This is a genomic window from Pseudomonas sp. S4_EA_1b, from assembly GCF_016307435.1.
Lineage (GTDB): Bacteria > Pseudomonadota > Gammaproteobacteria > Pseudomonadales > Pseudomonadaceae > Aquipseudomonas > Aquipseudomonas rhodesiae.
The window spans coordinates 1-55,099 of the sequence record NZ_JAEILC010000022.1 but is presented as its reverse complement, the minus strand read 5'-3'; the positions used below and the strand labels follow the sequence as shown (position 1 = coordinate 55,099).

The 55,099-nt window shown below is 60.4% G+C and carries 60 protein-coding genes (1 of these 60 cut by a window edge); 41 read left to right on the top strand and 19 right to left on the bottom strand.

Going from position 1 to position 55,099, the window contains the following annotated elements:
• Together YA0848_RS08030 and YA0848_RS08025 are read right to left on the bottom strand one after the other, a co-directional pair.
• Window positions 1-439: the 5' portion of a hypothetical protein gene (locus tag YA0848_RS08030; RefSeq protein WP_169868970.1), read on the bottom strand. 287 nt of this gene lie to the left of the window's left edge; 439 of the gene's 726 nt are visible here — the first part of the coding sequence; it begins with the start codon at window positions 437-439; its stop codon lies beyond the left edge, outside the window.
• Window positions 440-526: 87 nt separating this feature from the next.
• Window positions 527-736 carry a hypothetical protein gene (locus YA0848_RS08025; RefSeq protein ID WP_184316694.1) on the bottom strand — a complete coding sequence of 70 codons (210 nt, stop codon included), beginning with the start codon at window positions 734-736 and terminating at the stop codon, window positions 527-529.
• A 488-nt stretch (window positions 737-1,224) separates the two neighbouring features.
• Between YA0848_RS08025 and YA0848_RS08020 the strand changes: the two genes are divergently transcribed.
• The 24 genes from YA0848_RS08020 (at window position 1,225) to recX (ending at window position 16,334) form a co-directional block, all read left to right on the top strand.
• The gene (locus YA0848_RS08020; protein WP_080761400.1) at window positions 1,225-1,959 is read left to right on the top strand and encodes a LexA family transcriptional regulator; all 735 of its coding nucleotides are present in this window, start codon (window positions 1,225-1,227) and stop codon (window positions 1,957-1,959) included.
• 598 nt (window positions 1,960-2,557) lie between these two features.
• Complete coding sequence (locus YA0848_RS08015) at window positions 2,558-2,902, top strand: phage holin family protein (protein WP_034096148.1); 345 nt, start codon at window positions 2,558-2,560, stop codon at window positions 2,900-2,902.
• 21 nt (window positions 2,903-2,923) lie between these two features.
• Complete coding sequence (locus YA0848_RS08010; RefSeq protein ID WP_169903648.1) at window positions 2,924-3,439, top strand: hypothetical protein; 516 nt, start codon at window positions 2,924-2,926, stop codon at window positions 3,437-3,439.
• Between the two features lie 3 nt (window positions 3,440-3,442).
• Entirely contained in the window at window positions 3,443-4,054 is a 612-nt protein-coding gene (locus YA0848_RS08005; protein ID WP_034096150.1) for a phage baseplate assembly protein V, read from the top strand.
• A 9-nt stretch (window positions 4,055-4,063) separates the two neighbouring features.
• Window positions 4,064-4,396, top strand: a complete 333-nt coding sequence (locus YA0848_RS08000; protein ID WP_047881567.1) for a phage baseplate protein — start codon at window positions 4,064-4,066, stop codon at window positions 4,394-4,396.
• On the top strand, window positions 4,393-5,388 hold the full coding sequence (locus tag YA0848_RS07995) for a baseplate J/gp47 family protein (RefSeq protein ID WP_169903649.1): 996 nt from the start codon (window positions 4,393-4,395) through the stop codon (window positions 5,386-5,388). The genes YA0848_RS08000 and YA0848_RS07995 overlap by 4 nt, the downstream gene beginning before the upstream one ends.
• Window positions 5,385-6,023, top strand: a complete 639-nt coding sequence (locus YA0848_RS07990) for a phage tail protein I (RefSeq protein WP_040267421.1) — start codon at window positions 5,385-5,387, stop codon at window positions 6,021-6,023. The genes YA0848_RS07995 and YA0848_RS07990 overlap by 4 nt, the downstream gene beginning before the upstream one ends.
• Window positions 6,020-6,550 carry a hypothetical protein gene (locus tag YA0848_RS07985; protein ID WP_169903650.1) on the top strand — a complete coding sequence of 177 codons (531 nt, stop codon included), beginning with the start codon at window positions 6,020-6,022 and terminating at the stop codon, window positions 6,548-6,550. The genes YA0848_RS07990 and YA0848_RS07985 overlap by 4 nt, the downstream gene beginning before the upstream one ends.
• 90 nt (window positions 6,551-6,640) lie before the next feature.
• Entirely contained in the window at window positions 6,641-7,258 is a 618-nt protein-coding gene (locus tag YA0848_RS07980) for a hypothetical protein (protein ID WP_034096155.1), read from the top strand.
• Window positions 7,259-7,519 (top strand): tail fiber assembly protein, encoded by a 261-nt coding sequence (locus YA0848_RS07975; RefSeq protein WP_232925068.1) that lies wholly within the window; start codon window positions 7,259-7,261, stop codon window positions 7,517-7,519. It abuts the gene before it with no gap.
• An 82-nt stretch (window positions 7,520-7,601) separates the two neighbouring features.
• Complete coding sequence (locus YA0848_RS07970; protein WP_169903651.1) at window positions 7,602-7,775, top strand: hypothetical protein; 174 nt, start codon at window positions 7,602-7,604, stop codon at window positions 7,773-7,775.
• Between the two features lie 2 nt (window positions 7,776-7,777).
• Complete coding sequence (locus tag YA0848_RS07965) at window positions 7,778-8,944, top strand: tail protein (protein ID WP_034112069.1); 1,167 nt, start codon at window positions 7,778-7,780, stop codon at window positions 8,942-8,944.
• Window positions 8,944-9,450 carry a phage major tail tube protein gene (locus tag YA0848_RS07960; RefSeq protein ID WP_034096157.1) on the top strand — a complete coding sequence of 169 codons (507 nt, stop codon included), beginning with the start codon at window positions 8,944-8,946 and terminating at the stop codon, window positions 9,448-9,450. Before YA0848_RS07965 ends, YA0848_RS07960 begins: the two co-directional genes overlap by 1 nt.
• Before the next feature lie 50 nt (window positions 9,451-9,500).
• On the top strand, window positions 9,501-10,073 hold the full coding sequence (locus YA0848_RS07955; protein WP_034096158.1) for a phage tail assembly protein: 573 nt from the start codon (window positions 9,501-9,503) through the stop codon (window positions 10,071-10,073).
• The gene (locus YA0848_RS36390; RefSeq protein WP_262499634.1) at window positions 10,070-10,195 is read left to right on the top strand and encodes a hypothetical protein; all 126 of its coding nucleotides are present in this window, start codon (window positions 10,070-10,072) and stop codon (window positions 10,193-10,195) included. Before YA0848_RS07955 ends, YA0848_RS36390 begins: the two co-directional genes overlap by 4 nt.
• Window positions 10,196-10,201: 6 nt before the next feature.
• Window positions 10,202-11,446, top strand: coding sequence for a hypothetical protein (locus YA0848_RS07950; RefSeq protein WP_169903652.1), 1,245 nt, complete (start codon window positions 10,202-10,204; stop codon window positions 11,444-11,446).
• Window positions 11,446-11,829 (top strand): phage tail protein, encoded by a 384-nt coding sequence (locus YA0848_RS07945; protein ID WP_034096160.1) that lies wholly within the window; start codon window positions 11,446-11,448, stop codon window positions 11,827-11,829. The genes YA0848_RS07950 and YA0848_RS07945 overlap by 1 nt, the downstream gene beginning before the upstream one ends.
• A complete protein-coding gene (locus YA0848_RS07940; RefSeq protein ID WP_034096161.1) occupies window positions 11,822-12,034 on the top strand; it encodes a tail protein X in 213 nt (70 codons plus the stop codon). The genes YA0848_RS07945 and YA0848_RS07940 overlap by 8 nt, the downstream gene beginning before the upstream one ends.
• A 9-nt stretch (window positions 12,035-12,043) precedes the next feature.
• Window positions 12,044-13,054, top strand: a complete 1,011-nt coding sequence (locus tag YA0848_RS07935; RefSeq protein ID WP_184316380.1) for a contractile injection system protein, VgrG/Pvc8 family — start codon at window positions 12,044-12,046, stop codon at window positions 13,052-13,054.
• Between the two features lie 22 nt (window positions 13,055-13,076).
• Entirely contained in the window at window positions 13,077-13,634 is a 558-nt protein-coding gene (locus YA0848_RS07930; RefSeq protein WP_034096163.1) for a glycoside hydrolase family 19 protein, read from the top strand.
• Entirely contained in the window at window positions 13,622-14,134 is a 513-nt protein-coding gene (locus YA0848_RS07925) for a lysis system i-spanin subunit Rz (RefSeq protein WP_034096164.1), read from the top strand. Before YA0848_RS07930 ends, YA0848_RS07925 begins: the two co-directional genes overlap by 13 nt.
• A gap of 81 nt (window positions 14,135-14,215) precedes the next feature.
• Window positions 14,216-14,716 (top strand): CinA family protein, encoded by a 501-nt coding sequence (locus tag YA0848_RS07920; RefSeq protein ID WP_034096165.1) that lies wholly within the window; start codon window positions 14,216-14,218, stop codon window positions 14,714-14,716.
• An 83-nt stretch (window positions 14,717-14,799) separates the two neighbouring features.
• Window positions 14,800-15,858 carry a recombinase RecA gene (gene recA, locus YA0848_RS07915; RefSeq protein ID WP_034096166.1) on the top strand — a complete coding sequence of 353 codons (1,059 nt, stop codon included), beginning with the start codon at window positions 14,800-14,802 and terminating at the stop codon, window positions 15,856-15,858.
• 8 nt (window positions 15,859-15,866) lie between these two features.
• Window positions 15,867-16,334 (top strand): recombination regulator RecX, encoded by a 468-nt coding sequence (recX, locus tag YA0848_RS07910; RefSeq protein WP_034096167.1) that lies wholly within the window; start codon window positions 15,867-15,869, stop codon window positions 16,332-16,334.
• A gap of 116 nt (window positions 16,335-16,450) precedes the next feature.
• Here the strand turns inward: recX and YA0848_RS07905 are convergent, their stop codons facing one another.
• Together YA0848_RS07905 and YA0848_RS07900 are read right to left on the bottom strand one after the other, a co-directional pair.
• Window positions 16,451-17,563, bottom strand: a complete 1,113-nt coding sequence (locus YA0848_RS07905; protein WP_040267436.1) for a TIGR00730 family Rossman fold protein — start codon at window positions 17,561-17,563, stop codon at window positions 16,451-16,453.
• 369 nt (window positions 17,564-17,932) lie between these two features.
• Window positions 17,933-18,367 carry a PA3611 family quorum-sensing-regulated virulence factor gene (locus YA0848_RS07900; protein WP_034096169.1) on the bottom strand — a complete coding sequence of 145 codons (435 nt, stop codon included), beginning with the start codon at window positions 18,365-18,367 and terminating at the stop codon, window positions 17,933-17,935.
• Between the two features lie 178 nt (window positions 18,368-18,545).
• Between YA0848_RS07900 and YA0848_RS07895 the strand changes: the two genes are divergently transcribed.
• The 3 genes from YA0848_RS07895 (at window position 18,546) to YA0848_RS07885 (ending at window position 20,594) form a co-directional block, all read left to right on the top strand.
• Window positions 18,546-19,265, top strand: a complete 720-nt coding sequence (locus YA0848_RS07895) for a tRNA-uridine aminocarboxypropyltransferase (RefSeq protein ID WP_034096170.1) — start codon at window positions 18,546-18,548, stop codon at window positions 19,263-19,265.
• Window positions 19,266-19,505: 240 nt separating this feature from the next.
• Window positions 19,506-20,156: a response regulator transcription factor ErdR gene (gene erdR, locus YA0848_RS07890; RefSeq protein WP_034096171.1), complete on the top strand. Its 651-nt coding sequence runs from the start codon at window positions 19,506-19,508 to the stop codon at window positions 20,154-20,156.
• A 75-nt stretch (window positions 20,157-20,231) separates the two neighbouring features.
• On the top strand, window positions 20,232-20,594 hold the full coding sequence (locus YA0848_RS07885) for a diacylglycerol kinase (RefSeq protein ID WP_034096172.1): 363 nt from the start codon (window positions 20,232-20,234) through the stop codon (window positions 20,592-20,594).
• A 3-nt stretch (window positions 20,595-20,597) separates the two neighbouring features.
• On the opposite strand, the gene YA0848_RS07880 is transcribed toward YA0848_RS07885, so the two are convergent.
• Window positions 20,598-21,524, bottom strand: a complete 927-nt coding sequence (locus YA0848_RS07880) for a LysR family transcriptional regulator (protein ID WP_169903653.1) — start codon at window positions 21,522-21,524, stop codon at window positions 20,598-20,600.
• A gap of 124 nt (window positions 21,525-21,648) precedes the next feature.
• On the opposite strand from YA0848_RS07880, the gene fpr reads away from it, so the two are divergent.
• A complete protein-coding gene (fpr, locus tag YA0848_RS07875; protein WP_034096174.1) occupies window positions 21,649-22,428 on the top strand; it encodes a ferredoxin-NADP reductase in 780 nt (259 codons plus the stop codon).
• 59 nt (window positions 22,429-22,487) lie between these two features.
• Here fpr and tsaA read toward each other — a convergent pair whose 3' ends face one another.
• The 5 genes from tsaA to rimO form a co-directional block, all read right to left on the bottom strand.
• Complete coding sequence (tsaA, locus tag YA0848_RS07870; RefSeq protein WP_034096175.1) at window positions 22,488-23,183, bottom strand: tRNA (N6-threonylcarbamoyladenosine(37)-N6)-methyltransferase TrmO; 696 nt, start codon at window positions 23,181-23,183, stop codon at window positions 22,488-22,490.
• A gap of 3 nt (window positions 23,184-23,186) precedes the next feature.
• Window positions 23,187-23,648, bottom strand: coding sequence for a DUF1456 family protein (locus tag YA0848_RS07865; protein ID WP_034096176.1), 462 nt, complete (start codon window positions 23,646-23,648; stop codon window positions 23,187-23,189).
• A gap of 66 nt (window positions 23,649-23,714) precedes the next feature.
• A complete protein-coding gene (locus tag YA0848_RS07860) occupies window positions 23,715-24,425 on the bottom strand; it encodes an rRNA pseudouridine synthase (RefSeq protein WP_034096177.1) in 711 nt (236 codons plus the stop codon).
• Window positions 24,426-24,496: 71 nt separating this feature from the next.
• On the bottom strand, window positions 24,497-24,970 hold the full coding sequence (locus tag YA0848_RS07855; RefSeq protein WP_034096178.1) for a GNAT family N-acetyltransferase: 474 nt from the start codon (window positions 24,968-24,970) through the stop codon (window positions 24,497-24,499).
• A 101-nt stretch (window positions 24,971-25,071) separates the two neighbouring features.
• Window positions 25,072-26,412, bottom strand: coding sequence for a 30S ribosomal protein S12 methylthiotransferase RimO (gene rimO, locus YA0848_RS07850; RefSeq protein WP_034096179.1), 1,341 nt, complete (start codon window positions 26,410-26,412; stop codon window positions 25,072-25,074).
• A 288-nt stretch (window positions 26,413-26,700) separates the two neighbouring features.
• On the opposite strand from rimO, the gene YA0848_RS07845 reads away from it, so the two are divergent.
• The 3 genes from YA0848_RS07845 to YA0848_RS07835 all read left to right on the top strand — a co-directional run bounded on the left by YA0848_RS07845 (window position 26,701) and on the right by YA0848_RS07835 (window position 30,288).
• A complete protein-coding gene (locus YA0848_RS07845) occupies window positions 26,701-28,602 on the top strand; it encodes a potassium transporter Kup (RefSeq protein WP_034096180.1) in 1,902 nt (633 codons plus the stop codon).
• Between the two features lie 125 nt (window positions 28,603-28,727).
• Window positions 28,728-29,834 (top strand): NADH:flavin oxidoreductase/NADH oxidase, encoded by a 1,107-nt coding sequence (locus tag YA0848_RS07840; protein WP_034112079.1) that lies wholly within the window; start codon window positions 28,728-28,730, stop codon window positions 29,832-29,834.
• A gap of 268 nt (window positions 29,835-30,102) precedes the next feature.
• Window positions 30,103-30,288: a hypothetical protein gene (locus YA0848_RS07835; RefSeq protein WP_034096182.1), complete on the top strand. Its 186-nt coding sequence runs from the start codon at window positions 30,103-30,105 to the stop codon at window positions 30,286-30,288.
• Between the two features lie 44 nt (window positions 30,289-30,332).
• Here YA0848_RS07835 and YA0848_RS07830 read toward each other — a convergent pair whose 3' ends face one another.
• The 9 genes from YA0848_RS07830 to YA0848_RS07790 all read right to left on the bottom strand — a co-directional run bounded on the left by YA0848_RS07830 (window position 30,333) and on the right by YA0848_RS07790 (window position 42,530).
• A complete protein-coding gene (locus tag YA0848_RS07830; RefSeq protein ID WP_034096183.1) occupies window positions 30,333-31,958 on the bottom strand; it encodes a glucan biosynthesis protein D in 1,626 nt (541 codons plus the stop codon).
• A 357-nt stretch (window positions 31,959-32,315) separates the two neighbouring features.
• Window positions 32,316-34,178: an NAD(P)-binding protein gene (locus YA0848_RS07825; protein WP_184316376.1), complete on the bottom strand. Its 1,863-nt coding sequence runs from the start codon at window positions 34,176-34,178 to the stop codon at window positions 32,316-32,318.
• A 65-nt stretch (window positions 34,179-34,243) separates the two neighbouring features.
• Entirely contained in the window at window positions 34,244-35,668 is a 1,425-nt protein-coding gene (locus YA0848_RS07820; RefSeq protein WP_169903656.1) for a gamma-aminobutyraldehyde dehydrogenase, read from the bottom strand.
• Between the two features lie 170 nt (window positions 35,669-35,838).
• Window positions 35,839-36,648, bottom strand: coding sequence for an ABC transporter permease (locus YA0848_RS07815; protein ID WP_034096186.1), 810 nt, complete (start codon window positions 36,646-36,648; stop codon window positions 35,839-35,841).
• Window positions 36,638-37,570 (bottom strand): ABC transporter permease, encoded by a 933-nt coding sequence (locus YA0848_RS07810; RefSeq protein WP_169903657.1) that lies wholly within the window; start codon window positions 37,568-37,570, stop codon window positions 36,638-36,640. Before YA0848_RS07810 ends, YA0848_RS07815 begins: the two co-directional genes overlap by 11 nt.
• A gap of 1 nt (window position 37,571) precedes the next feature.
• Window positions 37,572-38,606, bottom strand: a complete 1,035-nt coding sequence (locus tag YA0848_RS07805) for an ABC transporter ATP-binding protein (protein WP_099312733.1) — start codon at window positions 38,604-38,606, stop codon at window positions 37,572-37,574.
• A gap of 199 nt (window positions 38,607-38,805) precedes the next feature.
• Window positions 38,806-39,957 (bottom strand): putative ABC transporter substrate-binding protein YdcS, encoded by a 1,152-nt coding sequence (gene ydcS / locus YA0848_RS07800; protein ID WP_034112087.1) that lies wholly within the window; start codon window positions 39,955-39,957, stop codon window positions 38,806-38,808.
• 71 nt (window positions 39,958-40,028) lie between these two features.
• A complete protein-coding gene (locus tag YA0848_RS07795; protein ID WP_169903677.1) occupies window positions 40,029-41,486 on the bottom strand; it encodes a gamma-aminobutyraldehyde dehydrogenase in 1,458 nt (485 codons plus the stop codon).
• 132 nt (window positions 41,487-41,618) lie between these two features.
• Complete coding sequence (locus tag YA0848_RS07790; RefSeq protein WP_034096190.1) at window positions 41,619-42,530, bottom strand: LysR family transcriptional regulator; 912 nt, start codon at window positions 42,528-42,530, stop codon at window positions 41,619-41,621.
• Between the two features lie 167 nt (window positions 42,531-42,697).
• On the opposite strand from YA0848_RS07790, the gene YA0848_RS07785 reads away from it, so the two are divergent.
• The 10 genes from YA0848_RS07785 to lysS all read left to right on the top strand — a co-directional run bounded on the left by YA0848_RS07785 (window position 42,698) and on the right by lysS (window position 55,045).
• Window positions 42,698-43,405: a tellurite resistance TerB family protein gene (locus YA0848_RS07785; RefSeq protein ID WP_047881558.1), complete on the top strand. Its 708-nt coding sequence runs from the start codon at window positions 42,698-42,700 to the stop codon at window positions 43,403-43,405.
• Window positions 43,406-43,597: 192 nt separating this feature from the next.
• A complete protein-coding gene (locus tag YA0848_RS07780; RefSeq protein WP_221440379.1) occupies window positions 43,598-45,241 on the top strand; it encodes a methyl-accepting chemotaxis protein in 1,644 nt (547 codons plus the stop codon).
• Window positions 45,241-45,753 carry a chemotaxis protein CheW gene (locus tag YA0848_RS07775; protein WP_034096193.1) on the top strand — a complete coding sequence of 171 codons (513 nt, stop codon included), beginning with the start codon at window positions 45,241-45,243 and terminating at the stop codon, window positions 45,751-45,753. The genes YA0848_RS07780 and YA0848_RS07775 overlap by 1 nt, the downstream gene beginning before the upstream one ends.
• Complete coding sequence (locus YA0848_RS07770) at window positions 45,750-47,003, top strand: CheR family methyltransferase (RefSeq protein ID WP_169903659.1); 1,254 nt, start codon at window positions 45,750-45,752, stop codon at window positions 47,001-47,003. The genes YA0848_RS07775 and YA0848_RS07770 overlap by 4 nt, the downstream gene beginning before the upstream one ends.
• Complete coding sequence (locus tag YA0848_RS07765) at window positions 47,000-47,701, top strand: chemotaxis protein CheW (protein ID WP_047881556.1); 702 nt, start codon at window positions 47,000-47,002, stop codon at window positions 47,699-47,701. The genes YA0848_RS07770 and YA0848_RS07765 overlap by 4 nt, the downstream gene beginning before the upstream one ends.
• Window positions 47,698-49,977, top strand: a complete 2,280-nt coding sequence (locus YA0848_RS07760) for a hybrid sensor histidine kinase/response regulator (RefSeq protein ID WP_198712399.1) — start codon at window positions 47,698-47,700, stop codon at window positions 49,975-49,977. Before YA0848_RS07765 ends, YA0848_RS07760 begins: the two co-directional genes overlap by 4 nt.
• The gene (locus YA0848_RS07755; RefSeq protein ID WP_034096197.1) at window positions 49,974-50,984 is read left to right on the top strand and encodes a chemotaxis response regulator protein-glutamate methylesterase; all 1,011 of its coding nucleotides are present in this window, start codon (window positions 49,974-49,976) and stop codon (window positions 50,982-50,984) included. Before YA0848_RS07760 ends, YA0848_RS07755 begins: the two co-directional genes overlap by 4 nt.
• Before the next feature lie 51 nt (window positions 50,985-51,035).
• The gene (locus YA0848_RS07750) at window positions 51,036-52,037 is read left to right on the top strand and encodes a diguanylate cyclase (protein ID WP_034096198.1); all 1,002 of its coding nucleotides are present in this window, start codon (window positions 51,036-51,038) and stop codon (window positions 52,035-52,037) included.
• Between the two features lie 326 nt (window positions 52,038-52,363).
• Window positions 52,364-53,459, top strand: a protein-coding gene (gene prfB / locus YA0848_RS07745; protein WP_098100956.1) for a peptide chain release factor 2 whose coding sequence is annotated in 2 segments (ribosomal slippage) — window positions 52,364-52,435 and window positions 52,437-53,459 — 1,095 coding nt in all. Because the reading frame shifts where the segments join, the coding sequence is not laid out codon by codon here.
• Window positions 53,460-53,542: 83 nt separating this feature from the next.
• Window positions 53,543-55,045: a lysine--tRNA ligase gene (gene lysS, locus YA0848_RS07740; protein WP_034112093.1), complete on the top strand. Its 1,503-nt coding sequence runs from the start codon at window positions 53,543-53,545 to the stop codon at window positions 55,043-55,045.
• Window positions 55,046-55,099: the final 54 nt, after the last annotated feature.

Sequence of the window (55,099 nt, the reverse complement as noted above, 5' to 3'; positions counted from 1 at the left end):
ATGGCGCGGTAAGCAACAACCCATTTATCGCCCAAGTCTGTTTGTCGTTGCGGAACACCAGTCGCAAGTCATTCTTGTCGCGAAACACCTTTCCATCAAACCCATCAGCACCTGGGCCGAGCGCTGAGTAATAAGTGTTGCTTCGGATGTACCCGACGCACTCCGATGTTGCTCGTTGAATGACGTCATAGTAGCCGCCATACGTGTATCCCGCAGGTGTGGTTACCAGCTCTTCAGCGGCATGCCAGTAAGCCGCGTCGGCCAGCTCATCCATCTCAAATTTTTCCATCTCATCGATGACCCCTGCCTCCAACATGTCACGAGTCTCCCAACGGCACATCATTCGATGAGCTTCGGGGTTATCGATCCGGGACGCGTTGTCGTCGAGGATTCTCCGCCATTTGGCGAGCCATTCCTTTTTTAGTTCTGTAGGGGGCATGTGAGTGACTGCTTATTTTTTACTGTATGCGTATACAGTAATCTAGCTTTGCCACTGATGCGATTCGAAGCGACGAGCTGTATGGCGTCACTCTGGCGACATCAACATCGCCAATGTGAGCTTGATGAATTCCTCATTGTGACTGAGCGTGTCCAGTGCGCCGCGTACATTCGCAGCGACCTCAGCGGAGCCGCGTTGCTCCACCCAGTTGGATAGCTCCATGATCGATGCTTCGAGTGCCAGCTGATTTTCATAGAGCTTGGTAACCAGGGAGGGGAGTAGGTCAGAATTCGGCATGCTTTTTCCTCTTTTGAGTGACCAGCTTAGCAGCCGTTTGAAGCTTGGGATTTGATATAGATCGGCAGGACGCCGGGGAGGGTGGTTCACTGTCTAATACTGCCTGGCGTTAACCCGGTTTTATTGCCCCTAAAGCCTCCAAAATGACGCTAGGGTTTTAGACAGAGGAACCTTAAAAGCCCCGCGTAACGTGGCTTGCGCATCGATCAAGCCCATACTGCTGCATCATCGGGGTGTGGGAGGACAGATCGGACGTGTTCTTACTCATCAGATAGTTAGCAAATTCGTTGAAAGGAGTGGGGCAAAGGTGGGGCGCTCGGCCCTGCTTATTGCAATGGCCGCAAGGTTAACATGTGAAGTCGGCGCTTCGCAGGTTGCAAACCGGTGTACAAAACGCAGAGACGCTGCCCCTGATACAGCGCGACCTGTGCATAAAATATGCAAATTAGCATTTGCCAAGCTGCAAAACACCCGGCACTATCGCCGTTATGCAAAAACGCAACGTTTCTATCGTATTAAGAGAATTGCTGGACCGCGACCGGATCTCCCCAACGGAGCTTCACCGGCGTACCGGTGTGCCTCAGTCCACGCTGTCTCGGATCCTCAGCGGCAAGATTGTCGATCCGTCTGACAAGCATATCTCCCGCATTGCCGAATACTTTGGCGTGAGCACCGACCAACTGCGCGGGCGCGTGGCCGTAGGCGCTGCGCGGGACGACGGGCGCGACCCGATGCATTCGGAACTCAAGGACATAAGCCTGTGGGACGACGACACCCCTATCAATGACGATGAGGTGTCGATCCCCTTTCTGCGCGAGGTTGAATTGGCTGCTGGATCAGGAAGATTCGTCATCGAGGAAAGCGAGAAAGCCAGCCTGCGTTTTGGAAAGCGCAGCTTGCGACACAATGGTGTGCAATTCGACCAGGCCAAGTGTGTGACGGTGCGCGGCAACAGCATGTTGCCAGTGCTGCGCGATGGCGCAACCGTCGGGGTCAATGCGGGCAAGAGCGGCATCGGCGATATCGTCGATGGCGATCTGTATGCCATCAATCACAATGGCCAATTGCGGGTCAAACAGCTCTATCGCCTGCCATCCGGGATTCGTCTGCGCAGCTTCAATCGCGACGAGCATCCGGACGAGGACTACAGTTTCCAGGAAATCCAGGACGAGCAGATCAGTATCCTCGGCCATGTGTTCTGGTGGGGCATGTACGCGCGTTAACCCAATTCGGTAGGACAAAACCCGCCAAGCAGCGGGTTTTTTTTCGCCTGCCAAAAGCCAGTAACCCCTTGAATCACCAAGCCAAAAATGCACATGAGCATATCCTGAGTGAAAATAAATGCATTTACGCATTGACTGTATATGCATACATGCATATTCTTCATCTCAAGCCAGCCAACAAGGCCTGGTGGAGGCGGCAAGGATGCTGCCAAGGATGACAAGGAAGGCAAGCAACATCGGCAAGGACGCCATCACAGCGATGGCAGGGATGCCAGGCAATACCGGCAAGGATGCCGACGCTCTTTAGTGACACCGCTTTACAAGAAACAGGCAGCGATGAACCGGCCTTAACGGTTCAGAGGGTTGGCAACTGACCCGGGTGTGCAGCGTAAAGCACCAGAAGCAGTTATCCGGCAGACAGGGATCGTGGTCGGAAAAACATTGAGAAAAAGAACCGTACCGCGCCAGTAGCGCCGAAGGTTCGAGGACCGCATTACTGAAAAGCCCGGGCAACCGGGCTTTTTGGAATGCCTACCTATAAATGGATTTACCCGGAAAACCGGCATTCAGCCGGCATTGCTCAGCCAGGAGGCGTGACATGACAAACGAGCAGCAAGCGTTAGCGGAAATGCCTATCTGGCTGGTGATTGCACTGGCCTTGATCGGCGGGGTATCCGGCGAAATGTGGCGCGCCGACAAGGAGGGCGCCCGCGGTTGGTCGTTGATCCGGCGCCTGGCCTTGAGGTCTGGCGCGTGCATGGTGTGCGGGGTTTCGGCCCTGATGCTGTGTTACGCCGCCGGCATGTCGATCTGGACAGCCGGTGCCATCGGCTGCCTCACCGCCATGGCGGGGGCCGACGTAGCCATCGGTCTTTATGAACGCTGGGCGGCCAAGCGTATCGGGGTCAACCAGACACCGACTTCGCGGCCCGATCAGCAGTAATTGCTGCAAGGACGCGACCCTATGACACTTATCGAAAAACCCTCCCAACTGCCCATCGCGATCGCAGAAACGCTCAAGCTGGCGTTCCCGCACCTGCGGGTGGGCAATCACCAGGATTTCAACGGCGCCACGGATGCCAGCGGCATTTTGATCGGCGTGGAGCGTAACGGCCCCGGAATACGCGCCCTTGACGGGCGCAAGGCGCATGCCTTGTCGGTGTCTCTCAAAGTCACGGTTGCCAGCGGCGCGGCGCCCTTTGACGCCTGCGACTTGGCCAGCCAACTAATGGATCTGGCCCTAGACAACCGCTGGGGGCTGCCGGCCGAACAATGCGACCTGCCCATGGCCATTGTGGCAGCACCCTCCGTTCTGGGCTCCAGCGAAACGGACTACGACACCTGGACGGTGTCCTTCATTCAAACGCTCTATCTGGGGCCGCCGCTGCTCGAAGATCCTACGGGTAAACCGATGTTTGCCTACACCTGGGAAGTCTCGAATATCGATGATCCCGATCAATATCGACCTCTGCAGGAGTAGGCCATGTTCGACGCGTTACTACGCATGCAACTGGGGCCGATCATCGAGCGCCTGGCGCAAATGGAGGCCCAGCTCGAAGACCTGTACCGCCGTGCCGACAGTTTTTGTCGGATTGGCGTATGTGAGGAAGTCGATGCCGCCAGCCACACATGCAAGGTTCGGCATGGAGATTTGCTCACCCCGGCCATTCATTTTTTCAACCCCAGCGCCGGTGCGCAGACGGAAACCCGCATCCCATCTGTGGGCGAGCAATGCCTGCTGCTCAACTATGCAGGTGGAGAAGGGGGGACGCAGTCCGTGGCCTTGTTCGGCCTCAATAGTAGTCAGTTTCCGCCTGTCTCCCGTGTGGCGACGTTGACGCGTCGCCTTTATCAGGACGGCACGCAAAGCGATTACGACGATGCCACTCACCTGTTCAATTGGCGCAACGGACCCACCACCGTCACGGGCTCACGGGAGCAGGTCGTCGCACAGGTCGGCGCCGCCAGCCTGGTACTGACGGCCGACAGCATCGCCCTGCAATTGGGGGCTACCGGCCTGCGGCTGGATGCCGGCGGGGTGCATTTAAGTGGCCCGGTGGTGGATCACCAGGGCCGTGTGATCAGCAGCGCATAAGGATTTGCCATGCTCGGAATCGATAGAAACACCGGGGCAGCCGTGGATGACTGGCTGCAGTTCGTACAGCGCGCCACCCGAGCGCTGACCACTCCCATAGGCACTCGCCAGAAGCGCCCGCTGTACGGTTCGATGATCCCGCAGCTGCTTGGTCAGAACCTGGGCGACGACCTGCTGATCCTCGCCCAGAGCCATGCCGCGCACGCGTTCTACAACACCCAGAATGGCATCGCGGATTTTCAACCCGAGGTCATCGTCGCCACGCGGCAAGGCGCTGGTTTGTTGCTGCGTTTTGCCGGCACCTGGAAAAACCGTCAACAAACCTTCGAGGTCGTGACATGAGCATGTTGATCCCCGGCCAGAACCAACTGGCGGAGCCGGCGCTTATTGCCGTGGAGGCGTTCGAGCCATTGTTGGCGGAATTCAAGGCGTTCGTCATCGATTACGTGGCCACCCGTGCGCCGCAAAGCGCGCCCAAACTCAAGGCCAGTCTGGACAATGAAAGCGAATTATTGACCCTGGCCCTGGAAGCGTTTTGCGTACGCCTGCAAACCCATGAACGCAAGTACAACGCCCGTATCAAGCAGATGCTGGCGTGGTGGGCAACCGGCAGCAACTTGGATGCACGCCTTGCCGACATGGGGCTGGAGCGCCAAGTACTCGACCCTGGCGACCCGGCCGCATTCCCGCCGATACCACCCATTCTGGAAAGCGACGACGATGCCCGTCTGCGCTACTACCTGGCACCCCATGCACCGGCGGCAGGCTCGCGGATGCAGTATCGACGCGAGGTCTTCACCCTGGGTGAACGGCCGTCGGTCAAGGTGCAGAGCGCCACTCCCGGCGTGGTTACGGTCAGCTACACCTTCGACCCGGACGGCTACGCGGCCCAAGTCAAGGATGGCAATGCGCGGCGCACCGCTCCAGGCGAAGTCATGGTCACGGTACTGTCCAGGGAGGGCGACGGCAGCGCATCCGCCGAATTGCTTGACGGCGTGCGACGACATTTCGCACGGCCGGATGTAAGGCCGGAAACCGATCTGGTCAGCGTGCAGAGTGCGCAGATCCTGCCGTACAAAATCCGCGTCGTGGCCAAGATCAACGCCGGGCCGGATTCCGGGTTGACCCAAGTGGCGGCTCAACGCCTGCTGCAAACCTACGCCGACTCCTGCCATCGCCTCGAAGGACGCGTCGACCCCAGTTGGATCGACTACGCCATTCACAGTGCGGGCGCGGCGCAGTTGCAGATTCTCGAACCTCTGGAACCGATCATCACCACAGCCTTCCAGGCCCCTTATTGCACCGGTGTCGAGGTGGAGGTGCGCACGCTATGAGTGAAAGCAAAGCGAGCCTGTTGCCGGCCAATAGCTCAGCACTGGAGAAAGCCCTGGACCTGGGCTTCGGCACCCTGCTGGACCGCGTCGTACCGCCGTTTCCCGCGCTGATGAACCCGCTGCAAACCCCCGTCGAATTTCTGCCGTACCTGGCCGCCGACCGGGGTGTCAGCGAATGGAATACCCAAGCCAGCGAAACGGAAAAACGCCTTACCGTGGGGCTTTCCTGGCAGATTCAGCGTCAAGCGGGCACGCCCAAGGCGTTGAACCATGCGGTGGAGTCTTTGGGTTTTACGCCCAATATCAGTGCCTGGTATCAGCAGCGGCCGCTGGGCGTGCCGTACACCTTTGACGTGCAGGCTATTGTGGGGCGCAGTTGGTCCAGCGGTGACCACAACCGGCTGATTCGGCGTATCAACGCGGCCAAGAGCGAGCGTGATCAGGCCACCATCACCATTGTCCACGAGACCTTGGGCGGCCTTTCGATCAGCAGCGCGCTCGACCCGCCGTTGAGTGACAGTGAGTTTTCCCTGCGGGGCGCTCTACCCGAAACAGTGCTGGGCGCCCGGCTTACCCAAACCGGCGCAGTCCTGCACTACACCATTAACGACTACGACCTCAGGGCGCAGCCATGACAGATGACATTACGCGCCTGGTGCGCTTCACCGCCAAGGGATTGGATGAAGTGCTGCAGGCAAAGAACCAGGGTTTGAAAGGTGAAATCACCCACATTGGCGCCGGCACCGGCCGCTACAACCCGGACGGCAGCGAAGTGGCCTTGCGCGACGAACGCCAACGGGTCGCCATCGTGGATTACGAAGACCTGGGCAATCACCAACTCAGGATGGCCGCGCTGTTTGACGGCGACGGGGAATATGAAATTGGCGAGTTTGGCTTTTATCTCTCCAGTGGGACGCTGTTGGCGGTGTATTCCGTAGCAGGCAAGTTGTTGACGTATAAAGCGGCGGCGGCTCGGGTGCTGCAGAAGTTCACGCTGGATGTTTCGCCGTTGCCGGGGGATAGCGTGGTGATTGTGGTGGGGACTGAAAGCTTGAACGTTCTTATTGCTAATGAGTTGGCAGTGATCGCTACTGCCAATATCGACAATATGGCTCGGCATCTAGGTTTGCTATTTCGTGTTGGAGAACTCGGCCGGGCATAGTTTAAGTGTTGGATAACTTATTTGGTCTCGCGATTTGTCATTCGGTAAGAGTGCGTCGAGGCATTAAAGTGGTAAAAAGGAGCTACTATTTTGAGTACGGAAACGCAAATAGCTAACTTGGTTCAGGCTTCAAATAATCTGACAAATGCCGTGAATGGAAAAATTGATGCTATCGACGCGAGAATGAATCAGGCGCGTGCAGAGTTTGATCAGTTTCGAGCGTTAAAAGATGTCGTTGGTGCCATTGGTGAGCCGGGGACACTTCTGATGAGTGTCTTTCAAGGCATGATTTGGGGGACTGGTGCTCCTTACGATGTTGGCGCTGCTGGAGGGCTGGTTGCAACGGATCTCGGGTCGTCATTGAATGTGTACGCTCATTTCAAACTGCCGTTTTCCATTAATACCGATGATCAGATGTTTTGGCTGAATATTCGTGGCTATAGTTACGGTAGCTCTTTAGTGTTGGATGAGACATTTGCAGGTTACGTTTACTCGCCTCAGAGAGCAGTTATCAATCAGTCATGCTTTGGAAAGTTTGAGCCAGCTATTTATGCGGATACTGCGGGTAATGCGATCTGTCGCATAAAGATTCCTAATGTATATGTGACATCTTTGCGAATTGATACTATGCAGATTGGTCATTACCATTCGATTAGTGTGGGCGAATTAAAGTCTAAACTTTCTCTTTCTCCAACGGTGGTTTTCTAAATGAGCGAATTTTCTGCAGAAACTGTTCCGTCGCGTATCCTTAGCAAGGCAGGTTTGGAACTCTTGGAATGGGCATGTATCCGAGTCCGTCGAGATCAACTGTTGAGCGAAACGGATTATACCCAAGTTCAGGACAGCCCCCTTAATGATGAGCAACGTATTCAGGTTGCAAATTACCGGAGAGCTTTGCGGGATGTTCCGCAAAATGTTGGAGATCCATTCATCGTGGCATGGCCTGAAAAGCCCACCTTTCTGAAATAGCCACCGCGAAAGCGGTTTTTTTCGCCTCCCCAAAGCCCCTCCTCAAGGGGCTTTGGCGTTCTCAACCCGGAGAAACCCACCTATGCCTACCCGCCAAACCTACACCGTCCTCATCCCATTCCCTACCGGAGGCGGCCATTGGTCCACCGTTGGCCAGGAACTGGAACTGCTGGACGTCGAAGCATCCGCCCTGCGCACCGCTGGCCGTCTGGAACTGACCAACGTCCTTAACTCCACCCCCAAGAAGGCTGAATAACCATGGCTGAGGTTCTGAACTTCGAGCACAACGGTATTACCGTCAATGCCACCGAATCCCCCGAGGCCATGGGTGGCCTGGGTGATAACGTCATCGGTCTGGTCGGCACCGCGCCGAACGCCCATGCGTCAATTCCAAAAAATTCGCCGTTTCGCATCAATAGCTTCAGCACCCAGGCGCTGCTGGACACCACCGGTGCCGAGTCGGGCACGTTGTTCCACGCCGTCTACCAGATTCTCAAAGTGGTGAAGGTGCCGGTCTACGTGGTGATCGTCGAAGAGGGCGCCACTGCGGCCGATACGCTCAACAATGTGATCGGCGGTAACGACCCGGTCACCGGCCGCAAACTGGGCCTGGCCGCACTCGCCAGCGTGCCTGAAGACCTGACCATCATCGGCGCCCCCGGCTTCACTGGCACCAAGGCCGTGGCCGGCGAGTTTGCCTCGTTCGGCAAGCGCATCAAGGCGCGTGTCGTGCTCGACGGCAAAGATGCCAGCGTCGCCGACCAAGTGGCCTATAGCGGCGAACTGGGCGGCGCCGACCTGGGTTTCGACCGCTGCCTGCTGGTGCACAACATGCCGTCGGTGTACTCCAAGGCGGCGAAGAAAAACGTGTTTCTGTCGCCGTCGTCTCTGGCGATCGCCGCGCTGGCCAAGGTCAAGCAGTGGGAGAGCCCGGGTAATCAGGTGACGTTCGCCGAGGACGTTTCCCGCGTGGTCGAGTACAACATCCTCGACACCTCCACCGAAGGCGACCTGCTCAACCGTTATGGCGTGAGCTACTACGCGCGCACCATCCTCGGCGGCTTTTCGTTGCTGGGTAACCGTTCCATCACCGGCAAATTCATCAGCTATGTCGGCCTGGAAGATGCCATCAGCCGCAAACTGGTCAAGGCCGGCCAGAAAGCCATGGCCAAGAACCTCACCAAGTCCTTCATGGATCAGGAGGTCAAGCGCATCAACGACTGGCTGCAAACCCTGGTCGCCGACGAAACCATTCCCGGCGCCAGCGTGTACCTGCACCCGGAGTTGAACAGTGTCGAGAAGTACAAAAACGGCACCTGGTTCATCGTCATCGACTATGGCCGCTACGCGCCCAACGAACACATGATTTATCAACTCAACGCCCGCGATGAAATCATCGAGCAGTTCCTGGAGGACGTTCTCTAATGTTTACCAACCGAGTCAGACAGGCCATTGCGGCCACCCTCCAAGGCCTGCCGTTGTCCGCGACCGTGGAAGAGTTCACCCCGCCGAAGATCGAGTTCGACATGGAACCCATGTCCGGTGGGCGCTTTATCGCCGAGGAAATGGCCAAGAGCGGCAAGGTGCTCAATGCCACGCTGGTCCTCCAGGGTGCCGGTCCTGAAATCATGCTGGCGCTGGGCGTGCGCATGGGTGACGACATCCTGCTCAACGTACGTGAAGCCGGTCAGGACCAGGACGGCAAGACGTATTTCACCTACCACACCGTCGGCGGCAAGCTCAAATCCCTGGATGAAGCGAAGCTGAAGATGGGCGACAAGGCGCTCACCACGCTGGAGTTGTCCTGCCGCACCTACAACCGACTGGAAAACGGCATCCCGGTGATCGACATCGATGTGCGCACCCAAAAATTCGTGCTCAACGGCGTCGACATCCTGGGCGATGCGCGCCGCGCTGTGCTGATGCCTTAAACCCCTGGGGGCGGGTGCGCTCGCCCCTTGCTTGAACAAGGAATTGCCCCATGGCCTGGATGCCACCGCTGCATAGGTTGCTGTCTGCAATCACCGCCGACACCGGCGCGACGATCGAGCAGGTGCAACTCAAACCGCTGTACTACGCCGCGCAAAAAGACGCGCTGGCCCGGGCCGGTGACGACGAGGACGATCAGTTCTTTGAACTGGCGAAACTCGCCACCGGCCTGTCGGAAAAAGAACTCGACCAGCTCAAGCGCCCGGACTACGTGTCTATCGCTCAGTACGTACACGAGATGTCGACGCGACCTGCTTCATTCTTTCTCAACGAACCTCAGCAGTCGTCCCACGACCTGCCCATCCAACTGCTATTGCCCCTGGACGCAGCCGGCCGAACCCTGAATGAACTGCCCCTGGAAATGCCCGCCCTGCGCGCCACCAAAGTGATGAAAAAACTCGCCACCAACAAAGAACGCGCCGAGTTCATCACTGCCCATTGCACCGGCTTGATGATCCCGGATCTCGCGGGGTTGACCGTGCCGGACTGGACAGAATTGCAGGAGCGCATCGACGATTTTTTAAATCAACCGGCGGACTTCTTTCGGAACGCGACATCGACGTGATCCTCGATGTGGTGCCGCTGATTTACTCGGTAAACGAAGCGGAAATTCTCGACTGGGACGCCGCAAAAGCACTGCGCCGCTACGACATTGCGATCACTCGCCTTGGGGTTAAACAGGAGTAAAGCGAGATGCAAGAGACTCAATATGCGACCCGGCTCGCGGTGCAAGACAACCGCTGGATGCTCGGTGACGCGGATCTGGGCAGTGTGCTCGCACCGTTCTCTGCAAGCTTGGCCGCGCCTGAACGCGAGGCTCCATCACCGCAATCGACGCTCAGCTCGGCGCTGGTTACCGTCAGCGTGGACCTGAATGCGTTGACCCTGGAGCAGGTGCGGTTGCGCGAGACGCTGGAGACGCTCAACACGACGTTGTTCATCACCGGCGCTGCCCTGACCGCCCCGGCCCTTAGCCCCGCGGCCAGTGAGACGAAGAAAACGCCGGAAGAAACAAAGCCTGCCGAATCCTCCGCCACTCAATTGCTCAAGTGGGCCGTTGAAGGCTTGGCGGATTCGTTCAGAACCAAGGTTTCAGACAAGGTGCTTGAAGCGACCTTGGGCAAGATCCCCCGCATCGGCGCGGTATTTCAGGGGGCCGGCAAGGGCGGTGACGCTTGCTGCGCGGGTGTCAGCGAGGCGCTGCGGGGGCGTAAGCGTTATGGGCCCAACAAGTCATCTGGGAAGAGAGGGCCAGGCAAGCCTACGTTCATGAAGTCAAGGCGCAGTCCCCCCCGAACCTCTTTGAGTTTGTTCGCCACGGTGCGCAGCCTCTTCGAGAAGGTAAGCAAGGTCTTCGAAGGTCCGCGCCTGGGGTTCAATGCCTCGACGATTGCTCCACGCACAGCGGCCCCTTCGAGCCTGGCTGGCGCCGCGACCCGACTGGAATCATCCGTCGTGCGCAGGCTGGGCCCGCTGAAGTACGTCGACACCGCGATGGCCGTCGTGCAAGGCGTGCGCCAGGGCGATGCAAAAGCCGTTGGCAGTGGCCTGAGCACCGCCGGTGGCGCCTGGGCTGGCGCATCGGCCGGGGCTGCACTTGGCACGCTGGTTTTTCCCGGTATCGGTACCGCCGTCGGTGGTGCAATCGGTGGCTTGCTGGGCAGCGAAGCGGGCAGTTGGCTCGGTGACAAACTGTTCAGTTCAAGTGATCGCTTGCCCGCGCCGAATGCCTTGAGCAAGGAACTCAACAGTGCTCGCACCGACAACATCCAGGTCACGATCTCGCCGAGCATCCAGATCACTGGCGTCAACCCCGCCGATGCCCAGCAAGTGGTCAACCAAGTGCTCCAGGCCCTGCAATTCCAATGCATGCCCATGGTGACCGATTCCCTCGGTATTCGACGCAACGCGGCATTGGCCGACCCCGGAGGTGATTGATGCGACAACAGATGGTATTGGGCGATTTTATCTTTGGTCTCTCACGAGGTTTTGCCTACGCCACGCTCACCCACAGCAGTTACGGGGGCTGGAGCAACCTGGAAATCATTGCCAGCAAGCCGCAGTCCCGTCAGAGCGGTCAGGCTCTGGAGAAACTCACGTTCGGCGGCACGGCAATGTACGCCGTAGGTATGCAGCGCCTGGACGAGTTACGCGCCTTGCAGAATGCGCGGGCACCGCTGCCGCTGGTCGACGGGATCGGCCGGAACTGGGGGCTGTGGCGCATCAACGCCGTGGTGGAAAACCAAAGCCATGTGATCGACGACGGCACCGCCATGGTCATGTCCTGGAGCCTTGAATTGGAGGAGTTCGTCAATGCGTAGAGTGCGAAGTATTGCCGGGGATTCAGTCAACCTGCTGCTGTACCGCGAGTTGGGGCGCTGTGACGACGCTGCTGAAGAAACCCTCTGGCGCCTGAACCCCGAACTGGCCGAGCACGGGCCGGTATTGCCGGCGGGCGTGTGGGTGGTGGTGCCGGAGTTGCACGCCCGGCCAGCGGCTTTGCGGCCGATTTCGGCCTGGGATTGAGGAGGCCATATGACACAGGGATTCACCCCGGTCGTTGAGTTCTACGGTGCCAATGCGGCATTGCTTAACCAACGGTTGATGCACTGGAGCCATACCGATGCCGCCGGTATCCAGACCGACCGACTGGAACTCACGCTCAATACCGAGGGCCTGGAAGGGTTGCCGAGCTTGAGCGGCAAGATCGGCATGCGGGTCGGCTATCAGGAGTCGGGCCTGGTGGAGAAGGGCGAATTCGTCATCACGCGGCGAACCCCGGTGCTGTTTCCGATGCGCTTGATGATCGTCGCCACAGCCGCACCTTTCAGTGCCGCGGACCCCAGCCATTACCGGCAGCGTCGCTCCGCCAGTTACGGGCCTACCACCCTGGGCGCGCTGTTTCGTCAGTTAGTCAGCCGGCATGGCTATTCACCCCGGGTGGCACCGGCGCTGGAAGGCATTCCGATTCCCCATATCGATCAATCCAACGAAAGCGACATGGCGTTTATCACGCGCCTGGCCAATCGCTATAGCGCCATCACAAAACCGATCAACGAACTGTATGTGTTGGCGGAAGCCGGCAAGGTTCACTCCCTTTCCGGCCAGCCTCTGCCGGATGTGACGTTATCCGTGACCCAGGACAACCGGCCCGGTGACCAAGCGTTCATCACAGCCAGGCTCGACGAACAATCGCGCTCTAAGTACATGGGGTGCCGTGTGACCTGGTGGGATGCCGCCGGGGGCAAACAGCACGTCGTGCAAGTCGGCATTGCGCCGTTCAAAACCTTGCGCCAACGCTGCCAGAACGAAGCCGAAGCCCGCGCTGTGGCCGAAGGAGAACTGCGGCGCGTGGGCCGTGAAGGTTTGAAATTACAGATCGATTGTCCAGGCAACCCGCTGCTCGCCGCTGAAGGGTTGCTGCTGCTGGATGAGAGCTGGCCGTCCTATATGCAAGGGCGCTGGTCGATCACCCAAGTGACCCATGTGGGTGACCCGACGACGGGGTATCGCAGTTCGATTGTGGCGGGCGGGTTGTCGATCTAGACCTTCTTACAGAGTAGAAACCATGCTGATTACGCTTGCCCAACTTGTTCACGTCATGCCAGCAGCCCGCCTCGTAGCGGGTGTTTTTTTGCCCGCCATAAATGCTGCGATGGAACGGTACGCTATCGACACCCCCCAACGCATCGCTGCCTTTCTCGCTCAGATCGCTCACGAATCCGGCGAGCTGCAATACCTGCGCGAATTGGGCAGCCACCAATACCTGAGCAAATACGACACCGGCAGCTTGGCTGCGCGCCTGGGCAATACGCCCGAAGCGGACGGTGACGGTCAGAAGTATCGGGGCAGGGGGCTCATCCAGCTTACCGGCCGTCGAAACTATATGACGTGCAGTCGGGCGCTATTCGGCGACGATCGCCTGTTGGCACAGCCTGAACTGCTTGAGCAGCCCCGGTGGGCGTGTGAGTCGGCGGCTTGGTATTGGGCAAGCAATGGTCTGAACGCGTTGGCCGACAAGGATCAATTCACCACGATTACGCGCCGCATCAATGGTGGGCTCAATGGTCTGGAGCAGCGCATGCAGCTGTGGGCGCGGGCGAAGGCAGTGTTATGCGGTTCTTAACGTCCTACCGTTTGCTCGGCTATTTCCTGCTGGTGGCGATGGCGGCGGGGCTGGCCTGGCAGGTGCAGGTCTGGCGGTATGAGGCGCAGATCCAACGGTTGGCGACGATACATGCCCGGGAGCTCGATCAACAACACCAGTTGGCCGTGCGTCAACAACAGGCCGAACACGACAAGCGACTGGCCCTGGAGCAGAAGCTCAGCGCCAACGATCAACAACACGCGCAGGAGTTAAGCGATGCACAACGTCATCAGGCTGCTTTGCGTGATCGCCTGGCCACTGCTGATGTGCGGTTGTCAGTCCTTCTCGACACCCGCGACCCCGCCAACGGTCGTGCAGTGCCAGCCCCCACCACCGCCAGCGGCCTGGTTCATGCAGCCCCGCGAGCCCGACTTGACCCGGCGCATGCTCAGCGAATTATCGCCATCACCGACGACGGCGATAACGCCCTGATTGCCTTACGAGCGTGCCAGGCCTACGTGCAAACCATCGCCCGTTAGCATCTTGATGCAGCCTGTGGCTTGCGTGCGCGATCGGCTCCTGTAGGGTAGGCGAACGCCCGCCCACTCCAGGAGACGACCGTGAACGAGATCACTCAACTTGCCGCTGAACTGGGCCGCCGCCTGCAGGTGCTCAATGCACATGTCACCACGGCAGAGTCCTGTACAGGTGGCGGCATTGCCGAGGCTATTACGCGGATTCCCGGCAGTTCAGCCTGGTTCGAGGCCGGTTATGTCACCTACTCCAACCGGCAGAAGACTCGACAGTTGAATGTTCCCGACGAGCTGTTTGCCAAAGTAGGGGCCGTGAGTCAGGAAGTGGTGGAGGCGATGGTGCGCGGCGCCCAGGAGAAAAGTCTGGCGCGATTCGCCGTCGCGGTCAGTGGCGTGGCAGGGCCGGATGGTGGTTCGCCGGAAAAACCGGTGGGTACCGTTTGGCTGGCGTTCGGCGTGGGGGATGAGGTTACGGCGCAGCGCGAGCACTTCAAGGGCAACCGTGACGAGGTCCGCCGACAAACGGTCAAGGCCGCGCTGGAGGGCTTGTTGCGACGAGCTGCAGTAGAAATAGAAAAACAGGGGTAGGCGATCTCCGATCTTTGTGGAACAATACTGTCTACTTATACAGGTGTTGGCCGTCAGGCCTTATTGATTACGTGAGGACTTTAATGGACGACAACAAGAAGAAAGCCTTGGCTGCGGCCCTGGGTCAGATCGAACGTCAATTCGGCAAGGGTGCCGTAATGCGTATGGGCGATCACGACCGTCAGGCGATCCCGGCTATTTCCACTGGCTCTCTGGGTCTGGACATCGCACTCGGCATTGGCGGCCTGCCAAAAGGCCGTATCGTTGAAATCTATGGTCCTGAATCTTCCGGTAAAACCACCCTGACTCTGTCGGTGATTGCCCAGGCTCAAAAAATGGGCGCCACCTGCGCGTTCGTCGATGCCGAACACGCCCTGGATCCAGAATACGCCGGCAAGCTGGGCGTCAACGTTGACGACCTGCTGGTTTCCCAGCCGGACACCGGTGAGCAGGCCCTGGAAATCACCGACATGCTGGTGCGCTCCAATGCCATCGACGTGATCGTGGTCGACTCCGTGGCGGCCCTGGTACCCAAGGCTGAAATCGAAGGCGAAATGGGTGACATGCACGTGGGTCTGCAAGCCCGTCTGATGTCCCAGGCGCTGCGTAAAATCACCGGTAACATCAAGAACGCCAACTGCCTGGTGATCTTCATCAACCAGATCCGTATGAAGATCGGTGTGATGTTCGGTAGCCCGGAAACCACCACAGGTGGTAACGCGTTGAAGTTCTACGCTTCGGTCCGTCTGGATATCCGCCGTACTGGCGCAGTGAAGGAAGGCGACGAGGTTGTCGGTAGCGAAACCCGCGTCAAAGTGGTGAAGAACAAGGTAGCTCCACCTTTCCGTCAGGCCGAATTCCAGATTCTCTACGGCAAGGGCATCTACCTGAACGGCGAGATGATCGACCTGGGCGTGTTGCACGGCTTCGTCGAGAAATCCGGCGCCTGGTATGCCTACAACGGCAGCAAGATCGGTCAGGGCAAGGCCAACTCGGCCAAGTTCCTGGCGGATAATCCTGATATCGCCGCTGCGCTTGAGAAGCAAATTCGCGACAAGCTGCTGACTGCCGCGCCAGACGTGAAAGCTGCCGCCAACCGTGAACCGGTTGACGAGATGGAAGAAGCCGACACCGACATCTGAAGCAAACGATGACTGTTGTACTGGATACACTCGTCGCCGTTAGGCGCACTGCAATGGACCTGCTCGCTCGCCGCGAGCATGGTCGAGTCGAACTGACGCGTAAATTGCGCCAGCGCGGCGCAGAGCCCGAGATGATCGAAGCCGCCCTCGACCGTTTGACGGAGGAGGGCCTGCTTTCCGAATCCCGTTACCTGGAAAGTTTTGTTTCCTACCGAGCCCGGTCCGGCTACGGTCCTGCACGAATTCGCGAAGAACTGAGCCAGCGCGGTTTGCAGCGTAGCGATATCGACCTTGCTTTGCGTGAGTGCGATATCAACTGGCAGTCGCAACTGGAGGATACCTGGCGTCGCAAGTTCTCTGGTCATCTGCCGATTGATGCCAAGGAACGTGCGAAACAAGGTCGATTCCTGAGCTATCGCGGGTTCTCAATGGATATGATCAGCCGTTTGCTCAGCGGTCGAGAGATGGACGACTGAGTAACGCAGATTCGTTCCGGCGAACGGCTACATAACCCCTGGCCGCTCAATACGATCTCCCAATACAGCCGAAAAGGCCCGCTATGAAGATAGCGGGCCTTTTTGCGTTTCTGAATTCACGCTGGCTCCGGTGTCACTCGCTGCTGCGCCGTGCCCTGGGCATGGGCCCAGTTCTCTGGCAGGTTGATGTAGTCCACCAACTCTCGCAAACGGCCTTGATCTCGCCCGTTGAAATTGAACACCAATCGCGTCAAATGGCTGAATTTCGGCTCATCATGTTCCTCCCCGGTGTAAGCCAGTTGCTGGAACTCGCCACTCAAACGCAGGCTGGCGAACTCGGTCTGCAGATGCGCCAAGGCCTGTTCGCTGAGCGGATGGTTCATGCGCATCACAAACTCCCGTTTGAGCCAGCGTGTGGAGTGGAAGTTGGCGTAGAACTGATTGATTTCGTCCACGGCCTCTTCAGCGCTGTACACCAACCGAACCAGCTTGAGATCGGTCGGCAGAATGTAGCGATTGGCCTCCAACTGATTGCGGATAAAGTCCAAAGCGCCTTGCCAGAACCCACCGCCGGGCGCATCCAGCAACACCACCGGCACCAGCGGGCTCTTGCCGGTCTGGATCAGCGTTAATACTTCCAGCGCTTCGTCCAGGGTGCCGAAACCGCCTGGGCATAACACCAGCGCATCGGCTTCTTTGACGAAGAACAGTTTGCGGGTAAAGAAGAAGTGGAAGGACAGCAGGTTTTCAGTGCCATCGATGGTGGGGTTGGCGTGCTGTTCAAACGGTAAGGTGATATTGAACCCCAGGCTATGCTCCAGGCCAGCACCCTCGTGTGCTGCCGCCATGATGCCGCCGCCACCGCCAGTGATCACCATCAGATCGGAGCGCGCCAAGGCGGTGCCCACCTCGCGAGCCAAGGCATATAACGGGCTTTCTACCGGAGTGCGTGCCGAGCCGAATACGGTGACCTTGCGTCGCCCCTTGAACTGTTCCAGAACCCGGAACGAGTGGTCCAATTCGCGGATGGCCTGTAGGGTTATTTTGGCGTTCCAACGGTCGCGGTCGTCTTGGGCCATGCGCAGCACGGTAAGGATCATGTCGCGATACAGGGGGCTGTTCGGGCTGTTGGGGGCGATCTGTTGGAGCTGAGCTTCGACTTGCTGTGTGAGCTCGGGCCCGTGTTCTTCAAAATGTCGTATCAAGCTGTCATTCGGTTGGTAAGGCATTCAACGTCTCCTTATTCACAGAGGTTGGGCCGGCGGCGAGTGATCGTCCGGCGGTCACGACACTGCATGTGTCGCTGCATGCCTTAGGCATTGCACCTGTTTGCCAGTCGGCAAAGCGCGCTCTGTATGTTCCTAGTGATTTAAAAACCTCTGCACTGCAAGTCGCAGTAGGGAAACCCTCTTGTGCCCTGAAAATGTTACAGGACGGTATGGAAACCGTTACGCAAGGGTGTTTGAGATGACTCGATCATGGGCCGAAAAAGCCTTGGCTGGCAACCGCTTATTGGTTGATCAGAGGGGGGCTGGCGGGAAACAATTGCAAAGGGGGAGTACGCGCCACGGGACCGCAGCGCGGGGATAAAGCCGAATTTACTTTTTCTTCTTCGTCGGGGCTGGGCAGTCCGCTTCTGCGAACTTCACCGATGCCACAGGGCGGTTGCTCTTGTTCTCGGTGATTTCATAGCGCATCACGGCGCCCTTGGCCATCAACTCGCGGTAGCCGGGGTTTGTGCAGACGCTGCGGCCCAATTGGAAGTAGACAGCCTTGGGGTTGGCGCGCATCTGTTCGGCACGGTCGGGCAGCACACTCAGGTGGTCGATCAGCTGCATACCTTCAACGGTGTAGGCCACTTCCAGGGTTTTTTCGTCGATTTCCCGCGGCAGGCCTTTATTGCTCTCGGCGGCAACGCTTTGCAGCTTCTTGTTCATTTGCGCCTCCAGCAGCGAGGCAGCGTGGGCGCCCATGGGCAAAACCAGCGCAAGCGCGACGGATGGGGCGACAAGACGCAGCATGGAACGCAGCATGAAATTCTCCTGATTCGGTTACAGGTGCATAGACCCGCCACTGCGCTGTGCGTTCAGTGGCGCGCGATTATAGGTGAGGCCTTGCCGCTACAGCCAGGCGTATCGCTGGTAAACTGCGGCCACTTCAACCGATCTTGAGTGACCCCGTGTCGATTTTCCCGTTTCTACGGCGCATGCGATGAGCCACGCCGTCTCCCGCCTGCGCACTCAGCGCCTGGCGCGCGCCATCAAACCTTTCGTCAATCGCGGCTCCCGCGCTGAGCGTTGCCCCGGCTGCCGGGTCATTCCCGAATATTGCCTGTGCGCCTGGCGACCCAAGGTCGCAGCCAGGTCCGCCATGTGCCTGTTGATGCATGATGTTGAGCCGATGAAGCCCAGCAATACCGGCTGGCTGATCGCCGATGTGATCGATGACACCACGGCGTTCGCGTGGTCGCGTACCGAGGTCGATGCAGGGTTGCTCACCTTGTTGGCCGATCCGCAGTGGCAGCCCTATATCGTGTTTCCCGGCGAGTTCGTGGCGCCGGAGCGTGTCGTCAGTGCCGTCACGGTGGAGGAGGGCAAGCGTCCGTTGTTCATCTTGTTGGACGGCACCTGGAGCGAGGCGCGCAAGATGTTCCGCAAGAGCCCTTACTTGGAACATCTGCCGGTGTTGAGCCTGGCGCCTGAGCAACTGTCACGCTATAAGCTGCGCCGCTCCAAACGCGATGATCACTTTTGCACCGCCGAAGTTGCGGCCCTGTGCCTGGAGTTGGCTGACGATGGCGCCGCCAGTGAAGTCTTGGACGCCTACCTCGATGTATTCAGTACCCACTACCTGGCGGCCAAGTTTCAGTTGCCACTGGATCTGGCGGACCCTGTTCACGCGCGCCTTGCGCCCTATATACCGGAGCTTTAGCCAGACGACGTTTGCATGATGGCACCTTATCCCTGCAACCCGCTAAAATGCCCGTGGGCGTAGTGCTTGACCCCCCAGGCTACGCTGGGCATGCTGGGCGCCGATTGAGGTGCCAGCATGGATTATCGACGTCGTTTCACGTCGAGCACGCCCTCTGGCGATGGCTGCCTGGCCACCGCCTTGTGCATTGGTGAACCCTGAACCCATCGGGGCTCCCATAAAAACAGGATCATTTAATCAATGGCCACATACGAAATCCTGATAGCCGACGACCACCCGCTGTTTCGCAGTGCGTTGCGTCAAGCGGTGACGCTGGGCCTAGGCCCGGATGTCCGCCTGGTCGAAGTGGCCAGTATTGCTGAGCTGGAAACCCATCTGACCGACAAAACCGACTGGGATCTTGTGCTGCTCGACCTGAACATGCCGGGCGCATACGGTTTCTCCGGGCTGGTGCTGCTACGCGGACAGTACCCACAGATTCCAGTGGTGATGGTCTCTGCCCAAGAAGAGGCCGATGTGGTGGTGCGCTCAAGAGAGTTTGGCGCCAGTGGATTTATTCCCAAGTCTAGCTCCATGGAGCAGATTCAAGCCGCAGTGCGTGCCGTTCTGGACGGTGACGTCTCGTGGCCCCCGCAAGCCTCGGAAACCATCAATGTCTCTGCCGAGGCCAAGGCCGCACAGGAGGGCCTAGCCAGCCTGACACCCCAACAGTTCCGGGTCTTGACCATGGTCTGTGAAGGTTTGTTGAACAAGCAAATTGCCTACGAGCTGAAAGTCTCGGAAGCCACAATCAAGGCCCATGTCACGGCGATTTTCCGCAAACTGAACGTGCGTACGCGCACCCAGGCGGCCTTGCTTTTGCAACAACTTGAGTCAATTACGCAGCATTAAGCCGTTTTCGATTCACGCTTTTTTGACTTCGCGTGATCTAGTTTCCCCACTCCTTTGGTTCAGTTGCTTACATCTATGTCGCCTTTCAAGGGTCAAACCGGTATCAAACGTATCTTCAATGCTGGGGGATATTCCCTGGATGGCCTGCGCGCGGCATTCACCGGGGAGGCGGCGTTCCGTCAGTTGGTGTTGCTCAATGTGATCCTGATCCCGTTGAGCTTTTTTCTGAGCGTCAGCCGCGTCGAGCGTGCGTTGCTGATCGCCGTGTGCCTGCTGGCGCTGATCGTCGAGCTGCTCAATTCGGCGGTGGAAGCGGCGATCGATCGCATCTCTCTGGACCGGCATCCCTTGTCGAAAAACGCCAAGGACATGGGCAGCGCCGCGCAATTCGTGGCCCTGACCATGATCACCCTGGTGTGGGCCGTCATCCTGATTTAAACCTCAGGCAATGGTCGGCAGCACGATTTCGTCGCTGCGTTGCACGCCGGCCGTGAACGCGCGACAGAGTTCCAGGAACTCGCGCATCGCTGAGGTCTGGTATTTCTGCTTGTGCCAGATGAAGTAGAACTGCCGCATAAGGTCCAGATCCGGCGTTTCCACCGGCATCAGGCTGCCACGGCGAAACGCATCGCGCAGCGCCAGCCGTGAGATGCAGCCAATGCCCAGTCCGGACTCCACCGCTCGCTTGATCGCCTCGGTGTGTTCCAGTTCGAGGCGGATATTCAGCGCGCTGCGGTGATGGCGCATGGCTTGGTCAAACGTCAGGCGCGTGCCGGAGCCTTGTTCACGCAGGATCCACGCCTCATGGGTCAACTCGTCCATGCTCGCCATGCCGCGTCTGGCCAGGGGGTGCTGCGGCGCGCAAAACACCACGAGTTCGTCCTCTACCCAAGTCTGCACCTCGATATCCGGGTGGCTGCAGTCGCCTTCGATTAGACCCAGGTCAATTTCGTAATGCGCGACTTGGTGCACGATATGCGCAGTGTTTTGCACATGCAGTTTCACCTGACTCTCGGGGTGTTGTTGCATGAAGCTGCCGATCAGCAAGGTCGCCAGGTAGTTGCCGATGGTCAGGGTGGCACCGACCGCCAGGGAACCGAAGCCGGACTTGCCGTTGAGCAGGTCTTCGATCTCCTTGGCCTGGTCCAGCAGCGCCACCGCCTGGGGTAACAGTTGACGGCCGAGAGCGTTGAGGCTCAGGCGTTTACCGGCGCGGTCGAATAATTGGCAGCTGGATTGACGCTCAAGCTCCGTGATCGAAGTGCTGGCGGCGGATTGGGATAAGGCCAGCAGGCCAGCAGCGCGCGAAACGCTTTCCTGCTGGGCGACGGCGACGAAGACTTGCAGTTGACGGAGAGTAAATCGCATATCGATATAACCGATAACCCTTATCTTAATAATTCAGTTAACAGATATTGTCGCCGCCATTAGAATGCGCTGCAATTGCGCGCTTCACATTTAGTGCAGACCCATTTCCAGGAGTCCCCCGTACATGAGCAACATGAACCACGAGCGTGTCCTCAGTGTTCATCACTGGAACGACACTCTGTTCAGCTTCAAGTGCACCCGCGATCCGGGCTTGCGCTTCGAGAACGGTCAGTTCGTGATGATCGGCCTGCAACAGCCCAACGGCCGCCCGCTCATGCGCGCTTACTCCATTGCCAGCCCAAACTGGGAAGAGCATCTGGAGTTCTTCAGCATCAAGGTGCCGGATGGTCCGCTGACCTCCCAATTGCAGCACCTGAAGGAAGGCGACGAAATCATCATCAGCAAGAAACCGACAGGCACCCTGGTGCTTGACGACTTGAAGCCCGGCAAACACCTGTACCTGCTCAGCACCGGCACTGGCCTGGCTCCATTTATGAGCGTGATCCAGGACCCGGAAACCTATGAGCGTTTCGAAAAAGTGATCCTGTGCCACGGCGTGCGCTACGTCAACGAAGTCGCCTACCGCGAGTTCATCACCGAGCACCTGCCGCAGAACGAGTTCTTCGGCGAGGCCGTGCGTGAGAAGCTGATCTACTACCCAACCGTGACCCGCGAGCCCTTCGAAAATCAGGGTCGCCTGACCGACCTGATGCGCAGCGGCAAACTGTTCAGCGATATCGGCCTGCCGCCGATCAATCCAGAGGACGACCGCGCCATGCTGTGCGGCAGCCCAAGCATGCTGGACGAGACCAGCGAAGTGCTCAACAGCTTCGGCTTGAAAGTTTCGCCGCGCATGCGTGAGCCGGGCGACTATCTGATCGAGCGCGCATTCGTCGAGAAGTAACTGCGGTAAAAAAATGTGGGAGGGGGCTTACCCCCTCCCACATTTCGTTTGCGCCTTATTCAGTTAGCGGGCACCACTTCCAATACGCAAATCACCCCCGCTTCGGGATAGTGCCAGCGCACATCCACATCCCAGAAGCGCACCCCGTATTCACGTTCAGGCCCTGGTGTCTGGTAGGCCGGGCGCGGGTCCTGGGCCAAACACTGATCGATCAGCTCAACTAATGGTTCCCCAAGGCGCTGGGCGTGGCCTTGTGCTTGCTGCAGCGCCGTCTTCAGCCACTGCACGGCAATCAACGGCGGCGCAGCGCTGGCGATGTCATTGGTGGCCGTGTCGATGATGTCGGCGTAGGGCACATAGGGCTTGATATCCAGCACGGGGGTGCCATCCAGCAAATCGATCCCGGAAATCCACAAGCGTCCGGGCTCCACCTTGTCCAGTTTCACCACCGACTGGCCGATGCCATTGGGTCGATGGGTTGCGCGGGTGGCAAACACCCCCATGGACGCATTGCCACCCAGGCGCGGCGGGCGCACCTTCAGGCGCGGCTTGTCTTCCAGGGCCTGGTGGAACAGAAACAGCAACCACACATGGCTGACCTGCTCCAAGCCTTGTACCGCCTCGCCCTGATCGAACGGTGCCACCAGTTCCACCACACCCCGGGCCGCTGGCGCCAGTTGCGGCTGGCGCGGAATGGCGAACTTCTCCTTGAAGCAGGAACGCACGAAGCCCACGGGTGAGACCGGGTAATTCATGGCTTAGGCACGCACCCGCAACGTCAGCCCCTTGAGGAAGTTACGCAGCAGCTGGTCGCCGCATGGGCGGTAATTGGTGTGGCCGAACTTGCGGAACAGCGCGCTCAGTTCCGGTTTGGATACTGGGAAATCGGCCGACTTGAGAATGGCGTGCATGTCGTCTTCCTTCAGTTCGAAGGCGACGCGCAGCTTCTTGAGAATGATGTTGTTGGTCACCGGGGTTTCGATCGGCTGGGGTGGGCGGCTTTCGTCTTTGCCGCGCTTGAAGATCACCAGGCCATCGAGAAAGTGCGCCATGACCTCGTCCGGGCAGAACACGAAGCCTTCTTCTTCGTCCTTTTTGAGGTAGGTCAGCAGGTCATCCTTGGTGATGTCCATGCCGCCGAGCTTGGTGATCTCGACCATTTTGTTGTCGCTGATGTCGAGCATGTAGCGCACGCTGCGCAATACGTCGTTGTGAATCATGGTGGGCAATCCTGGTTTCAACGGTGGACAACGCCCAGTGGGGCGCTGTCGAAAAAAAGGAGCGGCTTAGAATTTCTCTTTGCCGGACAAGTAACGCCATTGGCCTACGGGCACCTTGCCGATGGACACACCGCCGATGCGGATACGGCGAATCGCCACGACTTTCAGGCCGACCGCTTCGCAGAACAATGCGATCACCCCGGGTTGCGGGTTTTTCAGCGCAAAGCGCAGGCGGTTTTCGTTCTGCCAGCTGGCTTTGACGGGCGGCAGCTCTTTGCCTTTATAGGTCAGGCCGTGGTTCAAGCGATTGAGGCCGTGGGCAACCATCTCGCCTTCCACCTCAACCACGTATTCCTGCTCGATCTTGGCGGCATCGGCGGTCAACTTGCGCAGAATCTTCCAATCCTGGGTAAACACCAGCAGGCCGCTGGCCTTGGCTTGCAGGTCGGCGCTGGCGCTCAGGCGCAGGAAGTGGCCCTTGAGCGGGCGCTTGCCGAAGCGATGTTCGTCCGACAGGGTTTCGGCGCTGATCGACGCCATCGCCGTGTCGGCATCCACGCCGGCCGGGGCGTGCAGCAGGATGGTCACGGGCTCCGGCGCAGTGGCCTTGGCTTCGGGGTCGAGTTCGACCTTTTGGGTGGTGACCTTGAACTGCGGTTCGTCGATCACTTCACCGTCCACCGAGACCCAGCCGCCTTCGATAAACAGCTCGGCCTCCCGACGGGAGCAACCGACCAGTTCGATAAGGCGTTTGGAGAGGCGTATGGGGTCAGTCATGACAAGGGCCGTAACAAAAGGGGGCGGCTATTGTACCTGCCTGGCGCCGGTTAATCCCGACCCCATTTCATTTAGCCCTGACGCGCCTGTGACGGCAGCTGGCGCAAACGCATGCGCAACAACGGATAAGGCTTGCCCAGGCCGTCGTGCTCCGTGCGTCCGATCACCTCGAAACCCTGCTTGAGGTAAAAACCCAGGGCCTGGGGGTTCTGTTCGTTGACTTCCAACTCATCGGCGTTCATGCACTCCACCGCGTAGCGCAGCAACTGTCGGCCCAAGCCCTGGCCACGGTATTGCGGGTCGATGAACAGCATCTCCACTTTGCCCGCCGCGACCCCGGCAAATCCGGTAATGCGCTGGCGGGCGTCTTTTGTGCAGATCAGCATCACGGCATCCAGGTAGCGGGTCAGCACCAGATCCTTGAGTAACACGATGTAGCTGTCCGGCAGGAAGTCGTGGGTGGCGCGCACCGAAGCTTCCCAGATGCGCACCAGCTCCGGGTAATCGCTGCTCTTAGGTGTGTGAATGACCGAATGCTGCCTCATGCCCGCTGCCCCTTGCCGATATCTGCATTGTTGGGCCAAACGATAGACCGAAAAAAGCCCCGCATCTTGTCCAGAAGCAGGGCTTTTCCAGTTTTTAACGATCAGGCGCGCTTTTCGGCCCACAGGTCGTATTCGTCGGCGTCGGTCACGGTGCACCAGACCTTGTCGCCTGGCTTCAAGCCGCTGGCGTCGTCGATAAATACGTTACCGTCGATCTCCGGCGCATCGAAGAAGCAACGGCCCACGGCGCCTTGTTCGTCGACTTCGTCGATCAACACTTCGATTTCCTTGCCGATGCGCAGTTGCAGGCGCGCCGAGCTGATGGCCTGCTGATGCGCCATGAAGCGTTCCCAACGGTCCTGCTTGACGTCGTCCGGCACCACGGCCAGGTCCAACAGGTTGGCTGGAGCACCTTCAACCGGTGAGTACTGGAAGCAGCCAACGCGGTCCAACTGGGCTTCGGTCAGCCAGTCCAGCAGGTACTGGAAGTCTTCTTCGGTTTCGCCGGGGAAGCCGACGATAAAGGTGGAGCGGATGATCAGCTCGGGGCAGATCTGGCGCCAGTTTTTGATGCGCGCCAGGGTCTTGTCTTCGAAGGCCGGGCGTTTCATGGCCTTGAGCACTTTCGGGCTGGCGTGCTGGAACGGGATGTCCAGGTACGGCAGGATCTTGCCGGCGGCCATCAGCGGGATCAGCTCGTCCACATGCGGGTACGGGTAGACATAGTGCAGGCGCACCCACACACCCAGGCTGCTGAGGGCTTCGCAGAGTTCGGTCATGCGGGTCTTCACCGGCGCGCCGTTCCAGAAACCGGTGCGGTATTTCACATCGACGCCGTAGGCGCTGGTGTCCTGGGAGATCACCAGTAGCTCTTTCACGCCGGATTTGACCAGACGCTGGGCCTCGTCTAGCACGTCACCCACCGGGCGGCTCACCAGCTTGCCGCGCATCGACGGGATGATGCAGAAGCTGCAGCTGTGGTTGCAGCCTTCGGAAATCTTCAGGTAGGCGTAGTGGCGCGGGGTCAGCTTGATGCCTTGCGGTGGCACCAGGTCGATCAGCGGGTTGTGATCCTGACGTGGCGGCACCACCTCGTGCACGGCGTTAACCACTTGCTCATATTGCTGCGGACCGGTCACCGCCAGCACGCTGGGGTGCACGTCGCGAATATTGCCTTCTTCCACGCCCATGCAGCCGGTCACGATGACCTTGCCGTTTTCCTTGATGGCTTCGCCGATCACTTCCAGCGACTCCGCCTTGGCCGAATCGATAAAGCCACAGGTATTGACAACCACCACGTCCGCGTCCTGATAAGTGGACACCACGTCATAACCTTCCATGCGCAGTTGCGTCAGGATGCGCTCGGAATCGACCAGGGCCTTGGGGCAACCCAGGGATACAAAGCCGACCTTGGGGTTGGCCGTTGCGGGAGTGGTGGACATGTCTAACCTCGGTATTGAATGACGCCGCCGCCGTGAAGGGCAGGGCAGCGGACGGGCGCTGGGCGCGCCTCTGATCAAAAAGTGCGCAATTCTAGCGATGGGCAACGCACTTGACCAGCTTTATGCAGGGAAATACGACGAGCGCTGCGCTATGCTTCGCGCCGTTGCGCATGGGTAAAACCCGTGGGTCAATAAAACGTCTGTTACGAGAAGTAAAACAGCGCATGCTAGGGTTCGCTTAGACGCGCTGTTTATATAAGACCTCAGGTCAAAGGGCAGGAGTGGTTGATGGGTCAGGCAAGTAGTCAGGCAACAGGTGCCGAGCATTCAAACGCCAAGCCGATTGGCATGCTGGTGGCGGCGGTCGGGGTGGTGTATGGCGATATCGGCACCAGCCCGCTCTATACCCTCAAAGAGGTGTTCAACGGCGGTTATGGGGTTCAGGTCAACCACGATGGTGTGCTGGGGATTCTGGCGCTGATTTTCTGGTCGCTGATCTGGGTCGTGTCGATCAAGTACATGCTGTTCGTACTTCGTGCCGACAACCAGGGCGAAGGCGGCATCATGGCCCTTACCGCGCTGGCGCGGCGGGCGGCGGGGGAGCGCAGGAAGCTGCGCAGTTTCCTGGTGGTCTGTGGTCTTTGCGGGGCGGCGTTGTTCTACGGCGACAGCATGATCACCCCGGCGATTTCCGTATTGTCGGCCGTGGAAGGTCTGGAATTGGCGTTCGATGGCCTGGAAAAATGGGTGGTACCGATTGCCCTGGTGGTGTTGGTAGCGCTGTTTCTGATCCAGAAGCATGGCACCGATCACATCGGCAAGTTGTTCGGGCCGGTGATGGTGACCTGGTTTCTGGTGCTGGGCGGCCTTGGTGTGTACGGCATCACCCTGCACCCTGAGGTACTCCATGCCCTGAACCCGATCTGGGCCGTGCGTTTCTTCGAGGCCCACCCTGGCATTGGCGTGGCGATCCTTGGCGCGGTGGTACTGGCGTTGACCGGTGCCGAAGCGTTGTACGCCGACATGGGGCACTTCGGACGCAAGCCGATTGCCCGTGCGTGGTTCATGCTGGTGCTGCCGGCACTGGTGCTTAACTACTTCGGTCAGGGCGCGATGCTATTGGGCGACCCCGAAGCCGCGCGTAACCCGTTCTACTTGCTGGCACCGAGTTGGGCGCTGATCCCGCTGGTGGTGTTGTCCACCCTGGCCACGGTAATTGCGTCCCAGGCAGTGATTTCCGGTGCGTTCTCCTTGACGCGCCAAGCGATCCAGCTTGGTTACATCCCGCGCATGCACATCCAACACACCTCCAGTGCCGAACAGGGCCAGATCTACATTGGCGCGGTGAACTGGTCGCTGATGGTCGGCGTGATTCTGCTGGTACTGGGCTTCGAATCCTCCAATGCCTTGGCCTCGGCCTACGGCGTGGCTGTAACCGGCACCATGCTGATGACCACTATCCTGGTGTCGGCGGTCATGTTGCTACTGTGGAAATGGCCGCCGGTGCTGGCTGTGCCGGTGCTGGTCTGCTGCCTGTTGGTCGACGGTCTGTACTTCGCCGCCAACGTGCCGAAGATCATCCAGGGCGGGGCCTTCCCGGTACTGGCGGGGATCGTGCTGTTCGTACTGATGACGACGTGGAAACGCGGCAAGCAATTGCTGGTGGACCGCCTCGATGAAGGCGGCCTGCCGTTGCCGATCTTTATCAGCAGCATCCGCGTACAGCCGCCCCACCGGGTGCAGGGCACGGCGGTGTTTCTCACCGCGCGCCCCGACGCTGTGCCCCATGCGCTGTTGCACAACCTGCTGCATAACCAGGTGCTGCATGAGCAAGTGGTGCTGCTGACCGTGGTGTACGAAGACATCCCACGGGTGCCCGCCACCCGGCGGTTCGAGGTGGACTCCTACGGTGAAGGCTTCTTCCGGGTCATCCTGCACTTCGGTTTCACCGACGAGCCGGACGTGCCCGAAGCGCTGAAGCTGTGCCATCTGGACGATCTGGATTTCAGCCCGATGCGCACCACCTACTTCCTCAGCCGTGAAACGGTGATCGCCTCGCGTATCAAAGGCATGGCGCGCTGGCGCGAAGGGCTGTTCGCGTTCATGTTGAAAAACGCCAACGGTAACCTGCGCTTCTTCAAACTCCCGGTAAACCGGGTGATCGAGCTGGGCACCCAGGTCGAAATGTAAGCACGCGCTGCACGGGGGCCGGCAATCGGCTCCCGCTTTGTGCTGAACCCTGTGCAATCGCGCGTTGTCGACTAGGCTCTAAGCACGGTTTGAATAGTGCCCACAGAACCCAGAAGAGGTGCGCCATGAGTCAGCTGCTCGAATCCTATACCCTGCGCCAATTGACCCTGCCCAATCGCATTGCCGTTTCGCCGATGTGCCAGTACTCCAGCGTCGATGGCTTGGCCAACGACTGGCACCTGGTGCACCTCGGCAGCCGTGCTGTGGGCGGCGCCGGTCTGATCTTCACCGAAGCCACCGCTGTGACCGCCGATGGCCGTATCACCGCCCAGGACCTGGGGCTGTGGAACGATCAACAGATCGAGCCGCTGCAACGCATTACGCGCTTTATTGCGGCCCAAGGGGCGGTTGCCGGTATTCAACTGGCCCATGCCGGGCGCAAGGCCAGCACCCACCGCCCGTGGCTCGGCAAGCATGGCAGCGTCAAGCCCGAAGACGGCGGCTGGGTGCCGGTCGGCCCTTCGCCGATTGCCTTCGACCCGCTGCACACACAACCCAAACAGCTGGATGAGGCACAGATCCAGCAGGTGGTTGCCGACTTCGTCGCGGCCGCCAAACGCGCCTTGACTGCGGGTTTCAAGGTGGTGGAGATCCACGCGGCCCATGGCTATCTGCTGCACCAGTTTCTGTCGCCACTGAGCAATCAACGTCAGGACCAGTACGGGGGCTCGTTCCAGAATCGCATTCGATTGGTGTTGCAAGTGACCGAAGCCGTGCGCGACGTCTGGCCTCAGGAACTGCCACTGTTCGTGCGCGTATCTGCCACCGACTGGGTGGAAGACGGCTGGAACCCGGATGAAACCGTGGAACTGGCGCGCCGCCTCAAAGCAATCGGGGTGGATTTGATCGACGTCTCGTCCGGCGGCACCGCCGCCAACGCCGAGATCCCCACCGGCCCGGGTTACCAGACCCGTTTCGCCGAGCGGGTGCGCAAAGAGTCAGAAATTGCCACCGGCACCGTCGGCATGATCACCGAGCCGGCGCAGGCCGAGCACATCCTGCGTACCTGTCAGGCCGACATCATCTTCCTGGCCCGTGAACTGCTGCGCGATCCGTACTGGCCGTTGCATGCCGACGACGACCTGGGCGGGCGCAAGGCGATCTGGCCGGCGCAGTATCAACGAGCAACCCATCGCGATCAGCCAATCCATGAGTCCGATTTGAGGGATTAGCCGTCGCGACAATAAGCAACCCACCCTGATCCGGTGGGTTTTTTATTGCCCTGAGTATGGGAAATACCTGTAGGTCTTTGTTACCGAAGAAATTTTTTAAGTGAATGCTCTAAAAAAATCCCACGCGCGATCAGAATGTTTCTACGCTTACGGTAAGCCTGATTTCTGGCCCAGGAAATCAGGCGGCTTGCCCACTGAGGCATTGCGCTTCACGGGACGCAGGTGATGGGCGCCAGGAGTATTTGATTGTTATCAGGAGAAGCAGTCCATGGCCAAGTCCTATGGTGTAGCGGGTATGGTGGCGTCATTTCTGACCCGCAGGGTGGCGTTGCGAGGTCGAAGGCTGAGTTCGGATGAAGAGGCGTTGTTGGCGCAGTACCGCGCCCTGACCGAGGACGACCAGGTGGCGATGCGGTACTTGATTGGAGCGATGAAAAGCGTGTCGCGATTCTGAATCGCGGTTCAATCATGGGGGAGCGAACGCTCCCCCATGGTGCATCAGGTGTACTTGCGTTGGTCCGGTGCCGGCGGGAAGTACTGATACAACCAGGTTTCGCTCAAGGTGCGGTCCTGGGTGCGGATAAACAAACGCAGCTCCACCGGTTCCACGCTGTCGCTGGTCGGGTACCAGTCGAACAGAATGCGGTAGCCCTTGATGTTATCCAGTACCAGCACGCTGAAGTCCTTCACCTCGCCGTGGGAACAGGTCACCACCGGTTCGATCCCGGTGCCCTCCGGCAAGCGGTCCAGGCCGCCCCCCTTGAAGTCCACCGCGAAGCGGCGCGCCCACACCGGCGGGTAATGCTCGCCCGGTGCCCAGCCTTCGGTAAAACCGCCCATGCCGGAACGGGTAGCATCCACTTGCGCTAATGGCGTGCTTACCGGTGGCAGGGCGCTCCAGTACAGCTTGTAGCCGTAGTTGAGCGAATCGCCGGCGGCCACGGGGTTTTTCGGGGTCCAGAAGGCGACGATGTTGTCCAGGGTTTCGCCGGTGGTGGGGATTTCTAGCAGGTCAATGGAGCCTTCGCCCCAAGCGGTGGTCGGCTCCACCCACAGGCTTGGGCGTTTGCTGTACCAGTCCACAGTGTCCTGATAGCTGGCGAATTCGTGGTCGGTCTGCACCAGCCCGAAGCCTTTCGGGTCGGTGTCGGCGAACGCATTGAATTGCAGCTTGGCTGGGTTATTCAGAGGGCGGCAGACCCACTCGCCATTGCCGCGCCACATGGCCAGGCGGTCCGAGTCGTGGATCTGCGGGTGGATGGTGTCGCACATGCGGCGCTCGTGGGTGCCGCAGCTGAACATGCTGGTCATCGGTGCGATGCCCAATTGTTCGATGGCCGTGCGCGCATTGATATGCGCGTCAATGGCCATCACCACCTGGTTGGCCTGGCAGTCGATATCGAAGCGGTAGGCACCAGTGGCGCTCGGCGAGTCGAGCAGGGCATAGACCACGAAGCGGGTAGCGTTCTTATCCGGGGTTTCGAACCAGAACTGCGTGAAATCTGGGAATTCTTCGCGTTTTTTCGCGTAGGTGTCGATTGCCAGGCCACGCGCGGACAGGCCGTACTGGCCCGTGGAATCCACCGCGCGGAAATAGCTGGCGCCGAGAAACGACAGCACATCATGACGGTCCAGCTCCGGCGCCTTGAACAGTTTGAAGCCGGAGAAACCCAGGTCGCCGGTCAGTTGCTTGGTGTCGACCGTAGTTTTTTCATAGTTGAACAGCGAAGGGCGGAAATGCACCTCACGGGCTTCGCGGGTCTTAGGGTCGACGCTGTGCATGCGCACCGGCGTCTTGAAGCCCATGCCGACGTGGAAGAACTGCACGTCCAGCTGGCCGTTCAGCTCTTTCCACAGCGAATGGTTGCGGTCGTAGCCGATGGCGTTGAAATTCTGCGGGGTCATGCTCGCCAGGGTCGGCGGCAGCACCTGTTTGGTGTCTTTGTAGGCGGTTGCGGCCAGTTGTTTGGCCTGGGCCTTGAGCGATTCGAAGTCGAACGCCACGGCTTTCCCATCGGCGGCGCGGTTTCCGGCCCATGCTTGGGCGGCGAGCAGGCCACTGGCCGACAGACCGGTATAAGCCGCAATGGCCATGGACGCTTTGAGCAAATTCCTACGATGCATAGAGACAACCTGTCGTGAGCAAATCCCGCGCCGTTCCTGGCACGTGCTGGATCAGAAAGTACGGTTCGGACATGCCTTCGGCCAAACGCAACGAACATTAAACAGACGCCGGATAGCTTAAGCGGTTCGATGGTGTAGGAAAAATGATTGATGGCGGGGTGATAGCATTGCAAGTGCGACAAGACATTTCCGGGGCTGTGGGGCAACCACATTACTCACGAATTATGAAGCTCCAATGTGGGAGAGGGCTTGCTCCCGATAGCGGTGCATCAGCCAACTATTTCAGTGCTGACCCACTGCTATCGGGGGCGAGCCCCCTCCCACAAACAGTTTTGTATTGCCTGTCAGAGGTGTGTTTCAGGCCACTTCGCCCACGGCTCGGTACGCCTCGTCGATCGCCGCATGCGCGTACGCACTCCAGGCCGCGTCCGAGTTGGCGATGCTCACATGCCCCAACGGTTTGCGCGCCAGGTTCATCAGCGCTTCACTTTCGTCGGCGTCATCGAACAGGCTGTTGGAAAAATACGCATAGCCATGGGACCAGCGATTCACGGTGATCGCCAGGATATCCGTCTCATGGTTGAACCCGCCCGGGCCTAGCATGCGTTGCAGTTGGTCACGTAATTGCGCTTCCAGTTGCTCGAATGTCTGCCCATACAACCGGCCGCGTCCGGCGCGGGCCTGGTCGCGGGCGTTCATGCCGCTGTTGGGGCTGGTGGGCACGTAGACCATGTGCAAGCCGATGGGCTGCGTCGGGTCGCGCGGGTGGTCGTAGCCGCCCATGCTCACCGGGTAGTCCAGCTTGATGCGGCTGTAAGGCTGGGTAGCTGCGTAGATTTCATGCACGCCCAACTTCTCAAACGCCTGCCAGTTACGAATCACCACCTTGGTGTACACCAAGGGGAATTTCACGTTCTGGCTCAACGCATGGGCCTGGGGCGCGGGCAGGCCCTTGAGCAGGTACGGAATCATCATGTTGTAGCAGGCCAGGATGCAGCGTTTGCCGCGTACTTGTGCGAGTTGGCCGCCTCGGCTGTAGCCGATATGTACGCCGTCGCCGACATTGCGCACACTCACCGCCGTGCTGTTCAAGCGCAGGCGCACCGGCGCCTTGGGTTGGTCGAGCCTGGCATAGTCGAAGGGCGCCAGCACGATATCGTCCATGGTGTGCCCCGGCGCCACCCCCGGAATCAGGCTGCGCACCAAGAGGCGCGCCAGCGACGCGTTGCCGTCCGGGAAGTGGTAGATGTAGGGCTCTTCCATTTCTGCCGCAGCTTCTTCACTGATCGGCGCCAGGTTCATCCCCGCGAAGCCAGGGAAACCGACGTTATAAGCGTCGGACGCAGCCACGGCATCAATGCTCAAGGCCATAAAGTCATTGGTGCGGCTCTGGAAGTATTTCACCGCACCTTCCGACAACCCCACGTTCTTGAGCAGGAAGTCCCGGTAGCTGGTGGCCGCCAGATAATCGGCCTTTTCCTCGGCCGTTTTGCCCGGCAAGTAGTCCTTGGGCGCAGTGTGCAGTTCGATCAACGCCTGGCGGTCCGCAGCCGGCAGTGGGAAATCATTGATAAAGTCTTTCAGGGCGCGCCCATGCAGCTGTTCCGGGGCGATATCGTCGGCCACCATCGGCGTCGGGTCGCCGGTCACCAGTTTGTCTTCGCCGAAGTTTTCCTTGTCGAAAAATACCCCGCGCGACAGCCCCAGGCTGGGGTAGAACGGGCGGTCGAAGGCGGTTTCGAAGCGCTTGATATTCACCCCGAGCTTTTTCAACAAACCGTTCACTTGCTCGCTGAACAGGTGGGTGGGCGACTGGAAGGCTTCGCTGCCGCCATAGCCGATGATCATGCGGCCGCCGGCCTGGAACTCATTGCGTTTGGCATGGCCGCCGAAATCGTCATGGTTTTCCAGGATCAGGATTTTCGCCTTGGGGTGCTTCTCACGGTAGAACCACGCCGCCGCCAGACCGCTCAGGCCACCGCCGACCACCACCAGGTCATAGTCCTCGGTGATCGGCAAGGTATCGGTGTCAAAGACCTTCTTTTCCCAGCCCATCTGATGCGCCACTTCGAACGAACCGACATGACTGCCGCGCAGGCCGGTGAGGGCGGGTGGGTAATAGCGACCGTCGGGGGCGGCCTGGAGAATCTGCAGCGGCGTGATGCCGGCAGCAACGGTGATGGCGACGCCGTTGAGGAAGTCGCGGCGGGTGATGTCCATGGGGGATCCTGAAAATTATTGTTATTAGCCCCCCTGCAAGCGCCTGCTTGCAGGGGGGCGGCGAATCAATGCTTGAACATCACATGCCGGACCGTGGTGTAGTCCTCCAGCCCATACATGGACATGTCTTTGCCATACCCCGACAGTTTCTGACCGCCGTGGGGCATTTCGCTGACGAGCATAAAGTGGGTGTTTACCCAGGTGCAGCCGTATTGCAAGCGTGCGGCCAGGCGATGGGCGCGTCCTACGTCGGCCGTCCACACGGATGACGCAAGGCCATAGTCCGAATCGTTGGCCCAACCCAGCACCTGGGCTTCGTCGTTGAACTTGGTCACTGACACCACCGGCCCGAACACCTCGCGGCGCACGATTTCGTCGTCTTGCTGGGCGTCGGCCAGCACGGTCGGTTCAAAGAAGAACCCGTTGCCTTCTACGGCCTTGCCGCCGGTGATCAGCCGGATATGCGGTTGCGCCACGGCACGTTCGACAAACCCGGCCACGCGGTCGCGATGTTGCGCGGTGATCAATGGCCCCAGCTCGGTGCTCGGGTCATCCTGCAAACCGTACTTGATACTGGCGACCGCCGCGCCGAGTTTCTCGACAAAGGCGTCGTAGATGTCCGCCTGGGCATAGATACGGCACGCCGCCGTGCAGTCCTGGCCGGCGTTGTAGAAACCGAAAGTGCGGATGCCTTCCACGGCGGCGTCGATGTCCGCGTCGTTGAAGATAATCACCGGTGCCTTGCCGCCCAGCTCCATGTGCATGCGCTTCACGCTGTCGGCGGTGTTGGCGATGATGTTCGCGCCGGTGGCGATGGAACCGGTCAGCGACACCATGCGCACTTTCGGATGCTGCACCAGCGGGCTGCCTACTGTCGGGCCGCGGCCAAACACCAGGTTGAGCACGCCGGCCGGGAAGATTTCCGACGCCAGTTCCACCATGCGCAATGCCGTCAGTGGGGTTTGTTCCGACGGTTTGAGCACCACGGTATTACCGGCGGCCAGGGCCGGGGCGATTTTCCAGGCGACCATCATCAGCGGGTAGTTCCACGGTGCGATGGACGCGATCACGCCCACCGGATCGCGGCGGATCATTGAGGTATGGCCGGGCAAGTACTCGCCGCCGGCCGAACCGCTCATGCAGCGACTGGCACCGGCAAAGAAGCGGAACACGTCGGCAATCGCCGGGATCTCGTCGTTCAGCGCGGCGCTGTAGGGTTTGCCGCAGTTGTCCGACTCCAGCTTGGCCAGTTCTTCGCCGTGGGCTTCGATGGCGTCCGCCAATTTGAGCAGCAACAGCGAGCGGTCCTTGGGCGCGGTTTGCGACCAGCTTTCGAACGCGGCATCGGCGGCGCGCACGGCGGCGTCGACCTGGGCTTCGCTGGCTTCGTTGATTTCCACCAGCACACGGCCCAGGGCCGGGTTGAAGATGGCCTGGGCCGGGCCTTCGCCTTGTACCAGTTGGCCGTTGATCAGCAGTTTGGTTTGCATGATTGAGTCCTCCAAAAAACGCGTGTTATTTCCCTGAAGAAACCGGATTTAAATGTGGGAGGGGGCTTGCCCCCGATGCCAGTGGCTCAGTGACAGCTGTGTTGGCTGTCACACCGCTATCGGGGGCAAGCCCCCTCCCACATTTGAACCGCGTTCCTTCAGTGGCCAAGTTATTTACCGCCGCTCCCCGCCACGCTTTCACCGCCGCGGGTCAAGTAATAGGCGCCCAGGATCGGGAACATCGTCACCAGCATCACCAGCATCGCCACCACGTTGGTCACCGGCACATCCCGTGGCCGGCTCAACTGGTTGAGCAGCCACAGCGGCAAGGTGCGCTCATGCCCGGCGGTGAAGGTGGTGACGATGATTTCGTCGAACGACAGCGCAAACGCGAGCATGCCGCCGGCCAGCAGCGCCGAGCCCAGGTTGGGCATGATGATGTAGCGGAAGGTCTGCCAGCCGTCGGCGCCCAGGTCCATCGACGCCTCGATCAGGCTGTGGGAGGTGCGGCGCAAGCGGGCGATGACGTTGTTGTAGACGATCACCACACAAAAGGTGGCGTGGCCGACGATGATGGTGAACATCCCCGGCTCGATGCCCAGGGTCTTGAACGTTGCCAGCAACGCGATACCGGTGATGATCCCCGGCAATGCAATCGGCAGGATCAGCATCAGCGACACGCCCTGTTTGCCGAAGAACTCACGCCGGTACAGCGCCGCGGAAGCCAGTGTGCCGAGCACCATAGCGATCAGGGTGGCGATGGCGGCGATCTGCAGCGACAACTTGATCGCTTCCAATACGTCGGGCCGTGCGAACGCCACGCTGAACCACTTCAGGGTGAAGCCCTGGGGCGGGAAGCTGAACGCCGCTTCTTCGGTGTTGAAGGCGTAGAGGAAGATGATCAGGATCGGGAAGTGCAGGAACACCAGGCCGCCCCAGGCGGCTATGCGCAAACCGAGAGATGCTTTTTCAGAGTGCATCGAAGGCCCCCAGGCGTTTGACGATGGACAGGTAAATCGCGATCAGCACGATCGGCACCAGGGTGAACGCCGCCGCCATGGGCATATTGCCGATGGCGCCTTGCTGGGCGTACACCATGCCGCCGACGAAGTAGCCCGGCGGGCCCACCAGTTGCGGCACGATAAAGTCGCCCAGGGTCAGCGAGAACGTGAAGATCGATCCGGCGGCGATCCCCGGCACCGACAGCGGCAAAATCACCTGCATAAAGGTCTGGCGCGGCTTGGCCCCCAGGTCGGCCGAGGCTTGCAGCAGTGACGGCGGCAAACGCTCCAGGGACGCTTGGATCGGCAGGATCATGAACGGCAGCCAGATATAGACGAACACCATGAACCGTCCTAAGTGCGAGGTGCTCAAGGTGCTGCCGCCCACGCCGGGAATGCCCAGCACAAAGTGCAGCAACGGCTCCAACCCCAGGTGCTGCACAAACCACTGCGCCACGCCGCCCTTGGCCAGCAGCAAGGTCCAGGCGTAAGCCTTGACGATGTAACTGGCCCACATCGGCATCATCACGGCGATATAGAAAAACGCCTTGGTTTTGCCAGTGGTGTAGCGCGCCATGTAATAGGCAATCGGGAAGGCGACGATGGCGCTGGCGATCGACACCACGATCGCCATGCTCAGCGTGCGCAGGATGATGTCGAAATTCGACGGCTGGAACAGCGCGGCGAAGTTGGCCAGGGTCAGGTCCGGGGTGACCGCCATGGTGAAGTCGTCGAAGGTGTAGAAGCCTTGCCATAGCAAGGTCAGCAACGAGCCCAGGTAGATAGCGCCGAACCAGATCAGCGGCGGCAGCAGCAACATCGCCAGGTATAGATTGGGCTTGCGGTACAGCAGGTTGGAAAACCTGCGCATCGGCGGTTGTTGGGAAAGGGCCAGGCTCATGTCACACCTCGCCTGCGTTATCGGTCAACGGCGTCATGGCCTGTCGGGCCCAGCGCGCGGTTAGGGGCTGGCCGACCTGATGGGCGCTGCTGGTGTCCAGCCACTGGTTGTTGGCCTGGCTGATGCTCAGGGTCTGGCCGTTGTCCAGTTTCAGCTCAAAACGGGTGGCGCTGCCCTGGTACTGGATGTCATGCAGCACGCCGCTGATCTCCACATCGCCAGCGCCCAGCGGGCCTTCGGCAAACCGCACATGTTCCGGACGGATCGAAAACGGTTGGGCGCTGCCGCTCAAGCGCTGGGCCAGTTCGCCCCGAATCACGTTGGAGGTGCCGACGAATTCGGCGACGAACGCCGTGGCCGGTTTCATGTAGAGGTTGCGCGGGGTGTCGACCTGTTCGATACGGCCTTTGTTGAACACCGCCACGCGGTCGGACATGGACAGCGCTTCGGTCTGGTCGTGGGTCACGAAGATAAAGGTGATGCCGAGCTGGCGTTGCAGCTTTTTCAGCTCGCTTTGCATCTGCTCGCGCAGCTTGAGGTCGAGGGCGCCCAGGGGCTCGTCAAGCAACAGCACGCGCGGGCGATTGACCAGCGCGCGGGCCAGGGCCACCCGTTGGCGCTGGCCGCCGGAGAGTTGCACCGGTTTGCGTTCGCCGTAACCGCCCAAGGCCACCATGCCCAGGGCTTCTTCGGCGCGGTTGAGCCGTTCGGCCTTGCCCACGCCTTTGACCTTTAGGCCATAGGCCACGTTGTCGCGCACATTCATATGGGGGAACAGCGCGTAATCCTGGAACACGGTGTTCACATCGCGCTGATACGGCGGCAAGCCGGCGGCTTCCTCACCATGAATGCGGATCGAGCCGGCGCTGGGTTGTTCGAAGCCGGCGATCAGCCGCAGGCAGGTGGTCTTGCCCGAGCCGGAAGGGCCGAGCATGGAAAAGAACTCGCCGTCCTCAATATCGATGCAAACCCGGTCAACGGCTTTCACTTCGCCGAACTGACGGGAAACGTGGGTGAATTGGACTGCAAGCGTCATGGTGCGGTGCTCCAAAAAGGCGCGGGTCGTCGCAGCGGCCCGGCCTGGACTTCTGAAAAAACAAAACATCTGTGAGTGCGGTCAATGTGGGAGGGGGCTTGCCCCCGATACCAGTGGTTCAGTGAAAGCTGGGTTGGCTGTCACACCGCTATCGGGGGCAAGCCCCCTCCCACAGTAGGTCTATGCCGTCTTGATGGTTTTAACGGCCGCCCATGATCGCAATGTAGTCCTGGGTCCAGCGGCTGTACGGCACGAACTTGCCGCCTTCGGCCTGTGGGGTTTTCCAGAAGGCGATCTTGTCGAACTGGTCGAAGCCATTGGTCTTGCAACCCTCGGCGCCGAGCAATTCGCTCTCCTTACACGCGGCCGGCACCGCTGGCAGCGAGCCGAACCAGGCGGCGACATCGCCCTGGACCTTCGGCTGCAGCGACCAGTCCATCCACTTGTAAGCACAGTTGGGGTGCTTGGCCTCGCTGTGCAGCATGGTGGTGTCGGCCCAACCGGTGGCGCCTTCCTTGGGGATGGTCGAGGCGATCGGCTGTTTCTCGTTGACCAGCCCGTTGACTTGGTACGGCCAGGCACTGGAGGCAACCACGCCTTCGTTCTTGAAGTCGCTCATTTGCACGGTGGTGTCGTGCCAGTAACGGTGGATCAGCGGTTGCTGGGCGCGCAGCAGGTCGAGCACGGCCTTGTATTGCGCTTCGGTCAGCTCGTAGGGGCTCTGGATTCCCAGCTCCGGTTTGGTGGCCTTGAGGTACAGCGCCGCGTCGGCGATGTAGATCGGGCCGTCATAGGCCTGCACGCGGCCCTTGTTCGGCTTGCCGTCCGGCAGGTTCTGCGGGTCGAACAGCACGCTCCAGCTAGTGGGCGCGGTCTTGAACACGCTGGTGTTGTACATCAGCACGTTCGGCCCCCATTGGTACGGGGTGCCATAAGTTTGCTGGCCGACCACGTACCACGGCGCATCCTTGAGGCGCGGGTCGAGGTTTTTCCAGTTGGGAATCAGCGCGGTGTTGATCGGCTGCACACGCTTGCCGACGATCAACCGCAGCGACGCATCGCCGGAGGCGGTGACCAGGTCATAGCCGCCCTTGGCCATCAGGCTGACCATTTCGTCAGAGGTGGCGGCGGTTTTCACATTGACCTTGCAGCCGGTTTCCTTCTCGAAACCGCTGACCCAATCGTAGGCTTTGTCGCTTTCGCCACGTTCGATATAGCCGGGCCAGGCGACGATATCCAACTGGCCTTCGCCGGCGCCGACCGCCTTGAGCGGTTCGGCGGCTTGCAGGCTGGCGCTGGCCAGCAGCGCGGTGGTCAAGGCACTGAGCAGTGCGGTCTTGTGCGCGGACATGGGGGTTCCCTCTTCTTTAATTATGGTCGGGGCAGTGTGTGAAGCCGTGATGCATGAGCTTAGTTGTTGTTTTAAAGGTGCTGACCGTGACGCGCCATGATGTGGCGCACCACGCTGTAGTCCTGTAACGAGTCGCTCGACAGATCTTTCCCGTATCCCGAGCGCTTCAAACCGCCGTGGGGCATTTCGCTGACCAGCATGAAGTGGCTGTTGATCCAGGTGCAGCCGTATTGCAGGCGTGCCGCCACTTGCATGGCTTTGTCCAGGTTCTGGGTCCACACCGAAGAGGCCAGGCCGTATTCGGAATCGTTGGCCCAGTCCACCGCTTGCTCCAGTTCGTCGAAGCGGGTCACGGTGACCACCGGGCCAAACACTTCGCGCTGCACGATCTCATCGCTTTGCTTGCAACCGGCCAGCAGGGTGGGCTGGTAATAGAAACCGGCACCGGAATGCACGGCGGCGCCGGTGACCCGTTCGATATGCGGTTGGCCGAGGGCGCGTTCGACAAAGCTGGCGACGCGGTCGCGCTGGCGTGTGCTGATCAGCGGGCCGAGTTCGTTATCGGCGTCGCGTTTGCCGGCAAAGCGCAGGCTGCCGACGGCCGCGCCCAGCTCGGCGACCAATTTGTCGTGAATCCCGGCCTGGGCATAGATACGGCATGCGGCGGTGCAATCCTGCCCGGCGTTGTAATAGCCATAGGCGCGCACGCCTTCGACCACGGCCTGCAGGTCGGCGTCGTTACACACGATCACCGGTGCCTTGCCGCCCAGTTCCAGGTGCGTGCGTTTCAGGGTTTTGGACGCGGCTTGCAGAATCTTCTGGCCGGTGACGATATCGCCGGTCAGCGACACCATGCGCACCTTGGGATGACTGACCAAATGGCTGCCGACCCCTTCGCCGCCGCCGCACAAAATGTTGATCACGCCCCGTGGCAGCAGCTCTTTGAGCACGGGTGCCAGGGCCAGGATCGACAGCGGCGTGTGTTCCGACGGTTTGAACACCAGGGTATTACCGGCGGCGAGGGCCGGGGCGATCTTCCACGCGGCCATCATCAACGGGTAGTTCCATGGCGCAATGGAGGCCACCACGCCGATCGGGTCGCGGCGCACCATGCTGGTGTAGCCCGGCAGGTATTCGCCGCTCAATTGGCCGGTCTGGCAACGCACGGCGCCAGCGAAGAAGCGGAACACATCCACAGTCGCGCTCAAATCATCCTGACGCGCCAGATGCAACGGCTTGCCGCAGTTCAGCGATTCCAGACGGGCCAGGTAGTCGGCTTGTTTTTCAATGGCATCGGCGATCCCCAGCAGCAGGTTGGAGCGTTGCTGCGGTGTGGTCCGCGACCAACCGGCAAAGGCGCGGTGGGCGGCAAGGATGGCGCTTTCGACTTGCTCGGTGCTGGCTTCGGCTATCTGGGTCAGCACTTCACCGGTGGCTGGGTTGAGGATCGGCTCGACAAACCCCTGGCCTTGAACCAGTTCGCCGTCGATCAGCAACGCAGTGAGCAGCGGGGTGGACGCGCCGGACATTTTTCGCGATCTCTTTTCTTGTGTGGCCATGGGCGTTCTCTTACAAGGCGCCCGGCTTTCTCTTATGGATGAGTCGAGAGTAGAGGGCGGGCGCGAGGTCAACAAATACTAAATACTGAATGCAGCATTCGATTAAATAGATGGCTTGCGTGGGTGCGGTTGTTCGCGTGCCACAGTGAGGAACGGGTCCACCAGGGTCGGCCGCGCGGTGCCACGGCGCCAGGCCAGGCCCACGTCGAGCGTTTGGCTGAGGTCGGCAATCGGCCGCGCTTCAATAATGTCGCCTTCCAGCGACCAGGGGCGGTAGGTCATGTCCGGCTGGATCGACACCCCCAGGCCCGCCGCCACCAAGCTGCGCACCGCTTCGGTGGATGCCGTGCGCAAGGTCACACGCGGTTGCAGGCCGGCGCCGGCCCACAGGCGCTGAGCGTTGTGGCCCATTTCATCGACGTTCAACTGAATCAACGGTTCGCGTGCCACATCGGCCAGGTTGATGCTGTCGTGCTCCAACAACGGGTGCTGCGCCGGCAGCCACAGGCGGTGGGGCGAGTGGGTCAGGACTTCGGTCTGCAGGGCGTGGCGGTCTTCGAGGTTGGACAGGATCAGCACGCCCACGTCGATTTCGCCGCTGACCAGCAGATGTTCGATATACGGGCGCTCGTCTTCCATGACGCGGATTTCCACATTGGGGTACGCGCGCTGGAAGCGGGTCAGCAGGTCGGCCAAGTAGTAGCCGGCCACCAGGCTGGTCACACCGACGATCAATTGCCCGGCTACCTGGTCGGTGCTCTGTTGCAGGCTGCGCTTGGCGTTGTCGACGGTGGCCAGAATCAGGTGCGCCTGGCGCAGAAACTGATGGCCCTGGTGGGTGAGGGTCATGCCCTTGGCGTGGCGATTGAACAGGTTGACGCCAATCTCCTGCTCCAGTTGCTGGATCGCCAGGGTCAGGGTCGACTGAGAGATGAACGCGGTTTGCGCGGCGGCGGAGATCGAGCCGGTCTCGGCCACGGCAATGAAGTGGCGGATTTGACGCAAGGTCATCATGCTGGAATTACCAGAAGGCTGTTTTTATAGAAGTACCTGAGTGTATATCGATTTATACGATAGGCAGCGGCGTTACATCTGGAAGCACTCTAGATCCTGGTTTTTTGGCACTTAGTTTTACGCTGGCAGCCTATTGGTCCTATGAACCCAAGTGTCTGGAGGCTGTTATGAACACCCGTGGATTGCTCGATCAGTTGCTCAAGTCCGGCCAGGACATGTTGCAGAATAAGGCCGGCGGCCAGCGCAAACAGGAAGACAAGGGCGCCTTGGGCGGTCTGCTCGGCGGTGGCGGCCTGGGCAGCCTGCTCGGTGGCGCTGGCGGGGGAGCCCTGGCGGCGGGTGCCATGGGGCTGTTGCTGGGTAACAAAAAAGCCCGCAAATTCGGCGGCAAGGCCCTGACCTACGGCGGTTTGGCCGCCCTGGGCGTCATCGCCTACAAAGCCTATGGCAACTGGCAGGCGCAACAGGCCAGTGCGCCCCAAGGCGAACCGCAAACCATCGACCGTCTGCCACCGGCCCAGGTCGAGCAGCACAGCCAGGGCATCCTCAAGGCGTTGGTCGCCGCCGCCAAGGCCGACGGCCATGTAGACGAGCGTGAGCGCGCGCTGATCGAAGGCGAGTTCACCAAACTCGACAATGACCCCCAATTGCAACACTGGCTGCATGCCGAACTGAACAAGCCCCTGGACCCGGCGGATGTCGCCCGCGCCGCCGACACCCCGGAAATGGCCGCCGAGATGTACATCGCCAGCGTGATGCTGGTAGATGAGGAAAACTTTATGGAGAAGGCGTATCTGGATGAGTTGGCGCGCCAGCTCAAACTGGAGCCGGGCTTGAAGGTGGAACTGGAAAAACAAGTACGGCTTAACCAATAACCACCGGTTTAAAACAAAATGTGGGAGGGGGCTTGCCCCCGATAGCGGTGCATCAGTTGCAGGTTTTCCAACTGAGGTATCGTCATCGGGGGCAAGCCCCTTCCCACAGGCGTTTTAGCGTTTATGTCGGTTGACCACCAAAACCCATTCATAAATGAGCGCTGCTGCTCAGCTATACTCCCCTCCATTTGAATGGCCCTTCGAGGAAGTACTGTGAAGAATTGGACCTTGCGCCAACGGATCCTGGCAAGTTTTGCGGTCGTTATCGCCATCATGCTGTTAATGGTCGTGGTCTCTTATTCACGGTTAATGAAAATCGAGGCTGGACAAGAAGCCGTGCGCGATGACGCTGTGCCGGGGGTTTATCTGAGCTCAATGATCCGCAGTGCGTGGGTCGACAGCTATCTGCAGACCCTCGATATCATCGGTATGCGCGAAGACAAAACCCTGACCAGTGCCGACAAGACCGATTACCAGGGTTTCGAAAAGCGCATCGAACAACAAATGGCCAATTACGAGAAAACGATCGGCAACCAGGCCGATCGTATGGAATTCGATAACTTCAAGGCCTCGCACAGCAATTACAACAAGGTCCTGGCGCAAGTACTCGATCGCATCCAGGCCAACGATCTGCCGGCCGCCCACGAGTTGCTGGATGAGCAGTTGACGCCGATCTGGATTGAAGGTCGCATGAAACTCAACGACATCATCGCCGAAAATAAAGGCGTGTCTGATAACGCAACGTCCGCCATCGATGAAGCAGTGGTCTCCGCCAAGATCAGTTTGTTCGTGTCGCTTGCCGTGGCGATTCTGGCTGCTGGCCTGTGCGGTTTGCTGCTGATGCGCGCGATCATGTCGCCCATGCAGCGTATCGTCAAAATTCTTGAGGTCATGCGCACCGGCGACCTGAGCAAGCGTCTGAACCTGTCGCGCAAGGACGAGTTCAACGCGGTCGAAACCGGCTTCAACGACATGATGACCGAGCTGACCGCCCTGGTGTCCCAGGCCCAGCGCTCGTCGGTGCAGGTGACCACTTCGGTCACCGAGATCGCCGCCACCTCCAAGCAGCAACAGGCCACCGCCACCGAAACCGCGGCGACCACCACCGAAATCGGTGCCACGTCCCGCGAAATCGCCGCCACCTCCAAGGACCTGGTGCGCACCATGACCGAAGTTTCCACCGCCGCCGACCAGGCATCGGTGGCCGCCGGTTCCGGTCAGCAGGGCCTGGCGCGCATGGAAGAAACCATGCACTCGGTAATGGGCGCCGCCGACCTGGTCAACGCCAAGCTGGCGATCCTCAATGAGAAGGCCGGTAACATCAACCAAGTGGTGGTGACCATCGTCAAGGTCGCCGACCAGACCAACCTGCTGTCGCTCAATGCCGCTATCGAAGCCGAGAAGGCCGGTGAGTACGGGCGCGGCTTCGCCGTGGTCGCCACCGAGGTGCGGCGCCTGGCCGACCAGACTGCCGTGGCCACGTACGACATCGAGCAGATGGTGCGTGAGATCCAGTCGGCGGTGTCGGCCGGGGTGATGGGCATGGACAAATTCTCCGAAGAAGTGCGCCGCGGCATGTTCGAAGTGCAGCAGGTGGGCGAGCAGCTGTCGCAGATCATCCATCAGGTCCAAGCCCTGGCGCCGCGAGTGCTGATGGTCAACGAAGGCATGCAGGCCCAAGCCACGGGGGCCGAACAGATTAACCACGCGCTGGTGCAACTGGGCGACGCCAGCAGCCAGACGGTTGAGTCCCTGCGTCAGGCCAGTTTCGCCATCGATGAACTGAGCCAGGTCGCGGTGGGTCTGCGCAGCGGCGTGTCGCGTTTCAAAGTCTGATGAGCGAACTCGCGGCTAAACGCGGCGCCGTCCCGGCAGCGAAAAAAGCGTTGTTCCTGGTGTTTCATATCGGCAGCGAACGCTATGCCCTACGGGCCACCGAAGTGGCCGAAGTACTGCCGCGCCTGCCGCTCAAACCCATCGCCCACGCTCCTGTGTGGGTGGCCGGTATTTTCGCCCATCGCGGCGCGCTGGTGCCGGTCATCGACCTCAGTGCCCTGGCCTTCGGCACGCCGGCCCAGGTACGGACCAGCACGCGGCTGGTACTGGTGCATTACCAACCGCAGCCCTGGGTCGAGGCGCGCCGGCTGGGGCTGATTCTGGAGCAGGCCACCGACACCCTGCGTTGCGGCCTTGAAGAGTTCCAAGCGTACGGCCTGGACAACCGCGAGGCGCCCTACCTGGGGCCCGTGCGCGAAGATGCAGAGGGCCTGATGCAGTGGATCGGCGTTAATGATCTGCTCACCGATGACGTGCGCGCCCTGTTGTTTTCCAGCGAGCTGAGCCTATGAGCAACGATCCGCGCTTCTTTGCCTTCCTTAAGGAACGCATCGGCCTGGACGTGGCGTCGGTGGGCGAGGCCATCATCGAGCGGGCCGTGCGCCAGCGCAGCCAGGTTGTTGGGGCACTTACCCCGGACGATTACTGGCAGCGCCTGCAACGCTCCCACGACGAGCAGCAAGCGCTGATCGAAGCGGTGATCGTCCCCGAGACCTGGTTTTTCCGTTATCCCGAATCCTTCGCCACGCTGGCGCGCTTGGCCTGCGCGCGCTTGGCCGAGATCAAGCAGATGCGCGCCCTGCGTATCCTTAGCCTGCCGTGTTCCACCGGGGAAGAACCTTACTCGATCGCCATGGCCCTGCTGGATGCCGGGTTGGCACCGCATCAGTTCAAGGTGCAGGGCATGGATGTCAGCCCGCTGTCAGTGGAGCGCGCCCGGCGCGGCGTGTATGGCAAGAATTCGTTTCGCGGCGGTGATCTGGCCTTTCGCGAACGCCACTTCACCGAACACAGCGACGGTTACCACATCGCCGACCGCGTGCGCGAACAGGTGCGTTTGCAAGTGGGCAACCTGCTTGACCCGGCGCTGCTGGCCAATGAGGTCAGCTACGATTTTGTGTTTTGCCGCAACCTGTTGATCTACTTCGATCAACCGACCCAGCAGCAAGTGTTCGAAGTGCTCAAGGCCCTGACCCACGTCGACGGCGTGCTGTTTATCGGCCCGGCCGAAGGCAGCTTGTTGGGGCGCCACGGCATGCGCTCGATTGGGGTGCCGCAGTCCTTTGCCTTCAGTCGGCACGCGGAACCGGTCAGGCCCGAGCCGACCTTCATACCGATGCCCAAGCCGCAACGCACTGCGGCGCCGCTTCCGGCTAAACCACGGCCGTTCAGCACAGTGAGTGCCCAGGTAGTGCCGATCAAGGCGCCACCCTCCGAAGCGGGCGCCTTGCTCAGCCGTATCGCCACCCTGGCCAACCAAGGCAAAAGTGCCGAGGCCCGCGCCATGTGCGAACAGTATTTGAGCGACCATCCCCCGGCCGCCCAGGTGTTCTATTGGCTGGGGCTGCTCAGCGATGTGGAGGGCAGTGCCCAGCAGGCCCAGGGGTATTATCGAAAAGCCTTGTACCTGGAACCCCAGCATCCGCAGGCCCTGATGCAGTTGGCCGCGCTGCTGGAATCCCAGGGCGACAGTGCGGGGGCGCGTCGTTTGCAGGCGCGGGCCGCCCGCAGCGAGCGAGCTGACAGTGAGTCCAAACCATGAGTAGCCCCGACGCGCTCGACACCACCGGCCTGGACCTGACCCTGGCCGACACCCAAGCCATCGACGATTGCTGGAACCGCATCGGCGTCCATGGCGACAAATCCTGCCCGCTGCTGGTGGAACACATCCACTGCCGTAACTGCTCGGTCTATTCCGCTGCGGCCACGCGCCTGCTGGACCGCTATGCCTTGCAACAGGACGACCGTCGCGCTCACGTCGCCGAGACGGTCGACGAGGACGTGGCGACCCGCTCGCTGTTGATGTTCCGCCTCGGTGACGAGTGGCTCGGCATCGCCACCCGTTGCCTGGTGGAGGTGGCGCCGCTGCAACCGATCCACTCGCTGCCGCACCAGCGCTCGCGCGCCTTGCTCGGCGTGGCCAATGTGCGCGGTGCGCTGGTGGCGTGCTTGTCGCTGATGGAACTGCTCGGTCTGGATGCCACTGACAGTGGGCCTAGCGGCGCACGGGTCACACCGCGCATGTTGATCATTGCCGCGCAGGATGGCCCGGTGGTGGTGCCGGTGGATGAAGTGGACGGTATCCACGCCATCGACGAGCGTACGTTGAGCGCGGCGTCGGTGTCCGGCACCCAGGCCAGCGCGCGCTACACCCAGGGCGTGCTGCAATGGAAGGGCCGCAGCCTGCGCTGGCTGGACGAGGCACAATTGTTGTCTGCCGTGACACGGAGCCTTACATGACCCCCGACCAGATGCGTGATGCTTCGCTGCTGGAACTGTTCAGCCTGGAAGCCGATGCGCAGACCCAGGTGCTGAGCGCGGGCCTGCTGGCCCTGGAGCGCAACCCGACCCAGGCCGACCAACTCGAAGCCTGCATGCGCGCGGCCCACTCGCTCAAAGGCGCGGCGCGCATCGTGGGGGTGGATGCCGGGGTCAGCGTGGCCCATGTCATGGAGGACTGCCTGGTCAGTGCCCAGGAAAGCCGTCTGTATCTGCAACCTGAACATATCGATGCATTGCTGCAAGGCACCGACCTGCTGATGCGCATCGCCACCCCCGGCAACGACGTGGGGCCGGCGGATATTGAAGCGTATGTGGCGTTGATGGAGCGCTTGCTGGCCCCCTCGCACCCGAGCCCCAGCGTTGCGCCGCCAACAGTACCCGAGCCAGCCCCCGAGCCGGTGCTTGAAGAACTGCCGCCGGAGCCCGAGCCCGCGCCGCCCGTCACCAGCGACCCACCGCGTCAGGGCAAGCGCATGACCGAAGGCGGCGAGCGCGTATTGCGCGTGACCGCCGAGCGCTTGAACAGCCTGCTGGACCTGTCGAGCAAGTCTTTGGTGGAAACCCAGCGCATCAAGCCCTACCTGGTCAGCCTGCAGCGCCTCAAGCGTATTCAGAGCCAGAGCATGCGTGCCCTCGACACCCTCGATGGCCAGCTCAAGACCCAGCACCTGAACCTCGAAGCGCAGGAGGCCCTGGCCGATGCGCGCCGCCTGTTGAGCGAAGCCCAGGCGCTGCTGGCGGAAAAAACCGCCGAGCTCGATGAGTTCGGCTGGCAGGCCGGGCAGCGCGCCCAGGTGCTCTATGACACCGCGCTGGCCTGTCGCATGCGCCCGTTTGCAGACGTGCTGGCTGGGCAGGTGCGCATGGTGCGCGACCTGGGCCGCAGCCTGGGCAAGCAAGTCCGGCTGGAAATCGAAGGCGAGAAAACCCAGGTCGATCGCGACGTACTGGAAAAACTCGAAGCGCCCCTCACTCATCTGTTACGCAATGCCGTCGATCACGGCATCGAAATGCCCGAGCAACGTGTGCTGGCGGGCAAACCGGCCGAAGGGCTGATCCGCCTGCGCGCCTCGCACCAGGCGGGTCTGTTGGTGCTGGAGCTGAGTGACGACGGCAATGGGGTGGACCTCGAACGCCTGCGCGGCACCATTGTCGAGCGCAAGCTGTCGCCGCTGGAGACCGCGCTGCGCCTGAGCGAAGAGGAGTTGCTGACGTTCCTGTTCCTGCCGGGTTTCAGCCTGCGCGACAAAGTCATCGAAGTGTCCGGGCGCGGCGTCGGGCTGGACGCGGTGCAGCATATGGTGCGCCAACTGCGCGGCGCGGTGGTGCTGGAACAAGCGGCGGGGCAGGGCAGCCGTTTCCATCTGGAGGTGCCGCTGACCCTATCGGTGGTGCGCAGCCTGGTGGTCGAGGTCGGCGAAGAGGCTTATGCCTTCCCGTTGGCGCATATCGAACGCATGTGCGATCTGGCGCCGGAAGACATCGTGCAACTGGAAGGTCGCCAGCATTTCTGGCACGAAGGCCGGCATGTCGGCCTGGTCGCCGCCAGCCAATTGTTGCAGCGACCGGCCGGGCAGAGCCCTTCGGAAACGCTGAAAGTTGTAGTGATTCGTGAGCGTGATGCGGTGTATGGGATTGCCGTGGAACGCTTTATCGGCGAGCGCACCCTGGTGGTGTTGCCGCTGGATGATCGCCTGGGCAAGGTCCAGGATATTTCCGCCGGTGCATTGCTCGACGACGGCTCGGTGGTGCTGATCGTCGACGTCGAAGACATGCTGCGTTCGGTGGACAAACTGCTTAATACCGGGCGTCTTGAGCGTATCGCCCGGCGCAGCCAGCAGACCGCCGAAGCTCCGCGCAAACGCGTGCTGGTGGTGGATGACTCGCTCACGGTGCGTGAATTGCAACGCAAATTGCTGCTTAATCGCGGCTACGAAGTGGCCGTGGCCGTCGATGGCATGGACGGCTGGAACGCCTTGCGTTCCGAGGATTTCGACCTGCTGATCACTGACATTGATATGCCTCGCATGGACGGTATCGAATTGGTCACACTCTTGCGCCGTGACAGTCGCCTGCAATCGTTGCCGGTGATGGTGGTGTCGTATAAAGACCGCGAAGAAGACCGCCGACGCGGGCTCGACGCCGGGGCCGATTATTACCTGGCCAAAGCCAGTTTCCACGACGACGCCTTGCTCGATGCCGTGATGGAACTGATCGGAGGCGCGCGGGCATGAAGATCGCCATCGTCAATGACATGCCGCTGGCCATCGAGGCTTTGCGCCGAGCGTTGAGTTTCGAGCCGGCGCATCAAGTGGTGTGGGTGGCCAGCAATGGCCTGGAAGCGGTGCAGCGCTGCGCCGAACTGACCCCGGACCTGATCCTTATGGACCTGATCATGCCGGTAATGGACGGTGTGGAGGCCACGCGCCAGATCATGGCCGAGACCCCGTGCGCGATTCTGATCGTGACCGTCGACCGCCAGGCCAATGTGAGCCGCGTGTTCGAAGCCATGGGCCATGGCGCCCTCGACGTGGTGGATACGCCGGCGTTGGGCGTGGGCAACCCCCAGGATGCGGCGGCACCGTTGCTGCGCAAGATCCTCAACATCGGTTGGTTGATCGGCCAGCGCGGCAGCCGTGTGCGCGCGGAAACCGCGCCGCCGCGCCACGAGGGCAAACGCCAGCGGCTGGTGGCCATCGGCTCTTCGGCCGGCGGCCCGGCGGCCCTAGAAACCCTGCTCAAAGGTCTGCCCCGCGACTTTCCCGCCGCGATTGTGCTGGTGCAGCACGTCGACCAGGTGTTCGCCGCCGGTATGGCCGAGTGGCTCAGCAGCGCGTCCAGCCTGCCGGTGCGCCTGGCCCGTGAAGGTGAGCCGCCCCAGAGCGGGGTGGTATTGCTGGCCGGGACCAACCATCACATTCGTTTATTGAAGAACGGTACGCTGGCCTACACCGCAGAGCCGGTGAACGAGATCTATCGCCCGTCGATCGACGTGTTTTTCGAGAGCGTCGCCAGTCACTGGAATGGCGATGCTGTCGGCGTATTGCTGACCGGCATGGGGCGCGACGGGGCCCAGGGTCTCAAACTGCTGCGTGAACAAGGTTATTTGACCATCGCCCAGGATCAACAGAGCTCGGCGGTGTATGGCATGCCCAAAGCGGCGGCGGCAATCGATGCCGCTGTTGAAATTCGCCCACTGGATAGAATTGCGCCTCGACTGCTGGAGGTCTTTGCACAATGAGCAAGACCTTGCGCGGTGCTGGCTTGCAGGTGGTAATTCAGGTGACTGCAGATGAATGATTTACAGATCGACGACATCAAGACCGACGAAAACGCCGCCATGGTGTTGCTGGTCGACGACCAGGCCATGATCGGCGAAGCCGTGCGGCGTGGCCTGGCCCATGAAGAAAACATCGACTTCCATTTCTGCGCCGACCCGCACCAGGCCATTGCCCAGGCCATCCGCATCAAACCGACGGTGATCCTGCAGGATCTGGTGATGCCCGGCCTCGATGGCCTGACCCTGGTGCGCGAGTACCGCAACCACCCGGCCACGGCGAACATCCCGATCATCGTGCTTTCCACCAAGGAAGACCCGCTGATCAAGAGCGCGGCATTTGCAGCCGGCGCCAACGATTACCTGGTCAAGCTGCCGGACAACATCGAACTGGTGGCGCGCATCCGCTATCACTCACGTTCCTATATGACCCTGTTGCAGCGCGATGCGGCATACCGTGCGCTGCGGGTCAGCCAGCAGCAGTTGCTGGACACCAACCTGGTGCTGCAACGGTTGATGAACTCCGATGGCCTGACCGGGCTGTCCAACCGTCGCCACTTCGACGAATACCTGGAGCTGGAATGGCGGCGCGCCATGCGTGACCAGACCCAACTGTCATTGCTGATGATCGACGTGGATTTCTTCAAGACCTACAACGACAGCTTCGGCCACGTCGAAGGCGACGAAGCCCTGCGTAAGGTCGCCGACACCATCCGTGACGCCAGCAGCCGCCCGTCGGACCTGCCGGCGCGCTACGGCGGCGAGGAGTTCGCTCTGGTGCTGCCCAACACCTCGCCGGGTGGCGCGCGCCTGGTGGCGGAAAAACTGCGCATGGCCGTCGCCGCGCTGAACATCCCCCACAATGCCCCGACCGAAGGTTCGTGCCTGACCGTCAGCATCGGCCTGTCCACCATGGTCCCGCAGCAGGGCTCCAGTTGCCGCCAGGTGATCATGGCGGCGGACAAGGGGCTGTATACGGCCAAGCACAATGGGCGCAATCAGGTCGGTATCGAATGACCTGAGGCTGTGCTCAACACAAGTTTCAAAGGCAGACTCCTAACTCTTTGGTGAGCAGACTTGCCCTGCGCCGGGCTGCGAAGCGGCCCCAAACCCAGGCACCTCGGTGTGTCAGCTAAAACCACATCGCCTGGAGTGGGGCTGCGTCGCAGCCCAGCGCGGGCGGTGCGACGATTCGACAAGCCCGCTCACCACGGCAACTCCCTTCCCACAGCGGGTTTTCATAGGGTTTGAAACCGCCTTTTCGGCTCAGCGGGCTGCCGTTTCCAGCGGTTTGCCGTTATACTCGCCGGCTTTCAAAAGTTCGCCAACGAGTGCTGCCCGCCATGGAAATCAACCCGATCCTTAACACCATCAAGGACCTGTCCGAGCGCTCCGAAACTATTCGGGGGTATCTTTGACTACGATCAAAAGCATGAGCGTCTGACCGAGGTCAACCGCGAGCTTGAAGATCCGAGTGTCTGGAACAAACCTGAATACGCCCAGGAACTGGGGCGCGAGCGCGCTGCGCTGGCGCAGATCGTCGACACCCTCGACGAACTGAACACCGGCCTGGCCGATTGCCGTGACCTGCTGGACATGGCCGTCGAAGAAAACGACGAAGGCGCAGTGGGCGATGTGGTCGCCGAGCTGGCCCGTCTCGAGGAAAACCTCGCCAAGCTTGAATTCCGCCGTATGTTCAGCCACGAAATGGACCCGAACAACGCCTACCTGGACATCCAGGCCGGTTCCGGCGGCACCGAGGCCCAGGACTGGGCCAACATCCTGCTGCGCATGTACCTGCGCTGGGCCGACAAGCGCGGTTTCGACGCGACTATCATGGAACTGTCCGCCGGTGAAGTCGCCGGAATCAAGGGCGCTACCGTGCATATCAAGGGCGAATATGCCTTTGGCTGGCTGCGTACCGAGATCGGCGTGCACCGTCTGGTGCGCAAGAGCCCGTTCGACTCCGGCAACCGTCGCCACACTTCGTTCTGCGCGGTGTTCGTCTCGCCCGAGATCGATGACAAAGTGGAAATCGAGATCAACCCGGCGGACCTGCGGATCGATACCTATCGTTCCTCCGGTGCCGGCGGTCAGCACGTCAACACCACCGACTCGGCCGTGCGGATTACCCACGTACCGACCAACACCGTGGTGAGCTGCCAGAACGAACGCTCCCAGCACGCCAACAAGGACACCGCCATGAAAATGCTGCGGGCCAAGTTGTACGAGCAGGAGATGCAGAAGCGCAACGCCGCTTCCCAGGCGCTGGAAGACACCAAGTCGGATATCGGCTGGGGTCACCAGATCCGTTCCTATGTGCTCGACGCGTCGCGTATCAAGGATCTGCGCACTAACATCGAACGTAGCGACTGCGACAAGGTGCTCGACGGTGATATCGACGAGTACCTGGAAGCCAGCCTGAAGTCCGGCCTGTAATACCCTGTGTGGGAGCGGGCTTGCCCGCGATCCCCAGGCCGAAGGCCTGAGGGCAACGAACCTGTGATGGAAAATTTAAAGACATGAGCGACCAACAACTCGACCCGCAAGCCCTGCAACAGGAAGAAAACTCCCTGATCGCCCTGCGCAAGGAAAAGCTTGCTGCCGAGCGCGCCAAGGGCAACGCCTTCCCCAACGACTTCCGCCGCGACAACTACTGTGATGCCTTGCAGAAACAGTACGCGGACAAGACCAAGGAAGAGCTGGCGGAAGCGGCGATCCCGGTCAAGGTGGCAGGTCGCATCATGCTCAACCGTGGCTCGTTCATGGTGATCCAGGACATGACCGGGCGTATCCAGGTCTACGTCAACCGCAAGACCCTGTCCGAAGAGACCCTTGCCTCGGTGAAAACCTGGGACATGGGCGACATCATCGCCGCCGAAGGCACCCTGGCCCGTTCCGGCAAGGGCGACCTGTACGTGGAAATGACCAACGTGCGCCTGCTGACCAAGTCCTTGCGCCCGCTGCCGGACAAGCACCACGGCCTGACCGACACCGAGCAACGCTATCGCCAGCGCTATGTCGACCTGATCGTCAACGAAGACGTGCGCCACACCTTCCGCGTCCGCTCGCAGATCATCGCCCACATCCGCAGCTTCCTGATGCAGCGTGACTTCCTGGAAGTGGAAACGCCGATGCTGCAAACCATTCCCGGCGGTGCCGCAGCCAAGCCGTTCGAAACCCACCACAACGCGCTGGACATGGAAATGTTCCTGCGTATCGCGCCTGAGCTGTACCTCAAGCGTCTGGTGGTCGGTGGTTTCGAGAAGGTCTTCGAGATCAACCGCAACTTCCGCAACGAAGGCGTCTCCACCCGTCACAACCCAGAATTCACCATGTTGGAGTTCTACCAGGCTTACGCCGACTACGAAGACAACATGGACCTGACCGAAGAACTGTTCCGCGAGCTGGCGCAGTTGGTCCTGGGCAGCACCGACGTGCCGTACGGCGACAAGGTGTTCCACTTCGGCGAGCCGTTCGTGCGCCTGTCGGTGTTCGATTCGATCCTCAAATACAACCCCGAGCTGAGCGCCGATGACCTCAACGACATCGACAAGGCTCGCGCCATCGCCAAGAAAGCCGGCGCCAAGGTGCTGGGCTTCGAAGGCCTGGGCAAACTGCAGGTGATGATTTTCGAAGAGCTGGTGGAGCACAAGCTGGAACAGCCGCACTTCATTACCCAGTACCCGTTCGAAGTGTCGCCGTTGGCCCGTCGCAACGACGACAACCCGAACGTCACCGACCGTTTCGAGTTGTTTATCGGCGGCCGCGAAATCGCCAACGCCTACTCCGAGTTGAACGACGCGGAAGACCAGGCCGAGCGCTTTATGGCCCAGGTGGCCGACAAAGACGCCGGCGACGACGAAGCCATGCACTACGACGCCGACTTCGTCCGCGCCCTGGAATACGGCATGCCGCCGACCGCCGGTGAAGGCATCGGCATCGACCGCCTGGTGATGTTGTTGACCAACTCGCCGTCGATCCGCGATGTGATCCTGTTCCCGCACATGCGGCCACAAGCGTAACCGTAGCGAAATCCAGAGCCGCCTTTTATAAGGCGGCTTTTTTATGTGCGCCCA

Bases quoted from the DNA above. Each gene is read 5' to 3' on its own strand.
- YA0848_RS08025 (WP_184316694.1), bottom strand. From the start codon at position 736: ATGCCGAATTCTGACCTACTCCCCTCCCTGGTTACCAAGCTCTATGAA.
- YA0848_RS08020 (WP_080761400.1), top strand. From the start codon at position 1,225: ATGCAAAAACGCAACGTTTCTATCGTATTAAGAGAATTGCTGGACCGC.
- YA0848_RS08015 (WP_034096148.1), top strand. From the start codon at position 2,558: ATGACAAACGAGCAGCAAGCGTTAGCGGAAATGCCTATCTGGCTGGTG.
- YA0848_RS08010 (WP_169903648.1), top strand. From the start codon at position 2,924: ATGACACTTATCGAAAAACCCTCCCAACTGCCCATCGCGATCGCAGAA.
- YA0848_RS08005 (WP_034096150.1), top strand. From the start codon at position 3,443: ATGTTCGACGCGTTACTACGCATGCAACTGGGGCCGATCATCGAGCGC.
- YA0848_RS08000 (WP_047881567.1), top strand. From the start codon at position 4,064: ATGCTCGGAATCGATAGAAACACCGGGGCAGCCGTGGATGACTGGCTG.
- YA0848_RS07995 (WP_169903649.1), top strand. From the start codon at position 4,393: ATGAGCATGTTGATCCCCGGCCAGAACCAACTGGCGGAGCCGGCGCTT.
- YA0848_RS07990 (WP_040267421.1), top strand. From the start codon at position 5,385: ATGAGTGAAAGCAAAGCGAGCCTGTTGCCGGCCAATAGCTCAGCACTG.
- YA0848_RS07985 (WP_169903650.1), top strand. From the start codon at position 6,020: ATGACAGATGACATTACGCGCCTGGTGCGCTTCACCGCCAAGGGATTG.
- YA0848_RS07975 (WP_232925068.1), top strand. From the start codon at position 7,259: ATGAGCGAATTTTCTGCAGAAACTGTTCCGTCGCGTATCCTTAGCAAG.
- YA0848_RS07970 (WP_169903651.1), top strand. From the start codon at position 7,602: ATGCCTACCCGCCAAACCTACACCGTCCTCATCCCATTCCCTACCGGA.
- YA0848_RS07965 (WP_034112069.1), top strand. From the start codon at position 7,778: ATGGCTGAGGTTCTGAACTTCGAGCACAACGGTATTACCGTCAATGCC.
- YA0848_RS07960 (WP_034096157.1), top strand. From the start codon at position 8,944: ATGTTTACCAACCGAGTCAGACAGGCCATTGCGGCCACCCTCCAAGGC.
- YA0848_RS07955 (WP_034096158.1), top strand. From the start codon at position 9,501: ATGGCCTGGATGCCACCGCTGCATAGGTTGCTGTCTGCAATCACCGCC.
- YA0848_RS07950 (WP_169903652.1), top strand. From the start codon at position 10,202: ATGCAAGAGACTCAATATGCGACCCGGCTCGCGGTGCAAGACAACCGC.
- YA0848_RS07945 (WP_034096160.1), top strand. From the start codon at position 11,446: ATGCGACAACAGATGGTATTGGGCGATTTTATCTTTGGTCTCTCACGA.
- YA0848_RS07940 (WP_034096161.1), top strand. From the start codon at position 11,822: ATGCGTAGAGTGCGAAGTATTGCCGGGGATTCAGTCAACCTGCTGCTG.
- YA0848_RS07935 (WP_184316380.1), top strand. From the start codon at position 12,044: ATGACACAGGGATTCACCCCGGTCGTTGAGTTCTACGGTGCCAATGCG.
- YA0848_RS07930 (WP_034096163.1), top strand. From the start codon at position 13,077: ATGCTGATTACGCTTGCCCAACTTGTTCACGTCATGCCAGCAGCCCGC.
- YA0848_RS07925 (WP_034096164.1), top strand. From the start codon at position 13,622: ATGCGGTTCTTAACGTCCTACCGTTTGCTCGGCTATTTCCTGCTGGTG.
- recA (WP_034096166.1), top strand. From the start codon at position 14,800: ATGGACGACAACAAGAAGAAAGCCTTGGCTGCGGCCCTGGGTCAGATC.
- recX (WP_034096167.1), top strand. From the start codon at position 15,867: ATGACTGTTGTACTGGATACACTCGTCGCCGTTAGGCGCACTGCAATG.
- YA0848_RS07905 (WP_040267436.1), bottom strand. From the start codon at position 17,563: ATGCCTTACCAACCGAATGACAGCTTGATACGACATTTTGAAGAACAC.
- YA0848_RS07900 (WP_034096169.1), bottom strand. From the start codon at position 18,367: ATGCTGCGTTCCATGCTGCGTCTTGTCGCCCCATCCGTCGCGCTTGCG.
- YA0848_RS07895 (WP_034096170.1), top strand. From the start codon at position 18,546: ATGAGCCACGCCGTCTCCCGCCTGCGCACTCAGCGCCTGGCGCGCGCC.
- erdR (WP_034096171.1), top strand. From the start codon at position 19,506: ATGGCCACATACGAAATCCTGATAGCCGACGACCACCCGCTGTTTCGC.
- YA0848_RS07885 (WP_034096172.1), top strand. From the start codon at position 20,232: ATGTCGCCTTTCAAGGGTCAAACCGGTATCAAACGTATCTTCAATGCT.
- YA0848_RS07880 (WP_169903653.1), bottom strand. From the start codon at position 21,524: ATGCGATTTACTCTCCGTCAACTGCAAGTCTTCGTCGCCGTCGCCCAG.
- fpr (WP_034096174.1), top strand. From the start codon at position 21,649: ATGAGCAACATGAACCACGAGCGTGTCCTCAGTGTTCATCACTGGAAC.
- tsaA (WP_034096175.1), bottom strand. From the start codon at position 23,183: ATGAATTACCCGGTCTCACCCGTGGGCTTCGTGCGTTCCTGCTTCAAG.
- YA0848_RS07865 (WP_034096176.1), bottom strand. From the start codon at position 23,648: ATGATTCACAACGACGTATTGCGCAGCGTGCGCTACATGCTCGACATC.
- YA0848_RS07860 (WP_034096177.1), bottom strand. From the start codon at position 24,425: ATGACTGACCCCATACGCCTCTCCAAACGCCTTATCGAACTGGTCGGT.
- YA0848_RS07855 (WP_034096178.1), bottom strand. From the start codon at position 24,970: ATGAGGCAGCATTCGGTCATTCACACACCTAAGAGCAGCGATTACCCG.
- rimO (WP_034096179.1), bottom strand. From the start codon at position 26,412: ATGTCCACCACTCCCGCAACGGCCAACCCCAAGGTCGGCTTTGTATCC.
- YA0848_RS07845 (WP_034096180.1), top strand. From the start codon at position 26,701: ATGGGTCAGGCAAGTAGTCAGGCAACAGGTGCCGAGCATTCAAACGCC.
- YA0848_RS07840 (WP_034112079.1), top strand. From the start codon at position 28,728: ATGAGTCAGCTGCTCGAATCCTATACCCTGCGCCAATTGACCCTGCCC.
- YA0848_RS07835 (WP_034096182.1), top strand. From the start codon at position 30,103: ATGGCCAAGTCCTATGGTGTAGCGGGTATGGTGGCGTCATTTCTGACC.
- YA0848_RS07830 (WP_034096183.1), bottom strand. From the start codon at position 31,958: ATGCATCGTAGGAATTTGCTCAAAGCGTCCATGGCCATTGCGGCTTAT.
- YA0848_RS07825 (WP_184316376.1), bottom strand. From the start codon at position 34,178: ATGGACATCACCCGCCGCGACTTCCTCAACGGCGTCGCCATCACCGTT.
- YA0848_RS07820 (WP_169903656.1), bottom strand. From the start codon at position 35,668: ATGCAAACCAAACTGCTGATCAACGGCCAACTGGTACAAGGCGAAGGC.
- YA0848_RS07815 (WP_034096186.1), bottom strand. From the start codon at position 36,648: ATGCACTCTGAAAAAGCATCTCTCGGTTTGCGCATAGCCGCCTGGGGC.
- YA0848_RS07810 (WP_169903657.1), bottom strand. From the start codon at position 37,570: ATGAGCCTGGCCCTTTCCCAACAACCGCCGATGCGCAGGTTTTCCAAC.
- YA0848_RS07805 (WP_099312733.1), bottom strand. From the start codon at position 38,606: ATGACGCTTGCAGTCCAATTCACCCACGTTTCCCGTCAGTTCGGCGAA.
- ydcS (WP_034112087.1), bottom strand. From the start codon at position 39,957: ATGTCCGCGCACAAGACCGCACTGCTCAGTGCCTTGACCACCGCGCTG.
- YA0848_RS07795 (WP_169903677.1), bottom strand. From the start codon at position 41,486: ATGTCCGGCGCGTCCACCCCGCTGCTCACTGCGTTGCTGATCGACGGC.
- YA0848_RS07790 (WP_034096190.1), bottom strand. From the start codon at position 42,530: ATGATGACCTTGCGTCAAATCCGCCACTTCATTGCCGTGGCCGAGACC.
- YA0848_RS07785 (WP_047881558.1), top strand. From the start codon at position 42,698: ATGAACACCCGTGGATTGCTCGATCAGTTGCTCAAGTCCGGCCAGGAC.
- YA0848_RS07780 (WP_221440379.1), top strand. From the start codon at position 43,598: ATGGCCCTTCGAGGAAGTACTGTGAAGAATTGGACCTTGCGCCAACGG.
- YA0848_RS07775 (WP_034096193.1), top strand. From the start codon at position 45,241: ATGAGCGAACTCGCGGCTAAACGCGGCGCCGTCCCGGCAGCGAAAAAA.
- YA0848_RS07770 (WP_169903659.1), top strand. From the start codon at position 45,750: ATGAGCAACGATCCGCGCTTCTTTGCCTTCCTTAAGGAACGCATCGGC.
- YA0848_RS07765 (WP_047881556.1), top strand. From the start codon at position 47,000: ATGAGTAGCCCCGACGCGCTCGACACCACCGGCCTGGACCTGACCCTG.
- YA0848_RS07760 (WP_198712399.1), top strand. From the start codon at position 47,698: ATGACCCCCGACCAGATGCGTGATGCTTCGCTGCTGGAACTGTTCAGC.
- YA0848_RS07755 (WP_034096197.1), top strand. From the start codon at position 49,974: ATGAAGATCGCCATCGTCAATGACATGCCGCTGGCCATCGAGGCTTTG.
- YA0848_RS07750 (WP_034096198.1), top strand. From the start codon at position 51,036: ATGAATGATTTACAGATCGACGACATCAAGACCGACGAAAACGCCGCC.
- lysS (WP_034112093.1), top strand. From the start codon at position 53,543: ATGAGCGACCAACAACTCGACCCGCAAGCCCTGCAACAGGAAGAAAAC.